This window comes from Microcoleus sp. N9_B4 (assembly GCF_036701635.1).
Taxonomy (GTDB): Bacteria; Cyanobacteriota; Cyanobacteriia; order Cyanobacteriales; family Microcoleaceae; genus Microcoleus.
Genome location: NZ_JAUBRC010000012.1, coordinates 1 through 57,671, shown reverse-complemented (window position 1 = coordinate 57,671; position 57,671 = coordinate 1). Strand labels below are relative to the sequence as shown.

56 protein-coding genes, 2 tRNA genes and 1 pseudogene (1 of these 59 running past the window's edge) are annotated in these 57,671 nt (G+C 45.4%); 36 read left to right on the top strand and 23 right to left on the bottom strand.

The window, feature by feature from the left end; translation table 11 throughout:
• The 6 genes from QUA43_RS10525 to QUA43_RS10500 all read left to right on the top strand — a co-directional run.
• Positions 1–402: the end of a GTPase gene (locus tag QUA43_RS10525; RefSeq protein WP_333373632.1), read on the top strand. It extends 780 nt beyond the left edge of the window; only the last 402 of its 1,182 coding nucleotides appear in the window; its start codon lies beyond the left edge, outside the window; the stop codon is at positions 400–402.
• A 257-nt stretch (positions 403–659) separates the two neighbouring features.
• Positions 660–1,199: a Uma2 family endonuclease gene (locus QUA43_RS10520; protein ID WP_333373802.1), complete on the top strand. Its 540-nt coding sequence runs from the start codon at positions 660–662 to the stop codon at positions 1,197–1,199.
• Between the two features lie 244 nt (positions 1,200–1,443).
• Entirely contained in the window at positions 1,444–1,761 is a 318-nt protein-coding gene (locus QUA43_RS10515; RefSeq protein WP_333373630.1) for a 2Fe-2S iron-sulfur cluster-binding protein, read from the top strand.
• A gap of 57 nt (positions 1,762–1,818) precedes the next feature.
• On the top strand, positions 1,819–2,010 hold the full coding sequence (locus QUA43_RS10510; RefSeq protein WP_015175652.1) for a hypothetical protein: 192 nt from the start codon (positions 1,819–1,821) through the stop codon (positions 2,008–2,010).
• On the top strand, positions 2,007–3,089 hold the full coding sequence (locus QUA43_RS10505; RefSeq protein ID WP_333373627.1) for a DUF3326 domain-containing protein: 1,083 nt from the start codon (positions 2,007–2,009) through the stop codon (positions 3,087–3,089). The genes QUA43_RS10510 and QUA43_RS10505 overlap by 4 nt, the downstream gene beginning before the upstream one ends.
• Before the next feature lie 31 nt (positions 3,090–3,120).
• Complete coding sequence (locus QUA43_RS10500; protein WP_333373625.1) at positions 3,121–3,714, top strand: CPBP family intramembrane glutamic endopeptidase; 594 nt, start codon at positions 3,121–3,123, stop codon at positions 3,712–3,714.
• Between the two features lie 170 nt (positions 3,715–3,884).
• On the opposite strand, the gene QUA43_RS10495 is transcribed toward QUA43_RS10500, so the two are convergent.
• From QUA43_RS10495 to radA, 10 genes are all read right to left on the bottom strand, one after another.
• On the bottom strand, positions 3,885–4,289 hold the full coding sequence (locus tag QUA43_RS10495; RefSeq protein WP_333373622.1) for a TIGR02588 family protein: 405 nt from the start codon (positions 4,287–4,289) through the stop codon (positions 3,885–3,887).
• The gene (locus QUA43_RS10490; RefSeq protein WP_333373620.1) at positions 4,286–5,140 is read right to left on the bottom strand and encodes a TIGR02587 family membrane protein; all 855 of its coding nucleotides are present in this window, start codon (positions 5,138–5,140) and stop codon (positions 4,286–4,288) included. The genes QUA43_RS10495 and QUA43_RS10490 overlap by 4 nt, the downstream gene beginning before the upstream one ends.
• Before the next feature lie 55 nt (positions 5,141–5,195).
• Complete coding sequence (locus QUA43_RS10485) at positions 5,196–5,525, bottom strand: type II toxin-antitoxin system PemK/MazF family toxin (protein ID WP_333373617.1); 330 nt, start codon at positions 5,523–5,525, stop codon at positions 5,196–5,198.
• A 3-nt stretch (positions 5,526–5,528) separates the two neighbouring features.
• A complete protein-coding gene (locus QUA43_RS10480; RefSeq protein ID WP_333373614.1) occupies positions 5,529–5,759 on the bottom strand; it encodes a hypothetical protein in 231 nt (76 codons plus the stop codon).
• Between the two features lie 83 nt (positions 5,760–5,842).
• Positions 5,843–6,253 (bottom strand): eIF2A-related protein, encoded by a 411-nt coding sequence (locus tag QUA43_RS10475; protein ID WP_333373801.1) that lies wholly within the window; start codon positions 6,251–6,253, stop codon positions 5,843–5,845.
• A gap of 93 nt (positions 6,254–6,346) precedes the next feature.
• The gene (locus QUA43_RS10470; RefSeq protein WP_333373611.1) at positions 6,347–6,799 is read right to left on the bottom strand and encodes a WD40 repeat domain-containing protein; all 453 of its coding nucleotides are present in this window, start codon (positions 6,797–6,799) and stop codon (positions 6,347–6,349) included.
• A 60-nt stretch (positions 6,800–6,859) separates the two neighbouring features.
• Positions 6,860–7,099, bottom strand: coding sequence for a DUF2283 domain-containing protein (locus tag QUA43_RS10465; RefSeq protein ID WP_333373608.1), 240 nt, complete (start codon positions 7,097–7,099; stop codon positions 6,860–6,862).
• Between the two features lie 46 nt (positions 7,100–7,145).
• The gene (locus QUA43_RS10460; RefSeq protein WP_333373605.1) at positions 7,146–7,364 is read right to left on the bottom strand and encodes a hypothetical protein; all 219 of its coding nucleotides are present in this window, start codon (positions 7,362–7,364) and stop codon (positions 7,146–7,148) included.
• Positions 7,365–7,433: 69 nt separating this feature from the next.
• Entirely contained in the window at positions 7,434–7,703 is a 270-nt protein-coding gene (locus QUA43_RS10455; protein ID WP_333373602.1) for a type II toxin-antitoxin system prevent-host-death family antitoxin, read from the bottom strand.
• A gap of 45 nt (positions 7,704–7,748) precedes the next feature.
• A complete protein-coding gene (gene radA / locus QUA43_RS10450; RefSeq protein ID WP_333373599.1) occupies positions 7,749–9,305 on the bottom strand; it encodes a DNA repair protein RadA in 1,557 nt (518 codons plus the stop codon).
• A 163-nt stretch (positions 9,306–9,468) separates the two neighbouring features.
• Between radA and rpaB the strand changes: the two genes are divergently transcribed.
• The gene (gene rpaB / locus QUA43_RS10445; protein WP_071587789.1) at positions 9,469–10,200 is read left to right on the top strand and encodes a response regulator transcription factor RpaB; all 732 of its coding nucleotides are present in this window, start codon (positions 9,469–9,471) and stop codon (positions 10,198–10,200) included.
• A 167-nt stretch (positions 10,201–10,367) separates the two neighbouring features.
• Entirely contained in the window at positions 10,368–11,015 is a 648-nt protein-coding gene (locus tag QUA43_RS10440; RefSeq protein ID WP_333373596.1) for a cofactor assembly of complex C subunit B, read from the top strand.
• Between the two features lie 436 nt (positions 11,016–11,451).
• On the opposite strand, the gene hpsJ-A is transcribed toward QUA43_RS10440, so the two are convergent.
• From hpsJ-A to rfbB, 5 genes are all read right to left on the bottom strand, one after another.
• On the bottom strand, positions 11,452–12,129 hold the full coding sequence (gene hpsJ-A / locus QUA43_RS10435) for an HpsJ-like protein, cyanoexosortase A-associated (RefSeq protein ID WP_333373594.1): 678 nt from the start codon (positions 12,127–12,129) through the stop codon (positions 11,452–11,454).
• A 178-nt stretch (positions 12,130–12,307) separates the two neighbouring features.
• Entirely contained in the window at positions 12,308–12,976 is a 669-nt protein-coding gene (locus tag QUA43_RS10430) for a cyanoexosortase A system-associated protein (RefSeq protein ID WP_333373591.1), read from the bottom strand.
• Complete coding sequence (gene crtA, locus QUA43_RS10425; protein ID WP_333373588.1) at positions 12,976–13,827, bottom strand: cyanoexosortase A; 852 nt, start codon at positions 13,825–13,827, stop codon at positions 12,976–12,978. Before crtA ends, QUA43_RS10430 begins: the two co-directional genes overlap by 1 nt.
• A 175-nt stretch (positions 13,828–14,002) precedes the next feature.
• On the bottom strand, positions 14,003–14,332 hold the full coding sequence (locus QUA43_RS10420) for a helix-turn-helix domain-containing protein (RefSeq protein ID WP_333373585.1): 330 nt from the start codon (positions 14,330–14,332) through the stop codon (positions 14,003–14,005).
• 242 nt (positions 14,333–14,574) lie between these two features.
• A complete protein-coding gene (rfbB, locus tag QUA43_RS10415) occupies positions 14,575–15,681 on the bottom strand; it encodes a dTDP-glucose 4,6-dehydratase (RefSeq protein ID WP_333373582.1) in 1,107 nt (368 codons plus the stop codon).
• Positions 15,682–16,038: 357 nt separating this feature from the next.
• On the opposite strand from rfbB, the gene QUA43_RS10410 reads away from it, so the two are divergent.
• From QUA43_RS10410 to QUA43_RS10400, 3 genes are all read left to right on the top strand, one after another.
• Positions 16,039–16,530: a hypothetical protein gene (locus QUA43_RS10410; RefSeq protein ID WP_333373580.1), complete on the top strand. Its 492-nt coding sequence runs from the start codon at positions 16,039–16,041 to the stop codon at positions 16,528–16,530.
• 699 nt (positions 16,531–17,229) lie between these two features.
• On the top strand, positions 17,230–17,835 hold the full coding sequence (locus tag QUA43_RS10405; protein WP_333373577.1) for a DUF1517 domain-containing protein: 606 nt from the start codon (positions 17,230–17,232) through the stop codon (positions 17,833–17,835).
• Positions 17,836–17,950: 115 nt separating this feature from the next.
• Positions 17,951–18,832, top strand: coding sequence for a hypothetical protein (locus tag QUA43_RS10400; protein ID WP_333373800.1), 882 nt, complete (start codon positions 17,951–17,953; stop codon positions 18,830–18,832).
• 167 nt (positions 18,833–18,999) lie between these two features.
• On the opposite strand, the gene QUA43_RS10395 is transcribed toward QUA43_RS10400, so the two are convergent.
• The 4 genes from QUA43_RS10395 to QUA43_RS10380 form a co-directional block, all read right to left on the bottom strand.
• The gene (locus tag QUA43_RS10395; RefSeq protein ID WP_332954803.1) at positions 19,000–19,092 is read right to left on the bottom strand and encodes a type II toxin-antitoxin system HigB family toxin; all 93 of its coding nucleotides are present in this window, start codon (positions 19,090–19,092) and stop codon (positions 19,000–19,002) included.
• A 114-nt stretch (positions 19,093–19,206) separates the two neighbouring features.
• Positions 19,207–20,004, bottom strand: coding sequence for a uracil-DNA glycosylase family protein (locus QUA43_RS10390; protein ID WP_333373575.1), 798 nt, complete (start codon positions 20,002–20,004; stop codon positions 19,207–19,209).
• Positions 19,986–20,276, bottom strand: coding sequence for a type II toxin-antitoxin system RelE/ParE family toxin (locus QUA43_RS10385; protein WP_333200387.1), 291 nt, complete (start codon positions 20,274–20,276; stop codon positions 19,986–19,988). Before QUA43_RS10385 ends, QUA43_RS10390 begins: the two co-directional genes overlap by 19 nt.
• A complete protein-coding gene (locus QUA43_RS10380; RefSeq protein WP_332954782.1) occupies positions 20,273–20,503 on the bottom strand; it encodes an addiction module protein in 231 nt (76 codons plus the stop codon). Before QUA43_RS10380 ends, QUA43_RS10385 begins: the two co-directional genes overlap by 4 nt.
• Positions 20,504–20,704: 201 nt before the next feature.
• On the opposite strand from QUA43_RS10380, the gene QUA43_RS10375 reads away from it, so the two are divergent.
• The 4 genes and pseudogenes from QUA43_RS10375 to QUA43_RS10360 all read left to right on the top strand — a co-directional run bounded on the left by QUA43_RS10375 (position 20,705) and on the right by QUA43_RS10360 (position 24,643).
• Positions 20,705–21,547 (top strand): Uma2 family endonuclease, encoded by an 843-nt coding sequence (locus QUA43_RS10375; protein ID WP_333373572.1) that lies wholly within the window; start codon positions 20,705–20,707, stop codon positions 21,545–21,547.
• 12 nt (positions 21,548–21,559) lie between these two features.
• Positions 21,560–22,279: a DUF3370 family protein gene (locus QUA43_RS10370; RefSeq protein ID WP_445301960.1), complete on the top strand. Its 720-nt coding sequence runs from the start codon at positions 21,560–21,562 to the stop codon at positions 22,277–22,279.
• A gap of 526 nt (positions 22,280–22,805) precedes the next feature.
• Positions 22,806–23,531: pseudogene (locus QUA43_RS10365) on the top strand (DUF3370 family protein); the annotation flags it as partial.
• A gap of 77 nt (positions 23,532–23,608) precedes the next feature.
• Complete coding sequence (locus QUA43_RS10360) at positions 23,609–24,643, top strand: S-layer homology domain-containing protein (protein ID WP_333373570.1); 1,035 nt, start codon at positions 23,609–23,611, stop codon at positions 24,641–24,643.
• 98 nt (positions 24,644–24,741) lie between these two features.
• On the opposite strand, the gene QUA43_RS10355 is transcribed toward QUA43_RS10360, so the two are convergent.
• Complete coding sequence (locus QUA43_RS10355; RefSeq protein WP_333373568.1) at positions 24,742–26,322, bottom strand: peptidoglycan-binding protein; 1,581 nt, start codon at positions 26,320–26,322, stop codon at positions 24,742–24,744.
• Positions 26,323–26,456: 134 nt separating this feature from the next.
• On the opposite strand from QUA43_RS10355, the gene alr reads away from it, so the two are divergent.
• From alr to QUA43_RS10335, 4 genes are all read left to right on the top strand, one after another.
• Positions 26,457–27,659 carry an alanine racemase gene (gene alr / locus QUA43_RS10350; RefSeq protein WP_333373565.1) on the top strand — a complete coding sequence of 401 codons (1,203 nt, stop codon included), beginning with the start codon at positions 26,457–26,459 and terminating at the stop codon, positions 27,657–27,659.
• A gap of 239 nt (positions 27,660–27,898) precedes the next feature.
• On the top strand, positions 27,899–28,747 hold the full coding sequence (locus tag QUA43_RS10345) for a mechanosensitive ion channel family protein (RefSeq protein WP_333373562.1): 849 nt from the start codon (positions 27,899–27,901) through the stop codon (positions 28,745–28,747).
• Between the two features lie 47 nt (positions 28,748–28,794).
• On the top strand, positions 28,795–29,934 hold the full coding sequence (locus QUA43_RS10340; RefSeq protein ID WP_333373560.1) for a patatin-like phospholipase family protein: 1,140 nt from the start codon (positions 28,795–28,797) through the stop codon (positions 29,932–29,934).
• A 97-nt stretch (positions 29,935–30,031) separates the two neighbouring features.
• A tRNA-Ser gene (locus QUA43_RS10335) sits at positions 30,032–30,120 on the top strand.
• Positions 30,121–30,274: 154 nt separating this feature from the next.
• Here the strand turns inward: QUA43_RS10335 and QUA43_RS10330 are convergent.
• Positions 30,275–31,213, bottom strand: a complete 939-nt coding sequence (locus QUA43_RS10330) for a serine hydrolase (RefSeq protein WP_333373558.1) — start codon at positions 31,211–31,213, stop codon at positions 30,275–30,277.
• 108 nt (positions 31,214–31,321) lie between these two features.
• Here QUA43_RS10330 and QUA43_RS10325 point away from each other — a divergent pair, with 108 nt between their 5' ends.
• Together QUA43_RS10325 and QUA43_RS10320 are read left to right on the top strand one after the other, a co-directional pair.
• Entirely contained in the window at positions 31,322–32,062 is a 741-nt protein-coding gene (locus tag QUA43_RS10325; protein ID WP_333373555.1) for a C40 family peptidase, read from the top strand.
• 52 nt (positions 32,063–32,114) lie between these two features.
• Positions 32,115–33,119, top strand: a complete 1,005-nt coding sequence (locus QUA43_RS10320; protein WP_333373552.1) for a glycosyltransferase family 2 protein — start codon at positions 32,115–32,117, stop codon at positions 33,117–33,119.
• 177 nt (positions 33,120–33,296) lie between these two features.
• On the opposite strand, the gene QUA43_RS10315 is transcribed toward QUA43_RS10320, so the two are convergent.
• Positions 33,297–34,466, bottom strand: a complete 1,170-nt coding sequence (locus tag QUA43_RS10315) for an IscS subfamily cysteine desulfurase (RefSeq protein ID WP_333373550.1) — start codon at positions 34,464–34,466, stop codon at positions 33,297–33,299.
• A 96-nt stretch (positions 34,467–34,562) separates the two neighbouring features.
• Here QUA43_RS10315 and QUA43_RS10310 point away from each other — a divergent pair, with 96 nt between their 5' ends.
• From QUA43_RS10310 to cheB, 11 genes are all read left to right on the top strand, one after another.
• Positions 34,563–35,213 carry a hypothetical protein gene (locus tag QUA43_RS10310; RefSeq protein WP_333373548.1) on the top strand — a complete coding sequence of 217 codons (651 nt, stop codon included), beginning with the start codon at positions 34,563–34,565 and terminating at the stop codon, positions 35,211–35,213.
• 376 nt (positions 35,214–35,589) lie between these two features.
• Entirely contained in the window at positions 35,590–36,912 is a 1,323-nt protein-coding gene (locus QUA43_RS10305) for a four-carbon acid sugar kinase family protein (RefSeq protein ID WP_333373545.1), read from the top strand.
• A gap of 30 nt (positions 36,913–36,942) precedes the next feature.
• The gene (locus tag QUA43_RS10300) at positions 36,943–37,098 is read left to right on the top strand and encodes a hypothetical protein (RefSeq protein WP_333373542.1); all 156 of its coding nucleotides are present in this window, start codon (positions 36,943–36,945) and stop codon (positions 37,096–37,098) included.
• 240 nt (positions 37,099–37,338) lie between these two features.
• Positions 37,339–38,490 carry a circadian clock protein LdpA gene (gene ldpA, locus QUA43_RS10295; RefSeq protein WP_333373539.1) on the top strand — a complete coding sequence of 384 codons (1,152 nt, stop codon included), beginning with the start codon at positions 37,339–37,341 and terminating at the stop codon, positions 38,488–38,490.
• A 166-nt stretch (positions 38,491–38,656) separates the two neighbouring features.
• On the top strand, positions 38,657–40,423 hold the full coding sequence (locus QUA43_RS10290; RefSeq protein WP_333373537.1) for a R3H domain-containing nucleic acid-binding protein: 1,767 nt from the start codon (positions 38,657–38,659) through the stop codon (positions 40,421–40,423).
• A gap of 496 nt (positions 40,424–40,919) precedes the next feature.
• Complete coding sequence (locus QUA43_RS10285; RefSeq protein ID WP_333373535.1) at positions 40,920–42,488, top strand: CheR family methyltransferase; 1,569 nt, start codon at positions 40,920–40,922, stop codon at positions 42,486–42,488.
• A 3-nt stretch (positions 42,489–42,491) separates the two neighbouring features.
• Complete coding sequence (locus QUA43_RS10280) at positions 42,492–43,622, top strand: chemotaxis protein CheW (RefSeq protein WP_333373532.1); 1,131 nt, start codon at positions 42,492–42,494, stop codon at positions 43,620–43,622.
• 408 nt (positions 43,623–44,030) lie between these two features.
• Entirely contained in the window at positions 44,031–45,491 is a 1,461-nt protein-coding gene (locus QUA43_RS10275) for a methyl-accepting chemotaxis protein (RefSeq protein WP_333373529.1), read from the top strand.
• A 323-nt stretch (positions 45,492–45,814) separates the two neighbouring features.
• Positions 45,815–47,698, top strand: a complete 1,884-nt coding sequence (locus tag QUA43_RS10270) for a methyl-accepting chemotaxis protein (RefSeq protein WP_333373526.1) — start codon at positions 45,815–45,817, stop codon at positions 47,696–47,698.
• Between the two features lie 105 nt (positions 47,699–47,803).
• A complete protein-coding gene (locus QUA43_RS10265) occupies positions 47,804–50,299 on the top strand; it encodes a hybrid sensor histidine kinase/response regulator (RefSeq protein WP_333373799.1) in 2,496 nt (831 codons plus the stop codon).
• A gap of 219 nt (positions 50,300–50,518) precedes the next feature.
• Positions 50,519–51,604: a chemotaxis-specific protein-glutamate methyltransferase CheB gene (cheB, locus tag QUA43_RS10260; RefSeq protein WP_333373798.1), complete on the top strand. Its 1,086-nt coding sequence runs from the start codon at positions 50,519–50,521 to the stop codon at positions 51,602–51,604.
• A 149-nt stretch (positions 51,605–51,753) separates the two neighbouring features.
• On the opposite strand, the gene QUA43_RS10255 is transcribed toward cheB, so the two are convergent.
• Positions 51,754–52,140, bottom strand: a complete 387-nt coding sequence (locus tag QUA43_RS10255; protein ID WP_015175702.1) for a response regulator — start codon at positions 52,138–52,140, stop codon at positions 51,754–51,756.
• A 684-nt stretch (positions 52,141–52,824) separates the two neighbouring features.
• Here QUA43_RS10255 and QUA43_RS10250 point away from each other — a divergent pair.
• From QUA43_RS10250 to QUA43_RS10235, 4 genes are all read left to right on the top strand, one after another.
• Positions 52,825–53,637, top strand: a complete 813-nt coding sequence (locus QUA43_RS10250; RefSeq protein WP_333373524.1) for a transposase — start codon at positions 52,825–52,827, stop codon at positions 53,635–53,637.
• A gap of 12 nt (positions 53,638–53,649) precedes the next feature.
• A complete protein-coding gene (locus QUA43_RS10245; RefSeq protein WP_333373521.1) occupies positions 53,650–53,907 on the top strand; it encodes a transposase in 258 nt (85 codons plus the stop codon).
• A gap of 269 nt (positions 53,908–54,176) precedes the next feature.
• Positions 54,177–56,990, top strand: coding sequence for a GAF domain-containing protein (locus QUA43_RS10240; RefSeq protein WP_333373518.1), 2,814 nt, complete (start codon positions 54,177–54,179; stop codon positions 56,988–56,990).
• Positions 56,991–57,091: 101 nt separating this feature from the next.
• Positions 57,092–57,163 (top strand) — tRNA-Gln (locus QUA43_RS10235).
• The last annotated feature ends 508 nt before the right edge of the window (positions 57,164–57,671 follow it).

Genomic DNA, 57,671 nt, shown 5'->3' with positions numbered 1-57,671 from the left:
ACGGCAATGATTGCTAATATTACTGTGATTTTTGGAATGCCCTTTGATAAGGGGTTTATTTCGGCGATGCTGTCTGCGATTAGCGGCGCTGGTGGGGTGACTGCTGTTGGCAGAAGTATTGTTACTAATTTGATTAAAATGATTCCTGGTGCGGGTACTGTTGTCGGCGGTGCAATCTCCGGTGCAACGGCAGCAACTCTCACGCTGGCCCTCGGTTTGGCTTACATTGAAGTGCTTAAAGCTTATATGAAAGCTCAAATTAATGGGGAACAACTTTCTTTACAGCAGTTGACAAAGATGTTTGTGGATTTGTATAAGGATTATGCGACTTCGGGGCGTAAAACTTTGAAGGATGAGAAACCGGATCAACCTAAACCTCCCAATCAAATTAATATTGAGTAAATTGGTTATTGGTTATTGGTTATTTGTTATTGGTTATTTGTTGTTATAGCAACCGCCAAGATGGTTAGGGCACTTTTGGTCACTGAGCGTAGTCGAAGTGTCCACTTCGACTACGCTCAGTGACCGTATAGCCTTTGCGACTGCTATATTTGTTATTCCCAATTACCAATTCCCAATTACCAATTCCCAATTCCCATTACCCATTACCAATTGATTGCTACAATATGAGTGAATTCTGCAAAAAGGAGGAAATGGCTATGGTAATGGCTGCCGTTTTATCAGAAAATGTTTCTCTAGAAGACTTCATGGCTAATCCCCCGGACGATATGGAATGGGTGGACGGGCAAATTGTGGAGAAAAATGGCATGACAGCAAAACACAGTCTAATTCAATCCAAACTAGATTATTCTTGGAGAAGTTACAAGATATCTAGCGGACAAGGCGGCGAAGTTTATACAGAAGTTCCTTGTCGTACAGACAGGCGAGTGCGCCGTCCTGATGTAGCTTATCTGACTCCTGAACTTGTTGCTGAATATGGCGATGTTCCTACTTTGCCTCAAAGTCCGCCGTTAATTGCAGAAATAGTTTCTCCTACTGATATTGCGGAAGAAATTTTTCTGAAAGCACAAGAATATTTAGATTCGGGTTGTCTGGAAGCTTGGATTGTTTTTCCAGAAAGTCGCTGGATATTGATAATGACTCAAACTCAAAAGTTAACTTTTAACTTGGGTTCTACAGTCAGCACTCAGCTAGTGCTGCCGGGTTTTAGTGTTGCGGTTGATGAGTTGTTGGCTTGAAGGCAAAAAAATAATTAGGTATAAGTGCTTTGTGGCACAGTTCCGCCGTGAGGTTTGTAATAATTTGTGAAAAAGTCATTGACAAAATGCCACTCGCTCGCCCAGCCAATTAATAAAAAAAATTATCAATAAAAACAGCAGTTGTAAATTTGCACAAAAGCACAAACAGCGGTAAAATACTGATTGCTTTGTTTCCAAATCTAGCGTAAATTCCAATTGGGGAATTAAAACCAATAATTGAAATATGTCTAAGACTTACACTGTTGAATTGATCCACCAAGGCACTACCTATACCGTAGAAGTACCCGAAGATCAACAAATTCTCCGCGCCGCCAACGCCGCCGGCATTGAGTTGCCGAGTTCTTGCAATGCGGGGGTTTGTACTACTTGCGCTGCTAAAATTATTGAGGGTCAAGTCGATCAAGTTGATGGCATGGGCGTTAGTCCCGAACTTCAGGCCGAAGGTTATGTGTTGCTGTGTGTTGCTTATCCCCGATCGAACTTGAAGATAGAAACAGAAAAAGAAGACATTGTGTACGATCGCCAATTCGGTAAATCCTAGCACTAAGCTAAAATTGACCTAAGTACCGTTAGCGGTAAAACCACTATGGATCGCCCTATGACCACCCATTTCATTTCCGCAGAAGTTGACCTCCACGAGACCGCCGAGCAACTGCACTCGGCTATTGAAATTGAACTGCAAAAGTATGGCGAACCCCTACGGTGGGCAGTCACAGATGTGGATGTCGATCGGCAAAAGGCTGTGGTAGAAGGCTACGTGCTCGTGGAAGCATCCCCCGCAACACCGTGAACCCCCGCCCTTTGACAGTGGTTTTGATAGTCCCCACAGGCGTTGGAGCCTCGATCGGGGGCTTTGCAGGAGATGCGCTGCCGGTGGCTAGGGCGATCGCCCAAATTTCTGATACCCTGATCACTCACCCCAACGTCCTCAACGGCGCTCAACTTTATTGGCCGATACCTAACGCTCTCTACGTTGAAGGTTACGCCCTTGACAAATTTGCTGCCGGATGCTGGGGACTGCAACCGGTACATCAAAATCGCATCGGCTTAATCCTCGATGCCGCGATCGAACCAGACTTGCAGTTGCGACACTTGCAAGCGGCTGATGCTGCTAGAGCTACATTGGGTTTGAATATAACCGATTGGGTTTTAACCGATCGCCCCCTGCAAGTAGAATTGCGTATTTCCGAATCCGGGGCATCCTGGGGAACCATCGGCAATCCCGACAGTTTATTGCGCGCTGCAGAAAAATTAATCAAACAAGCAAGAGTAGAGGCGATCGCAGTTGTGGCCAGATTTCCCGACGATGAAGGCAGCCTCGCCCTCGAAAACTACCGCCGCGGCAAAGGAGTTGACCCCCTCGCTGGCGCGGAAGCTGTGATCAGCCACCTCATCGTCAGGACGTTTAAAATCCCCTGCGCCCACGCCCCCGCGCTGTCTGCGCTTCCCCTCGATCCGCACCTGTCCCCGCGATCGGCTGCTGAGGAAATCGGGTATACTTTCCTACCTTGCGTGCTTGCCGGCCTCAGCAAAGCTCCCCAATTCGTAGCGCCAGAAAGCCAGCAGCACCATCAATTATCAATTACCGCCGATCGAGTCGATGCAGTGGTGATACCTGCCACAGCGTGCGGAGGCAGTGCTATTCTGAGTTTGAGCGGGCGATCGTCCGTACAAATCATCGCTGTGGGCGACAACAAAACCCAGATGCAGGCGACTCCAGAAAAACTCGGAATCAAAGCTTTGCAGGTAAACTCATATTTAGAGGCGATCGGAGTTTTGGTCGCTTTGCGAGCCGGCATCAGTCCAGCTTCCTTGGGTGCAGACATCTCCTCCCTGCGTTGTTTGTCTGACTCAACTAAACTACTCTAAAATCTCAAACCTCAAATATAAAAGTGATTAAGTGGCAGAAAAACTTCCCGGAAATCCTGAAATTGAACCCTTGACGCGCACCCAAGTTTTAGTAGCAATGGGCGTGACAGCAATTATGTTGCTGGCGGTAGCTAAATTGTGGTTGCTATTTGGATCGGTATCGCTTTTGCCAGTCAAATTGATAGGAATGGACTTGCTCAAAGGATGTGCGATCGGACTGGCAATTACAGGCGGCAGTGCGATCGTTTATCAACTCTGGCCGGGTTATCGCCGGAGTGCGGATGTTTACTTGGAAGTAGTGCTCAAACCTTTGTTTTGGCCGGATTTAATTTGGCTGGGACTGCTGCCGGGACTTAGCGAAGAATTGCTATTTCGAGGCGTGATGCTGTCTGCTTTAGGATTGAATGTTACCAGTTTAGTTTTATCGAGTTTTTGTTTCGGCATTCTGCACTTGGGAGCCCTGGATCAGTGGCCTTATGCTGTTTGGGCAACGGCTGTCGGATTGCTGTTGGGTTACAGTGTTTTAGCTACTGGGAATTTGTTAGTGCCAATTACGGCTCATATCTGCACAAATTTGATTTCTAGCTGTGTTTGGAAGTGGGAACACAATCTGGTGAAGCGTTAGCTCGATCGCAATTCCAAAGCGATTGAAATCGCGCCTGCGCGGAATATAGCAATAAATGCCAACGCGCAAGGGGGTTTTAGATTGAACGAACCGCGAAGACGCTAAGGGCGCCAAGGAAGAGGAAGAGTTCACAGAGGTGGAAAGGTTTTAAGCGCCGAGTTTTATCTGTGTTAAGGCAGTTTGTAACTGCTCGATCGCACAATCAATTCACCTTGACTGGGGTTACGGCTGAAGATAAAAGCTCCTTCTTGAGTTTCGCCGCTTGACAAAAAATCAATTTGTTGGTCGCCGGATTCCACGACTTCACCGTTGACGCGCAGTTCGGCAATAATTTGCACTGATTCTGCCGTTTCGCCGCCCGTGTTTGTCACTTTAAACGGTACGTAAAATTGCCCTTGAGTTTCACGAATAGGCGTGTTCCGAGTGACAGAAATAATCGGAGGTTCCTCTTTTTTAGTCACCCAGTTGTAGAGTACGAGTCCGGTGAGGGTAAAAAGGATCAAGCAGGCGATCGCAAATGTCACCCATTCAGCAAAAGTTCTTTTTGGTTGCTGTTCGTTATTACTTTCACTCATACCGCCAACCTCCCCGCGGCGCCGCCAACAGCCGCCGGCAATCCCAATACTAACGTATAGTTCAACCAAAGCGACCACGGGTCGTCAAAAGTGAGTTTGTGGAAGAAAAACATCATAAATGCAGAAGCCAGCAGCGACACTAAATAGGCCATGACAGTTTCGCTGAGGGGACGTTGAAAAATACCTTGCTGCTGCTGCCGTTTTGCTTGATAAGTAAAGCCGGCTACAAATACAATACCGTAGGAAATTAGCAGCGAAGTGGCGATAATTGCTAATTGCCAAGGCGGCGAAATACCTGCCGCTAGCATGGGAATTTCGTCAGTTGGGGCGATGTTGAAAGCAATGATCATCGCGCCGATTAAAGTAGCGCCGATATCTGCTAGAGTTGCATTAATGCTAGGTTCCTGTTCACTGTCTGAACTTTGATAGCGATCGCCGCTCAAGAAACCGTTGGCCAGGGCTACTCCTAACGCAAACGGCAGGCCTTCAAAGATGATTTTCCCTAAAGTTTCATGCAGCGGAGTCTCCGGCGTAATTTCCCTGAGCAAAAACAGGATAAAAGTCGCACAAACAATGCCAATGGCGATCGCTACTACGGTATCGATTGCAGCTTCTAGCCAGCGGATGTCCTTAGTTTTGCGAAAACCTTCAGTGCGAGTCAGCAAGAAAACGGCGATACAAGTAGTTGCGATCGCGATCGACATTTGCGCTGGTTTAGTAGAGGAACCGATCCACCAAACCTCCATCGTATAAAGCAGCGGAATCCCGAACAAAAAGCCGCCAGATGCGCCTCGAATGATGTCGTTTAGTTCATTTAACCACTGATTTTTGCGTCTTTTTGATTTGTTCATGTTTAGTGAAAACGCACCTCAAAAATTTAGCAAGTAAAGATTTTTTTAAACTTGCTCAAATAGAATACCATATTTGTTGTATTCTTTCTCTAACTTGTGCCAAATCATCAGGGGTTAATATTCCCAGTCTGCGTTCAACTAAACTTTTTTGTAATGTGTTCAGTTTATGTAAGCGAACCGCTGAAGGTCGATTTAATCCTGCTTGTTGCCATTCCCGAATTTCTACATCAAAAGTTGTGCGAGGGATTTGACTGGTTATCTTCACAATAATCATGTCTTCATCTCCTGTGTCCAACAGTACCAAACCAGGACGGCGTTTAGTTTCGGCTGCACCCGCAAACAGGAATGCAACTAGAACTAATTCTCCAAACTGATAATTAGTCATAGCTCAAATCTCATCGTAAATTGCGTCTTCTTCGCTGCAATCACCAAAGAATTGTTCGGTGGCAAGACGATGCCAAGCAGCGTTTTCCTCTTCTTCATCTTCTGTGTCAGTTGGTTCTTGCACCAGAACAATAACTCTGACTTGTTGGTTAACTGCCAAGTATTTTAAGAGGGTATCGGGAAATTCTATTTTCCCTTCATCTGTGACTTTTGCGGGAAACTCGTATGCTTTCATAATTTTTAGGTCGATTTTTTTACAACATTATTCAGTTTGTGATTTACTTTCTAATTCCTTGAGTTATAAAAAAACTCGCACGATTATAAATCTATTTGCCAAATCTTGATAGTTTTGTCATCACTCCCACTAACCAGAGTCTGCCCATCCGGGCTAAAAGCCACAGAGTAAACTCCCCATGTGTGTCCTAAAAGAGTGCAAATCTTCTCTCTAGCCTCTAGATTCCAAAGTTCGATCGTTCCGGGTTCGCTACCATCATCTTCGCTGTCAGAATCCCCCCATCCACCAGTTGCGATAATTTTGCCATCCGGGCTAAAAACTAAGTAGTAGTCCCCCATTGAATTTTTCGGAAGAGTATAGATTTCTGTTCCTGTGTACAGATTCCACAGCTTGATATTTCCTGAAGAGTGCAAAGTCGCAAAAGTTTCTCCATCGGGGCTGACATCAATGGCATAAACAGTACCCATACCCTCCTGCCAATTCTTGGTCCAGATTTCATCTCCAGTGGTTAAATTAAAAGCTACTGCACTTAGAGAAACATAATCATCTCCACTGCTACTGAGTAGAATCTGTCCGTCAGGACTGAATCAAATATCAAAACCATAATATACTTCTACTGGCCACTTTAAAGTCCTAATTTCTTCTCCATTTCTAAGGTTCCACAGTTTGATAGTTGTGTCTTCACTGGCACTTGCCAGAGTCTTCCCGTCGGGGCTGATAACTACAGAAGTAATTATGTCTGAATGTCCGGTGATGGTGTAAATTTCCTCTTTAGTGCTGAGATTCCAAAGCTTGATATTTTTGTCCTTACTGCCGCTAGCAAGAGTTTGTCTATCAGGGGCGAGCGCAATGGATGTAACCCCTTGTGAATGTCCTGATAAAGTGTGAATTTCTTGCCCTGTGTTGAGGTTCCACAGCTTAATTGTGCTATCAGAACTTCCGCTAACTACAGTCTGTCCGTCTGGAGTGATGACAACAGAAGTTACCGAACATGAATGTCCGTGAAGGGTGTGTACGCATTGCCAGTTAGTTTGAATCATTTGATATTACTCCTAGCATTCATCCAGCAACCACATTTTTACTGATTGTTTTCAATGCCATTAAAGTGCAAGCTGAATCTCAGAATATTCTCCCAAAGCTTCGTTGACAACAATCAGTTTTCCTTGACTATCCGCCCCTAATTGTTGATTGACATTGAGTAATTCAATTCCATAAATAGTACCGTCTGGGGCAACATCCACATTCATTTGCTCGCTAACCTGGATAGTTTTTACCTGTGTGGTTTTTTCTTTCAGGTATATATAAGCTACGTTGTATCTCGGATCGTAAGTCAGTTTCACGGGAACCTCCTGCTCAAAAGAATTTGACAATTACAGTGATAATCATCTAGTCTTCGCCTTCTGACGCTGCGATCGCCTCTACTTTCTTCATAGCATAAACTTTTCCCTGCCACTCAGCATTGAAGGAAAAGTTACGCCTAAATCTGGTTCTGCCAAATTGAGCCGGAAAAGTTGTGCCACTTTCAACAGTAGCAATTACTTCTGCCTCAGTTGCACCTCGCTCAATCAATCGCGATCGAGCATGGGGATGTAATCTAACGATCACGTTGCTATTACCTCCTTTTTGCCTCTTTATTTTTGCACTAACTTAATTCACCACAGCCGCGCATCAGCATCAAAATAAAGGCATGAGTGTCCAACAACAACCTGATTCCATGTACTCCTTAAACTCTTCTAGCGGTTCGTCAAAATCATCGGACATCCAAACCATTCCTTTAGCACTCCCAGCTTTGGATGACCAGCGCTTCTTATTAGCTGGCGGTATTCCTACCAATTTTACAACAGGCTGGTTATCTTGAGTAATCGCCACTTCTTCGCCTCTCATCGCCGCTGCGATTAATTCCAGAAGCTTTTCTTTGGCCTCAATAATGTCTACTTGATACATATTTCGTGCCTCCTTACTATCAATTTATAACATCACAATTCTAACTCAATTAAACAAATCCTCTTCCTCCAAATCAACAGACTGCAATTCCATATCACCAGACTGCAACTGAGCGGGAGTAGCAGGAATCGCCGCAATAATTGCATCGATTACTTTCGCCACTGGAATAATCTCCATCCCCAACTCCGGCACCGGTTGATTCTTAGGAATAATCGCCCTTTTGAAACCCAATTTTGCCGCCTCCCTCAGCCGCAACTCTAATTGCGAAACCGGCCGCACCTGTCCCCCCAAACCCACTTCCCCAAGCAAAACAGTGCGTGCATCAACCACCCGATCGCGAAAACTGGCCACAACGGCGATCGCAACTGCCAAATCCGCCGCCGGTTCATCCACCTTCAAACCGCCCACCGTCGCCAAAATCACATCTAATTTAGATAAAGGAATCCCCACCCTTTTCTCCAAAACAGCTAAAATTTGCTGCAATCTAGCATTGTCAACACCAGTAGTAGTGCGGCGCGGCGAACCAAAACTCGCAGGGCTGACTAACGCCTGAATTTCTACTAAAATCGGTCGAGTTCCTTCGCAAGTAACAGTCGTCGAAGTACCGGGCGAAAATTCATCTCTATTTCCTAAAAATAACTCCGACGGATTATCTACTTCTCGCAAACCGTTGGCTACCATTTCAAAAACACCGATTTCATGAGTCGCGCCAAAACGGTTTTTCATCGATCGCAAAAGTCGATGAGAAGCAAAGCGATCGCCCTCAAAATACAGTACAGTATCTACCAAATGTTCCAAAACCCTCGGCCCGGCCAAAGCTCCATCTTTCGTAACGTGACCGACAATAAATAAAGTAATATTTTCCCTTTTCGCCACCTGCATCAAAGCAGATGTACATTCCCGCACCTGAGCCACCGAACCCGGAGCCGATGTTAAACTAGCAAAATAAATAGTTTGGATGCTGTCAATCACCGCCACATTCGGTTTCAGCGCTTCCAACTCCCGCAAAACAACTTCTAAATCCGTCTCTGGAAGCAAGTAGAAATTCTCCGCTGAATTGTCCTCCGAATCCTTTTTAGCTTCCCCGTTACTGCCAGATTTATGCCCGCCGTTGCTTGACAATTCAACCGGATTAGCCACCCCCAAACGCTGCGATCGCAACTTCACCTGTTGGCCGGACTCCTCCGCACTCACATACAGTATCCGATCCTTGCGGGCCAACATATTCGCCACCTGCAACAGCAGCGTCGATTTCCCGATTCCAGGTTCTCCCCCAATCAACACCAGCGAGCCCGGAACAATCCCGCCTCCCAAAACTCGATCGAGCTCCCCGTAACCAGAAGGCCAGCGAGACTGAGTTTGGTCGGAAATCTGCGATAATCTGAAAGATACCCTTGGTTGACCCTTCGACTTATCAGGGGGCGAACCGCCCACTGTCTTAGTTGTCACCCCAGTTAAACCAGCCCGCGGCACACCAGCAGTAGGTTGCTCTAACTGCTCGTCAAAAGAATCCCACTTCTGACAGCTAGGACATCTGCCAAAATATTGTGGTGAATCATAGCCACATTCCCGACAAATATATTGTATTCGAGGCTTAGGCATTGTTTTATGATAAATAGTCACCCTTAAAATTTAGAAAAGTCTGAGTTAAAGCAATTATCAAGCTTTCAGACCGATCGCCGCCCATGATTCAATTTGTGTCTTCTATGATAGGGTACAAAAAAATAACATTATCTGAAATGTAACTTAAGGAGTGCTCGGTAACTTGGAAAACCATAAAGAAAAAATTCTGGTAGTTGATGACGAAGCCAGTATCCGCCGCATTCTGGAGACTCGCCTTTCCATGATTGGCTACGATGTCGTCACCGCTGCTGACGGCGAAGAAGCTCTCGAAACATTTCGCAACACCGAACCCGACTTAGTGGTTTTGGACGTGATGATGCCGAAGCTAGACGGTTACGGCGTCTGTCAGGAGTTGCGTAAAGAGTCAGACGTGCCTATCATCATGCTAACTGCTTTGGGAGACGTAGCCGATCGCATCACCGGTTTAGAATTGGGCGCCGACGATTACGTCGTCAAACCTTTCTCTCCCAAAGAACTCGAAGCCCGCATCCGTTCGGTACTGCGCCGGGTTGACAAAAACGGCGCATCGGGCATTCCTAGTTCCGGAGTCATCCACGTCACCAATATTAGGATTGACACCAACAAGCGCCAAGTTTACAAAGGCGACGAACGAATTCGGCTCACGGGCATGGAATTCAGCTTGTTAGAACTGCTTGTCAGCCGTTCTGGAGAGCCTTTTTCGCGATCGGAAATTTTGCAGGAAGTGTGGGGATACACGCCAGAACGCCACGTAGACACCCGCGTAGTGGACGTTCACATCTCGCGGCTTAGGGCAAAGTTGGAAGACGACCCCAGCAATCCCGAATTAATTCTCACCGCCCGCGGCACCGGCTATCTCTTCCAGCGAATTGTCGAAATTGGAGAAGTAGGATAAAGTCAGTTGGCAGTTGGCAGTTGGCATTAGTTAAATTACCAACTACCAATTACCAATGACTAATGACTAATGACTGTTGACTGTTGACTGTTGACTGTTGACTAATGACTAATGACTAATGACTAATGACTAATGACTAATGACTAATGACTAATGACTAATGACTAATGACTAAATCTGATCCCAATAAAGTTTTGCGGCAATTGCCCTTAGTTGCAGGAGGGTTAGCAGGTACGCTGCTAATGGTAAACCGCTTGCTGACAGAGCAAATCACAGATTCTCAAGCTCGATCGGACGCTTTGGGAGTAATTATCAGCGCTTTGCTGATTTTAACAGGTTTGCTGTGGCAGCAGGTGCAAGCGCGATCGCCCGATTCCGTAAAACTTATCGGCGAAGAAGGTTTTGAATTTGCGCCGGATTTGCCGGAGGCTGTGAAAATAGAATTAGCCTGGGCGTCGCGTTTGCTGTTGACAAATACCGCCACAAGGTCGATCGTAATTGTGTATCAGGGAAAAGTCCTATTGCGGCGCGGCATTTTAGGCATCAATCCCGAAGTCAAACCAGGGCCGATTTTGCAGCGAGTGCTCGACAAAAACAAACCAATTTATTTAGTAAATCTCAATATTTATCCCGGCAAAATTGAATTTGACTATTTGCCAGAAAATACCCAAGGAGTCATCTGTCAACCTATCGGCAGCCAAGGCGTTTTAATCTTAGGTGCTAACGCGCCCCGCAGCTATACAAAACAAGATGAAAACTGGGTTGAAGGCATTGCCGACAAACTAGAAAATACCATCAATCGATTTGAGATTTGAGATTTTAGATTTGAGATTGTGGATTGTGGATTTGAGATTGCGGATTAGATTTTAGATTGTGGATTTTAGATTAGGGATTGTGGATTAGGGATTGTGGATTGTGGATTTGAGATTGTGGATTTGAGATTTGAGATTTGAGATTGTGGATTGCACAATGCCAGCCCTGTCAAGGTGCGATCGTCTTCGAGGGCTGCGCTAACGACCGATTTGCCTTATTCTAGGTGTTGGCTATCGGCAATAAACAAGATTTATTACCGATATCTTTTAAAAAGAAGAAGAGCGAGTCCCCCAATGAAATTTCGACAGTTTGAGGGTCTTCTTCACCACTCCTGAGCCGGCTGCGTGAACAAGGCGCATCTTAGTGCTCAACCACGCTCTACGGGTGCGCTAGGCGTACCTTACTAGCTCAAAACTCTCAACTCAAAACTCAAAACTACTACCGAGCCCAGTCAGTACCGCGCCACAGGGTAAAAAACAAAACACTAGAAATCAGCGCGCCCAGCAGCCACTTAATAGCATTTTTAAATAACCCCAAGCGCTGACTAGACTGAACCGCAGCACTTTGCGTCTGTAACCGTTCCTTAGCCGGAGTAATTCTCGAAAGAATTTGCTCTTTCAATTGCTGTGGGTTTTGCGTATCCGCTTGTACCCCCAAACGGGTAAGTTCGCCCGCCAAAGTTCTTAAATCTTCAGGAGTACCCTTATTCAGCCGTTCTTCCACCTGCTGCAACTGAGCTAATTGTTGGTTTGCTTGAGTAGTAATTTGCTGGTTATTTTGATTGTTGACGTAGATAGCGCCAAAAATTCCTAAAGGTAGCATCAACAGAAAAACCAGAGCCAGCAGCAGACACACCCAAGACAAAACCTTTAAAAAAACGTCTTCCAAACGTCTGCGATCGTACCCTTCTCCAAAAAATATCAGCGCCATTGCCAGTAAAGGAACTGGCACCCGTTCCACTACAGCCCCAATCGTTTGCAATTCCCAGACGCGATTGCCAAAATTTGCTGGGATCAGAACTGCGATCGCATCTAATACAGACAGAATTAATAGACCGTAGCCAATCCAACGTAGTCTGTAGATAGAAAAACCTTGTTCGCCTTGTAAGTCATTCATAAAATAATCAGAGTTGTTGTTAAGAAAAATCTCTCTTGACCCCGCCCAAGAACGGATACAAGTCCCCGACAACAGTCGTGAAGAGTCAAAAATTTTAGACTCATGTTCAAGCTTCCAGATTCACCTGTGGAGTAAATCTAAAATCTAAAATCTCAAAGCTAAAATCGACTGACTCGACTCAAGGATCGGGAAATCGCGGCTGCCACCACCCATACCAAGAAACCCAAGCATTCTCTAGAATTTTTTTGGCATTTTCTGGAGTTGTTTTATCCAAAGGCACAGACATCTGAGTCCACAAACAGCGTCGGTCTTGAATATTTCCCCTACCCAACAACCAAAACAGAATACGGTTTGGCTGCCAATCGCGAGTATTTCGATTATATCTAAACTGTTGGGAAGTTACTGTAGCACCGCCATTAGGATTGATACACGAACTCAAATACAGTCGATTTTGCTGTTGCAAAATTCCGTGAAACCCCGCGCCTTGAGTGTTTGCCAATGCTAGTTTACCAGGAGACGACTTGAGAATAGTATGTCCTTTCATCATACCTTCCACATCCCCAATGGTGTTTACTGCATAGCGCATCTCTATTTCTAGAGCCATGCTATTTTTTTGATATTCATATTTCCTGGCAGCTTTGAATTCTGAATTTTCCTTAATTTCCAGAAGCGCGCTCTTGTTTAGTTTCCAATCGGCTAGAGGCACCGACTCGGGAAACTCAAACGGGGCTGCCAGATTATTGTTAGCCGATGGATAGAAAACCAATTTTCCAGCAACCAACAAAACCCCTCCCAAAGTCACAGCCAACAGGGAAAGCCTAAGTGATTTCCAAGAGGTAATAGCCATTAGCAATTCTGTCCTTCCTGATTTGGGGGTTGGTCTTTCAAAATTGCAAACCAGCAGAATAACCCGAAAATAAATACAGCAATCATCGAAAATATTACCGAACCATTTCCTTCGTGCCAGTATTTAAATGCTTCGGGTTGAGATAGCGATACCAGCACGGCCAGGAGACCAACTCGCGCGGCATTCACTACAAATGCAGTAATTATTGCCACGAATGGCAATACCATTTTCTGACCCCTAGTGGTAGGAAACATCAGTAAGAAAACCAGAGCTAGTCCTAATAATTGTAGCATCGCATTTACGCCGGAACAGCCGTGATTCACTTCCACGCTGCCCTTTTCCAGGATTAGAAAAACCCCTTTCCGCACCACTTCAAATCCTAGATAGTGCAGGATGAAAGCTGAAAATTTAGCTGTTAATTTGGGGACATCAACGAATACTCCGATTAATCCGGGAGGAATAGCTGTATAGCCAAGAATTAGAAGTTCCTGCCAATATTGTTTCAGTCCTTTTGTTCCAGAAGCCAGCAATGCGAGACTGATTCCAGACAAAAAAGGCGTTGCTCGAATAAAAAAGTCGTATCCAGATATCGACGAACTTTTGAGCAATATTAAAGCAATTAACGATGAACCAAATAAGCTGGCTAAAATTCCGCTTTCAAAAGTTAAGGATTCGTGCCTTTCCCAAATGAGAAATGCTACGACTCCCCAAAACAGTAACATTGTGCCGAACAGGTCAGTGTCGTTTGTTCGGGAAGTCAGAGTTAGGTGTAGGGCAATCAAACCGGAGGCGATGCCTAACAGCCAGTATTTAGGTTCTTGGACGTGCTTGAGCCAGTTGATTTCGGTCATTGCTACTTTGTATTTTTCCGAAAAGCTTCTAAAATGCTTAATCTTGTAACTCTATTCAAATTATCAGCTACAAACACTTGAATTTAGGCGTTTGTGATGATTTTTCACTAAATATTCACAAAGATTGACAAGAGCAAATATGTGTGATATTACCTTCACCTAACTAAATCTGAAGTTAGGTGCAAAGACCAAACAAAACAGGTTTTTTAACTGCTTTCCCCGAACGATATCGACTAAAAGCATCTTTTAAGTCAATCAAAGCGTTTTGATAAACTCGGCTAGACAACTGGTTCATCCAAGCAAATTCAGACGTTTTCTTGACGTGATTGGTGAGAACTTTCTTGACTTCGTTGAGTACCTTCGAGTCGGTAAATTTCCCCTCACTGTACATTTGAGTCCGCAGGCTCAACCCAAAATTGAAAACTACGCGCCGGAATCCTGCGTGTTTTGCCATCAACGTCGCTTCCTTGTTATTTAATTTTAGCGCCCGCTTGACAGCAAACATGAAACTTCCTCTCGGTGATTAACTGTGAATAAGTTTAGCAAAGTATTTGGCACTTAAGTTTTGCTCTGATCGATGATCGCACTCAACTAAAAATTTTCCTTTCTCTAACCCGGTTTCTGCGCCTGGAGTTTAAATGTAAAGCTTGAAGGCAAGACAGAAACCTTTCTGGGACGCACTCTTGAGCTGGCAAACCAATTTTTTACTGGTTCTGGTTTTTGGTAGCCCGTGCGTCCAGGAGTAGATTAGTTAGAGTAGACTTTCCGGTAGTAAGTTTGATATTCCTCCGAAAGCAGGGGTTCCCACCAATCCCGATGGGCTAAGTACCATTCTACAGTCTGTCGCAAACCTTCTTCAACGGTTACTGAGGGAGTCCAACCTAATTCTGTTTTAATTTTGGTGGCATCAATAGCATAACGCCGATCGTGCCCGGCTCTGTCTTTGACAAATGCGATCAATTGTTCGCAAGGACGGGCTGGTAAATCAGAAGCTAATTCGTCCATTAGCTGACACAGCATTTTTACTAAATCGAGATTTTTTACCTCGTTGTTGCCGCCAACATTGTAGGTTTCCCCAGGCTGACCGCGGTGAATAACGGCATCTAAAGCGCGGCAGTGGTCGAGAACGTAGAGCCAATCTCGCACGTTTTGACCGTCGCCGTAAACTGGCAGCGGTTTGCCCAATAACATATTGATGCACATTAATGGAATGAGCTTTTCTGGGAAGTGATAGGGGCCGTAATTGTTGGAACAGTTGGTGATAATTGTCGGGACGCCGTAGGTGTGGAAATAGGCGCGGGCGAGGTGGTCGCTGCCAGCTTTGGAGGCTGAGTAGGGACTGTTGGGCGAGTAGGCGGTTGTTTCTGTGAAGGCTGGGTCATCGGGGCCGAGACTGCCGTAAACTTCGTCGGTAGAAACGTGGAGGAAGCGCATTTGTGCTTTGAGAGATGCCTCATCAATTGCTTCAAAATGCTTGCGGAAGGCTTCTAAAAGTGTGAAGGTTCCGACAACGTTTGTTTGAACAAAGGCGGCAGGCCCGATAATTGACCTGTCAACGTGGGATTCTGCGGCAAAGTGCGCGACTGTGGTGATGTTTTCTTCTTTGAGCAAGGTATCGACTAAGGTACGATCGCAAATATCCCCCTGCACAAACCGAAAATTTTCGCCTCCTTCCAAAGTTGCCAGGGTTTGTCGGTTTCCGGCGTAGGTTAAAGCGTCGAGTACGACTACTCGATCGCCCGGATAGCTTTTGCACCAGTGATGCACAAAATTCGAGCCGATAAATCCAGCCCCGCCCGTCACCAACAATCGGCGAGGGGCTCGCTCAATGCCTTGAGTCGCGTTGTCTGTCATAAAAATAAGAGTTATTCCAATAACTAAGCCTTTACAAAAGTAGCCTTAAAAGTAGTTTGTCACCAAGTGTTTGCCGCTCTGTAACTAAATTTTCTACTGTCTCCCCTCAGATTTTCTAATTTGGGCGCGATCGCAGTATTGGTTCACAAAACTTGAAGTTCTACAGATCTTTCAGCCCAAATGCTTACTCTGTAAGCATTTCAGATATTTAAGCGGGCTATTTTAAATTTGAATTGTGTGAGGCTATAGCTGACTTGTGCGATCGATCCGCGATATGGGCGGCGCGCAGAGTTGATAGATTTGTAAAGAGCTGTTACCATTAATTTTTTAATTATCCTTTACAATCTCCAGAACATCATGAAGAAGTTTCAAGTGTTAGCTGGCATTGCTTCCGTCGTCGCGATCGCAAGCAGCATCGCCATAGGTGACGCTGCATCTGCTTTCCCCTGTTCCTACAGCAAATCTGGCGCGGCTAAATCTGGTTCTGCGACAACGATCCTAGGTTCCGGCGGCTCGGAGCGCATGAATCCGTGGAAATCCTACAAAACAGCAGCTCTCGGTTTCCTAGGTTTGGCTGGAGTTTTGGGTGGCGGAGCGGCCTACATGAGCTACCGCGCCGGCAAGCGCGCCTCTGCTGCTTGCGCTGCGATGACCGATAATTTTGAAGTTTTTGAAGAGTCGATCGATCCGATCGCAGATCTAGGTGTAGCTGAGTCAGCAGATGCGGTTTTGACCGTTCGCGAACACCCAGAAGCTCCGGGCGGCGAGCTGGATTTGCCAGTTTCGCCAGTTGCCGAGTTGAGTTCTGAAATTGCGATCGAACAAGTCCAAAGCGCGATCGTCAAATAGTTATCTCAAACCAACGTATTCGCTTAGCGCACCTCCAATCTTGCAAGATTGGAGGTTTTTTGAGTGGAAATTATCTACCGTACAATTTCTTGTCCTGGCGATCGCGAAGCACTGCAAACAATAGACAGATGAATCGATAGCACACAATAAGCTGTTGCGGCATTGAAATTGTATGTCAAAAAAAATTAAAGTCTTGTGGGGAGTAGGGGTTGGGCGTCCCGCCCGCCCTGAATATACAATTTAAATGCGCGACAGCTTATCATATTCCGGCTAAGCAAACGAGCGTTGAATTAATAGTAATTTAACTGACATCTTGTACCATTTTCAATAAGCTTTTTATGGGCGGGCAGGATGCCCAACCCCTACTCCCCACAAAAAATTGCACTTGTTGTGGAACAGGCATCTTGCCTGTTAAGCGAGAATGATGCAAGATGTGAGTTAAAAAACTCTTGCTACAATCCTCAATCTCATACGAATTATTAAAAGTCCCCGCTCTCTGTCAGGACAGGGCAGTACCGTTTTCCTACTGTATTTGATCTGATTGAAAACTGCTATAAAATTAGATGAGTCAAAGCGAGACAGTACGCTGCGGAGGCGATCGCTCAAAATGCCCTCGATATCAATCTGAGGTTAGACGGCAAGAGTGCAAATCGCCTGCTATCGTTGGAAATATGGCCCTACAGATTACAACTATAGGTTATGAATGCTTGGCGCGATCGATTCAATCAATTTACAGGTAAAACTAGATTGGCAGTTTGCCGGGTGTTCGTTCACCTAACAGGCGAAGAAGTTGCACCGCTGTTAGGAGTTCTCAACCGCACGGCCAGAGAAGCAATTGATGCCGATGGCGACCTAGCAGTTTTAGGAGAAGGTCTTGTAGAAATTTGCAATCACCTATTGCAGTACGACAACTACTGGCAATCAGCCGCCAATGAAGGCGATGTTTTTTGGAATGAAGGCGAAGCCGGCGATTATGTGGATGAACTTTTCACTGATTCAGCCGATCGCTATCTCAGCGAGCCTCAATACAGTACATCTGTTTACGATAAAAATTCCCCCTTGTCTTTGCCTGTAACTAGAAATGTGGTGGTGATGCTGACAGTTGCGTATGAAGGCGAAGTTCCAGCCCTAGAAACTGACCTTGCTGACATCAGCGCGCTGAAAGTCGGTTTAAAAGCCCTGATTAATTTACATTACCAAGAAAGGCTCCGAGCTGTGCAAGTTCACTTTTCTCCCGCACAGTTGGGAGACGAACTTACCAACGACCAAGTGTTGGTAAATTTCCCCGAACTTATTCCCCTTTAAGGAAGGAGTTATTAGTTATTAGTTATTAGTTATTAGTTATTAGTTATTTGCTACCAATGCGCGACGCCCGATGCCCAATGCCCGATGCCCGATGCCCAATTCCCAATTACTATTTATGATGCTGCGAAGACTGACAATTTATTTAATGGCTTTAACTTTTTTATGGACGGCAACCGCCTGCGGTTCTCCTAGCAGACAAACTTCGACAAATCCTGCTGGAAATCCAAATATTAACACAGTGCGTCCTGCACCAAATAATAACTTGACTCAAGGTCAATATTCTGTACAGCAAGCTACCTACGACGATGCGGATGGTGAATACAGTTTGATGTTGCTGAATACTCCCGCCGGCAGTCCCCCAGTTTACCGCACTAGGGATTTGCAAATGGCTCGCTTAACAAATGAAGAAATATCGGCAGGCAAGAAAAGTTATCTAAATTTGGATAACAATCAAGCGGTTTTGCATTTGACAGAAGATTTTAAAATTGAGTACGTTCACAACGTTACCGAAACTGTTCCTAATCCTCAAACCGGTCAGCCACAAACCGTAGTAGTGCGGCAGCAATCTGGCTTCTGGGCACCGTTTGCTGGAGCTGTTGCCGGTCAGGCGATCGGCAGTTTGTTATTTAGACCGCAATATTATATGCCGCCAGTCTATCAGCCGGGAATAATGACAGGATATGGCGGCTATGGCAATACTTACGGCCAAGCTGTTAACCAATATCAAACTCGCTACCGAACTCCGCCTCCAGAGGTGAGAAACCGTCAAGTTTTAAGGACGACCGGCCGCTTGCGATCGCCCACATATAACCAGCCAGTAAGACCCTCAGCACGGCCAAATGGCAATCGATCTACCGGTTCGGGTTACGGTGGCAGCACTTTGAGGCGATCGCCACAGCCACGTCAAAATCAAAACAAGCGGCAGCCGAGTTTTGGTAGCGGCAGAAATTCTCGTCAACCGAGTCGGAGTCGATCTTTCGGGGGGAGAAGACGGTAAGAATGTAGGGTGCGTCGCCCTCGAATATCTGCGCCTTAGTGGGAAGTTTCCCGCAGCGACACACCCTACAACTACAACTGCATTAAACAGTAACTCGATCTCTCGAAGGGCTTCCTGATAGTCAGTTTCATTTCTAATTGAGCGCAATTCCATACATTCACCTCTGTTTAGACTATTTTTGCATCTACTTTGTCATACTCAGCATGAGTGCCAATAAATCGGATGAAAATAATACCAAGGTCATAGCGAATTGCCACAATCAGCCGATACTTCTATCATAACGCGATCGCATCTTGCTCACTAGAAGGTAAGGTTTTCAATCGGGCGATCGCTCGTTGAAGTAATTTTGACCATGTGCATCACTGACCATTTTTTCACGGATGCAAAGATGCACGTAACTTTTCAATATCATCATCCTCAAAGCACTTGGAAAAAGAACGATAGCTGTGGGCATTTGGATGTGGAAGGAAAGCAAAAAATCTTTCATGGCTCCCTATCTTTATTGCCTCAGACACTGAGATTTTTTCAGGGATATTGAATTGACTTTGAATGGCTTTCCTTGCACCTACTCCCAGCACCACAATTACTTTTGCCCCTGCCAGTTCTAAAGTTCTCAACAAATAGGCTTCAACACATTTATTTTGCGCTCGTTCTACGCCAATTTCCTTATGGGATTTACAATGCACTATTTCGGTAAGTGCATAATCAATTCCTGGAACCACATCCCGTTCAAATAACTCCATAGCACGTTGCCGGACTGCTGCCCAGAACTTAACAGCATGGCTATATGTCCCGTCCATTAGTAAGGATTTCGTACCATTGACGATCCATTCCTTGCGTCCCCCTCCAAAACGATAACTGAAGTAATCTTCCATATCATCGTCTGACCAAGACCAATTTGGGTAGTTTTCACCAGCGCCAATTGATGGATTTGAACTCAGAAAAAGAATAGGAGCTTTCTCTATATGTCCACTCCAAGGCTCAGGTACTTGAAAATCGTCTAAATTGAGCGACTTTTGATAATTAACAATTTCGCTACATGGATGTTCAGCAGCAGGATTTTCTCGACAGAACCGTGCATGGGGGCAATGAGCAATTTCATATAGCAGAGTTATCTCAGACATTTTAAATGTTGGATTGCTGAATGTTTCAATTATTTGCGGCTTTTCCAATACCCAGGCTCTCGACTGCAATGCGTTACTGCGAGGATCAAAATGTAGTCTTGCTCGATCGTGTAAAGGATGCTATAGGGAAATTTCCGCGTCAAACATCGGCGAACATCTTCATCAACTATAGCCCAGCGAGTCGGAGATTCCCTAATTCGATACACAGCATCCTCAATAGCATTAATGAACATCTGTGCTACTTCAGAACGTTGTTCTGCATAGTATTGGACAGCTTCAGAATATTCAGCAAGTGCTTCAGGATGAAATACATATCTCATGGATCGAGCAACAGCCTCACTTGAGCTAACGCTTCATCCCCCGGAATTGCTTGCACAGCACCACTTCGGATCTCGTTACGTCGTCTATGAGCCTCAGTTGTCCAAGCTGCCTGAATTATTGGGTCGATATCTAATTCTAAACTTTCTGCGAGTTTTTCTGCCAAAAGTGCTCTTGATTCTCTAGGCAAAGATAAAAGCTCTTCTGTCAGTTGTTCAATTGACCGCATAGCTCGTCGCCAAATGCTTAATTACGATCGTAATGTAACAGACTTTAGACAAATAGAAGGTCATTGAGCCGGGGTTGATGTGCTTCGCGATCGCGGTGCGGTGATCAAACAGTGAGCGACCAACAGTATAAAGCCTCTCAATCAGCGATCGCTATGCTCTAATTAATAAAGCATCTGTCCTTTTACCATCGGATAGCTGACATGACCCAAAGCCTCAACCCCACAACATTACCCCCCGCTTTTCCAGATCACACGCAACTCCCAGACTCCGACGGCACGTTTGTGAAAAACTTCCAAGAACATCCCCAGAGTATCCTACTCACCGACTCCCTGGAAACTACGCTGCAAACCCTCCACCCCGACGGACAATATGCGATCGGGCAAGATTGTGGTATTTACTGGCGCGAAACCGACCCTCCAGAAAAGGGAGCCGAAGCACCTGACTGGTTCTACGTTCCCAACGTTCCGCCCCTAATAGATGGGGAAATTCGCCGCTCTTACGTGATTTGGCGCGAGTATATTGTGCCATTGATTGCGATCGAATTTGCTAGTGGTAATGGCTCTGAAGAACGAAACAATACTCCCTTATCTCGCTTACCAGAAGGTGTCAACCAGAAACCCGGAAAGTTTTGGGTATACGAGCAGATTATTCACATTCCTTACTATGCGATATACATCATTAAAACCAGCGAATTGGAAGTCTATAACTGGGTGAATACTCGTTATCGCCGTTTGCAACCGAACGATCGCGGACATTATCCGATCGACCTGATGGGAGTAGAGTTAGGTGTGTGGGAAGGTAGCTATCAAAATCAGCATCAGCGATGGTTGCGTTGGTGGGATAATGAGGGTAATTTGTTGTTAACTGGTAGCGAACAAGCTAGACTCGAACGCCTCCATACCGAACAGGAACGCCAAAGGGCCGATCGCGCAGAACAAACCCAACGGGATGCGATTCCCCAACTGCTAGCAATGGGTTTAACTGTAGAGCAAGTGGCGATTGCGCTGTCGCTGTCGGTGGAAGATGTGCAGAGATTGGGTTGACAGTTAACTTTGATGATTCAGAAACAAAATCTATTTTCTCGAATTGCTGGTATTTCTACGATCGCCCTTTGTGCCGCCACCGGATTATTTTTAGTTAAAAAACCCGTACAATCTATCCCCGCAAAACCAGCACCAGAGGAAATTGTACTAGATGCCGAAGTGCGATCGCTCCCCGGAAAACTCGACAACATCCCCCTCTTCAACAGCAACAGTCCCGAATGGGTCAAAAAAGAAGGCATTTTGCTCTCAACCTTTCCCCCAGACGGCAAAAAAGTCCCCGCAGCTCACCTGAACTTTGCCTTTCAAGGGCAATTCAACCTGTTTGCTCACCACTTTTCTCACACTCCGCTGAATTTGAGAACTTTGTATATCGGCGCTTTGCTCTACAATCCCAGCTCCGAACCCGTGACGGTGGAAGTGTTACAAGCAGCCAGTTACCTGATGGAACCAGACGCGCCGTTTAAACAAAAACCAGCGCTAAGTGAGAGTCCCAACGGCGAAGTATATTCCGGCCCTGGAATTCGCGCTGTCGATAACGTTTTGCGGGGAATGCGGCAGCCGGATTTTCCCGAAAAACTGCTCATTGCACCGGGAGAAACCGCATTGTTGATGAATCGCCCTATTCCCGTGCGGGGTCTGGAAAAGCCGATAAATGGCCGTTCTACCTTTGTGCGGCTCAAAAGTAGCGGCAAGGTTTATCAAAAATTTGGGTTGAAAACCCTGTCCTTCTAGGACAGCTTTAATTTCTTAAAACTTTTTTCAAAAAGTCCCGTAAGTTCCGATATCTGGGGTATAGAGCCTTTCTCAGTAACATGAGGTACCCGACGTGCATAGGGAGGGCATAGGCCTCCGTGGGCATAGGGCATACCTCACTTTCTTGAGAACCGCTATAGTATAAAAGTCAAGGTCAAATTCCTTTGCCATCGTGAAACAGGACATGAGACACACTTTTAGGCATAAACCGGGGGACGCAGAGCAGCGAAAACTCTTTAAACAGCTAGAGGCTGAATTCAGTAAGCCTTAAACCAGTCAAAACAAACTATTTTTAGGATTGTTAAGTAGGGTAGGGCATACCCAAACTCTAGATAAGTATTCTAGTACGCTTTTGGAGACAGACCCGCTGGGGTGGCTGCGAATCAGGCTCGTTAATTGGTAGGATTCTACGGTTGAAAAGTCGGAGTATTGCCGAAAGGACGCAACACTTAAAGGTTAGTCGCTGAATTAAGAATCCCTGCACCTTTAGGTCGGGGAGTGTCAAGCCGCTACTTTGGCAATGTATGCACCTCAAAATGCTGATGGGGGCGAGCGCGCGCCAACTCTGGAAGAATGGCAGCAATTGCTGAATAATGGCGGTTTGGCAGGCCCCCGCGACAAAACCCCGACTCCCCCCGACGCGACTTCGGGAAGCCTGATTTACGGCCGCGTGGCAGGGGTGCAGCAAGGTTCTGGATGGGAAGCGGAATTAGTCGATCGCGATGCTAAAAATCTGGCAATTCCCCAGACTGGAAAAGCGATATCCTATGCGATCTCTACCTTGCGCGGGGGCACTTTAGGAACCCAACAAGTGCAATCCGGAAAAATGCTGGCGCGCTATCCCGACACCGCTTACGAAGCCCACGGCAATTACGGCGTACACTACAATCTGATTTTGCCGCTGCATAACACGGCACAGAAACCGCAAACAATAGCGGTGAGTTTGGAAACGCCTTTAAAAGAAGATAAACTCTCAAAAAATGGCTTGCGGTTTCGCCAACCTCCCCTAGATTTTCCTTATTTTCGAGGTACTGTGCGGCTGCGCTACCAAGATGATGGAGGTTACGATGTAACTCGCTACTTGCATTTATGGCAGCGTGTCGGTCAAGTTGTGGAACCGATGGTAAAGTTGAGGTTGGCTGTGGGAGAAACGCGATCGATAAAAGTTGATTTTATTTATCCTCCCGATTCCACGCCGCCGCAAGTATTGACAGTGAGAACTTTGGAATAGTTGATTTATTTATTTCAGTCACCCCCAGACCCAAAAAATATGTGATTTAATTTCTACATTGGTCTGTAGGTGACAATATGTCTTCTTCACAACCCCCGTCAGGGGAAAGAAATCCTCTAGGATTGGATGAATTGATTGCTATCTTGGTTGCCTTCGGCACGATGGGAGCAATTTTATTTTGGGTAACAGGTAAAAATCCCGATCGATTGAATGCCAGAAATTGGCAATTTCCAGCCGTTTTCTCTCAGCCTGCTGTTACGCCCGCGACTCCGGGAATATTAACGCCAGAATCGCCAAGTTCGGATTTGCGATCGCCCGCTACAACCCCCGTTCCGTCAAAACCGGATGTCGCACCTGTGGCACCTTTAGGGCCGATTTTACCGGAAAATCCTCCGGTGGGTGTAATCGTTGTTCCTCCCCAGCCAATTGCGCGATCGACTCCCAATCCAGCAATTACCCAACCGAAAGCCGATAAACCCAAAGCCGATAAACCCAAAGTTGGGCCTGTTATATTATCCGATGTTCCAGACAAATATTGGGCGCGTCCGTTCATTGTCGCTTTAGTCGATCGGAAAATTTTTGCTGATTCCACCGACAGCAAATTTCGTCCCGACGAACCGATGACGCGAGCCGAACTAGCGCGCTTGATTCAGCGAATGTCCGACGACAAAAAGCCGATCCGAAAACCGATTGATTTTAAAGACGTAAAAGACAAGAACTCTGCCGCTATTGCGATCGACCACACCGTCACAACTGGATATCTTAAAGGATACCCAAACAATGAGTTCCGTCCCGAAAAACAGATTCCGCGTGTCGAAGTCATCGCCGCTTTAGCCAGCGGTTTGAGCCTGAAACCATCAACAAAAGCAACCAAAACTTTACAAGTTTATACAGACAGGGCAAAAGTGCCAAAATGGGCAGTTAACAAAGTAGCATCAGCCACAGAAGCTGGCATTGTTGTCAACCACCCGAAGCGCACACTTTTGCAGCCTAATAGAACAGCAACTCGCGCTGAAGTAGCAGCCATGATTTACCAAGCTATGGCCAAAAAAGGTCAAGTACCTGCTAAGTCTTCAGAGTATGTTGTGAAGCCTTTAAAGTTGCCCAAGTAATATTTTAGGGGGGTTGCTCTGAGCAACGCCCCACAATAACATTTAATCACTCTTGTGTGTAGTCAGGACTGAAGCCTTCTCACTACGAAGCAGCTAAATTAATCTTGAAACACCATAATACTGCCCGAATAGCAAGCTACCCAAACCTGATTAGTTTCCGGATCGTAAGTAATCCCGATCGGACTTGAATTAACTTTTACTGTTTGCAACACTTTCATGTCGCTCGTCCTAACTTTGCTAACCGTATTCGAGAAATAGTTGACCACATAAAGCAATTTTCCCTGATCGGAAATTGTCATGCTGCGAGGTGCTTTCCCTGTCGAAACTTTGTCCACCACTTTACTCGTTTTTAGGTCAATTTTGGCCACATTTCCTTCACCGTTTAAAGTGGCATACAGATACTTTCCATTGGGATCTATCGTCAAATGACGCGGCGCATTGCCAATATTTCTCAGCCATTCTACCGAAAAGTCTATGAGATTGACTTTCGCAATATTGGAAGAACCCATGATGGCAACATAGGCATTTTTTGAGTCGGGAGTAACAACAATACCCCGAGGATATGCGCCCAGTTTCACGCGCTCGATTTCGATATTTTTATTGATATCAACTACGCTCAAATCCCAACTGCACCAATTGCTAGCAAGCGCGAAGCGATTGTCAGGCGAAACAGCATTGAATTTCGGCACTGCACCTACAGGAATTACCTTTTCTATTTTCAAAGTTTTGGTATTGATGCGGTACAGAAAACTTTGGTCGTGTTTGGCCGCTGGAGAGCACCTGTCGGTTCCTGGATTGTTAAACCCCGAACCGTACATTTTGTAGTTGGAGACGTAGGCATATTTGCCATCGGTTGAAAAAGCCGCTTCTACGGGAGAGCCTTGATAATTGCCTTGGAATTTAGAAAAGCCGAACTTCGACAAGTTGACTGTATCGGGAATAGTCTTGACTAAATTAAAGTTCCTGTCGTAAACTGTGATTGTGTGGCGGTACATCATGTTTTGAGCAAAAAACAAACCAGCTCCCGAATAAACTATTGATTTGGGCGAGATGTTGCCGTAAATGGTTTTTTTCAAGGTCATTTTTCCTTGAGTGTTGTCGGGAGGATTTACTCGCCTTGTGGGTGATAATTCACTTCCTAGATCCTCGGAATTTTCAGTTTTAAATGGTGGCAAAGAGGGTTCTTGAAATAGAGGTTCTTGGGGCTGAGTTTTAGTTTGATCTTCGATTTCGTTTGTGTTATCTGTGGGGGTAGGAGATGGCGAAGATCGATCGACATTTGGCGCGATTTTTTCCGCAGCTTCAATACTCGCGTCTTCTGGCTTACCTTTCAGCGCTGACAAGGTTTTAGGGCCAACAATTCCGTCAACTTTCAGGTTGTTCTCTGCTTGAAACTTTTTCACAGCAGCCTGGGTGATAGAACCGTAAAATCCTGTGGGCTGGCGGCGAAAATAGCCTGCGTTTTGTAGAGTTTTCTGAAGTTGGGCTACTTCCGGGCCTGAATCACCTTTTTTGATGGCGAGTGCGGGATTGACTAAATTGAAAATTGTGAAAGCGATCGTAAAGAAAAGTAAAGGAGCAGAGGCTAACTTTAGGTGCGTTTTCAAGTTGGTCGATCGAGTTTGACCCGCCGCCGTTTCCCAAGTTTCAGCTAAATGTAGGTATGCCAGTCCGTCCATAGTTTTTACCGGGTATTTTTGGTGCTATGATACACCAGTTAACTTTGATGAAAGAGAGAATCTTATTATAATCAAACTTAGCGTAAAATCTCCAAGCAGTTTTTAATGGTGCAAGCAAGTAGGAGCGATCGACAATGTGGAGTGGGGAAAAAACAACCGCAGAATCAACGACAAAAGAATCCCGCCAGACGTTGCTGTGGGACGGTGACGGGGGACTATGCCAGCGGGCTTGGGTAGAAATCGATTTAGCAGCTTTAACTCACAATGTAAAACAGCTTAAAAATCTCTTATCTCCGCACACAGAACTGATGGCAGTTGTGAAAGCGGATGCTTACGGGCATGGTGCTGTTGCAGTCAGTCAAACAGCATTGCAAGCAGGTGCTAGTTGGCTGGGAGTGGCGACAATTCCCGAAGGAATAGAATTGCGAGAAGCTGGGATAGAAGCGCCGATTTTGTTGTTGGGGGCAACCCATACAGCCCAACAGGTAAAGGCGATCGCCCATTGGCACTTGCAGCCCACTATTTGTACTGCCAAACAAGCCTTAATTTTTTCGGAAGTTCTCGCTGGTATTAACCAATCTTTGCCAGTTCACGCTAAGTTAGATACGGGAATGTCTCGCTTGGGTACGCCCTGGCAGGAAGCTACAGAATTTGTGCAATTAGTCAAGCGGTTGCCCAATTTAAAATTAGCCAGTATTTACTCTCACTTGGCGACAGCAGATAGTCCCGACCCCGCAGTTATGAGAGAGCAACACCAGCGGTTTCAACAGGCGATCGAGCAAATTAAAATAGCAGGAATTAACCCCCCTCGCCTCCACTTGGCAAACTCTGCTGCCGCCCTCGCCGATCGCGATTTGCACTACGATTTAGTGCGAGTCGGTTTAGCTACCTACGGTCTATATCCAGCACCTCACTTGCAGTCGATCGCCAATTTGAAGCCCGCAATGCAGGTAAAAGCTAGGGTAACGCAGGTGAAAACAATTGAAGCAGGAACAGGCGTCAGTTACGGCTATCAATTTATAGCTGGGCGCCCGACACAGATTGCCGTAATTGGTATCGGCTATGCAGATGGTATTCCGCGCAATCTTTCTAATAAAATGCAGGTTTTAGTCAGGGGTCAGTTCGTGCGGCAAGTTGGCGCGGTAACGATGGATCAGTTAATGCTGGATGTAACTGATATTCCCGATTTAGAAGTCGGCGAAGTGGTGACTATTTTGGGCAAAGATGGGGAAAATCAAATTAGTGCAGACGATTGGGCCGCGACTTTAGGAACTATTTCGTGGGAAATTCTCTGCGGTTTTAAACACCGATTGCCCCGCGTAGCAGTACACTATTAACAATAGTCCGGCAGGGGTTTAAACCCCTGCCTCATAGCTAAAGTCGGTTTAAACCGACTCAAGATTTTGAGCGAGTAAATTATTAATTTTAGTCCTCTTTGAGAGGACTTTAGCTATGAGACAGGGGTTTTTAACCCCTGTCGGACTCTCCGACTTATGCAGAAGACTGAGACTGCGTTTACCAATGCCCAATGCCCAATGCCCAATTCTCAATTTCCAATTCCCAATTCCCAATTAATATGACAGTTACTCAGACGTTTTTACCAATAGCCCAAACCTTCTATTCTCAGCTAAATGCAGAACGAACACAAGCCTTGGAAGTAGCCCAAGAATTCTCGAAAAGATTCGTGGAATTGGGGTTTAAAATTGTACCTCAACTGCTGTGGGCGATCGGCATTTTGTTAATTACGCGATTTGCGATCAACTTTGCGGGGCGCGTGACTCGCCGAGCACTGAGTCGCACCGAAGCCACGCTGCGGAAATTCTTAGTTCAAGCTGCTGAAATTACGATTTTGGTAGTGGGAGTAGTCGCCGCTTTGAGTCAGTTAGGAATTCAAACTACCAGCGTGGTTGCGGTGGTGGGTGCGGCGGGTTTGGCGATCGGTTTGGCGTGGCAAAATACTTTGTCCCACTTTGCTGCTGGGGTAATGTTGATTAGTTTGCGGCCCTTTGAAGTCGGTGATGGGATTGAAGCTGGCGATGTTAAGGGAGTGGTGGACAGCATCGGGATTTTTTCAACAACGGTGGTGACAGACGATCGCATAAAAATTATTGTCCCGAACAATCAGTTGTTTAACGGTACACTGAAAAATACAACGGCAATGGGAACGAGGCGAGTAGACTTGAAGATTGATATTGGCGATCGGCCAATTCGTCCAACTGTAGCTGAGTTATTAGAAATTGCCCACTCTCACCCGCTGGTGTTGGAGAATCCGCCCCCAACTTGTTTGGTAGCCGAGATTACTCCCGATACAACTATTTTATCTCTCCGACCTTGGTGCGCGTCGGTGGCCTACGAACAAGTGCGATCGCAAGTTCAACAATACGTCAAAGAGGCAATGGATGGCGACAAAAATCAAGAACAATAGATATCTATCTAAAATCTAAAACCCAAAATTGATCCGAGGTATTTCCCATGAGCAAGTGGTATCCGCAGCAAATTTTGCAAGAATCAGGTGTCAGAATCACCGCCACCGAAAAACAAACAATTCTCAGCAAATTTCCGCCTCCCGACGAAAACGGTCAAATCTATGCCGATGGGGTTTTTGAAGGCGGTGGCGTGCGCGGAGTTGCGTTTTTAGGAGCGCTCAGGTGCTGTAGCGATTTGGGCATTAACTGGCGAAAATTGGCCGGCACTTCGGCCGGTGCAATTACGGCAGCAGTATTAGCAACCGACTTGTCAATTGATGATTTAGAGGAAATTTTAGGACAGCTCGATTACAGCATATTTTTAACTCAAAAAAACAGTCCTCTAATTTTAAACGGCGACCCCGCCGACGACTTGCAATCTCCTGCTTGGACGCTGCTTTTCCTAACAATTAGCCGTCAGATGGGAGAATATTCGGCGCAGCCATTCCGGCAGTGGCTGGAAGCAATGCTCGGTCGAGGTAACTTGCACACTTTTGCCGATGTCAAACAAATCGTAAAAGACCGGGAATTAAAAGTAGTAATATCCAACCTCAGTCGCGGTGAAATGTTGGTGCTGCCCGACGACTTACATCGGCGCGAATCGACGGATTCCGATACTTTGTATGAGCAGTTGCGACTCAAAAGCGCTGAAGATTTTAGCGTTGCTGAAGCCGTTCGGTTGTCGATGAGTATTCCCTTATTTTTTGAACCGGGAAAACTCGGCGATGACTTAATTGTTGATGGCGGAATTTTGAGCAATTTCCCCCTGTGGATTTATGACAAGCAATCCGTCGGTTCAACTCCTGCTATGCCGCGCTGGTTTACCTTTGGGTTTCGATTAGTCGATACTGGAATTGAGAGTAAAGTTAAGATTGATACTCCGCTGTCGATGCTGGCGGCGATGTTCCGAACGATGATGAAAGCAAGAGACCGCTATCACCAGCGGGAAATGGATAAGGGCAGGGTGATTAATATTGATGTGACTGAAGCTGGGGTGACGACGACGGACTTTAATCTCGATGGCGATCGCAAGGCTCACCTGTACCGCTTGGGCTATTTGTATACTAAGAGGTTCTTTTTGAGTTCTAATTTTAGTTGGGAAAAGCACTTGAAGGCTAGGGGCTTTGGGGAAGAGGCTGGAGGTTGAGGTCGCGAAAAGTATACAGAGTAAGGGATTGAGGAATTTTTGAATTAGGGGTTGGCAAGAATAAGATGTGTGTGCTATAGTTAGTTACTGTCATCTTGGAGAGGTGGCTGAGTGGTCGAAAGCGGCAGATTGCTAATCTGTTAAGGGTGTTAACATCCTTCGAGGGTTCAAATCCCTCCCTCTCCGTTTTAGAGCTTCTAGGAAAAAGTTCCTTTTAATCAAATTTTTGGACGGGCTAGAAGCCCATCCCACAAGAGAATTTTGTGGGATGGGCTTCTAGCCCGTCCCAATTATTTTTGCAGTTCAATTCTAGTCTAGCCGCAATAATCAACTACTAAATCTAATTCAATGTCTTCATCGCTTCGACAAATTGCCGCGATATAAATGGCAAAATCTCTTCATTCTTGCTATTCTCTTTCCCCTCGGTAAATACAACTAACAAATACGGCCGCAAACCCGCTATTTCAATATAAGCAGCATCGTGACGCACTTGACTTGTCAGTCCCGCTTTTGACCATAATTTTGCTGATTCTGGCAATCCGCCACCTAAAAAACCTGTAACTTGATTTTCGGGATCTGCCTCTAATTCTGCTGGGTCTAAACTGCGTTTCATTAAACCCATCATTTCTTGCGATGCTTGCGCCGAAACAGCTACGCCGCCGATTATACTGTGCAGCAAACGCGCCGCTGCATTTGTAGTCAGCATATTTCTATTTTCCATTAATTCTCCCAAAACTGCTCGCTCGCGACCGTAGGGGCCGTCACACCAGGTTTTTTGATTGACGTTAATATTTTGTAATTCCGGCCAATCCAATGATTGAAAGTAACGGTTGACGATGTTTCGCTGCTGTTTCCAACTTTCAAAGGGGGCGGGTGATAATTCTGGGCCGCTGGTGGTGCCGGTGAGGGCGTCTACTACTAAACTGGTGGCATCGTTGCTGGAATCAACTATCATATCTCGGACGGCGCGTTCTAATTCTGGCGATGTTTGAATCATGCCTTTTTGCGCCCATTCCCAGATGGCAACGAGGTAGAATAATTTGACGATGCTGGCGGGATAAATTCGTTCGGAACTTCTGGCGCTAAAACCTCGCGGTTGATATTTCCAAAATTCTTCTGGGCTCAGGGCGCCGCCTGTGTTGACTCGCACCGGCGGATCGTAGACTATCCAGGTAATGGCTATACGATCGCCACTTAATCCTGTAAATTCTGACAATGCGGAGTCTATAATGCTACTGCCGAGGGTTTCTAATTGTTCGTCTTTGTGAAAAAATGTCATGGTTAATGGCTGACGGTTAACGGTTAACGGCTAGCAGCTAATGGCAATCTATCGTTAAATGCGAACAATAAATGCGAACAATTAACAGCACACAATGAGCAATTAGCAATGGCCAATTATCAATTATCTGATGTTGTGGAGTACCGAGCCCGATCGCACATAAATATTTACGATTCCCCAAAGTGCGATCAATTGGCAACTCAAGCAGCGCTGGGGCGACATTTGCGCGTCGTTGACCCCCCCCAGCCCCCCCTTATAAAGGGGGGGAGAAATGGCATAGACTCGGTTGTTCAGGGGGGGGATACAACGGCTGTGATGGTGCGGCTGTGCGAAGATGATTATCCGGGATGGCTGGATATTCGAGATGTTGAGTTGCTCGCTCCGACAGAAACAGTGTATCATCCTCTGGTGGTTTCTGAGGCGGAAATCAAGGAAAAATTACCAATTGTAATTACTTTCGCTCGCGAGGCTATGAACCAATCCAATTATTATCTTTGGGGCGGTACAGTCGGGCCAAATTATGATTGTTCTGGCTTGATGCAAGCGGCGTTTGTGGCTGCGGGCATCTGGTTGCCGAGGGATGCTTATCAGCAGGAAGCTTTTACTAAACCTATTAGTATCAGTGATTTAGAACCGGGGGATTTAGTATTTTTTGGTACGCCAGAAAAAGCCACTCATGTAGGATTGTATCTCGGAGATAATCGCTACATTCACAGTTCTGGACAAGCACAAGGTCGCAACGGTATCGGTATCGATGTTTTGTCGGAGGATGGCGATGAAGTCAGTCAAGCTTATTACCAGCAATTGCGGGGATATGGTAAAGTTGTGGCAAGTTATCAACCTAGTTAGTTGTTGACGGTTGACTGTTGACGGTTGACTGTTGATATTATCGAATAAAAAAATGGACGCTGCATTATTTTTGGAAAAATTGGCGAGACAGCAAGCTGAGGCTGAGGTTGTTCTCGATGTTTCGGTGGTGGTGCCGGTGTATAATGAGGTGGAAAGTTTGCCTCATTTGATTGAGGCGATCGCTTCTTCTATCCAACCATCTGGACTCAGCTATCAAATTATTTGTGTAGATGACGGTTCTAAGGACGGTTCTGCTGAACTTCTCCAGGAGTTAGCCAGCAGTCGCGATGACCTTTGTGCTGTAATTTTGCGCCGCAATTACGGGCAAACTGCTGCCATGTCGGCAGGTTTCGATCGCGCTCGCGGTCGTGCTATTGTTACCCTAGACGGCGATTTGCAAAATGACCCGGCTGATATTCCGCTATTGTTGGCAAAGTTAAATGAAGGCTACGATTTAGTTAGCGGCTGGCGGAAAAATCGGCAAGATAATACTATCAGCCGGTTGATTCCTTCTAAAATTGCGAACTGGCTGATCGGTCGCGTTACAGGCGTGACTTTGCACGACTACGGCTGTTCTTTGAAAGCTTATAAATCCGAGTTGGTAGCAGACTTGAATCTCTACGGGGAGTTGCACCGCTTTTTGCCGGCGTTGGCTTTTATTGAAGGGGCGAGAATTACAGAAATGCCGGTGCGGCATCACGCCCGCCGTTTCGGTCAAAGTAAGTACGGGATTTGGCGGACTTTTCGGGTGTTGATGGATTTGTTAACTATTTCTTTTATGAAAAAGTTCCTGACTCGACCGATGCACGTTTTTGGACTTTTGGGACTGAGTTCTATGACGTTGGGAACGGTTTTAGGGATTTATTTGACAGTCTTAAAATTTGCTTTTGGTCAAAGTATTGGCAATCGTCCTTTGCTGATTTTGGCTGTGGTTTTGCTGTTAACTGGCGTGCAGTTATTTTGTTTTGGTTTGTTGGCGGAAGTGATGATGCGGACTTATCACGAGTCGCAGGGAAAACCGATTTATCGGGTGCGCGAGGTATTTGGTTCTAAGTAACTAAATGACTTTTTTTCATCTTCCAGATCCCCCCTAGCCCCCCTTAATAAGGGGTGGACAAGAGTATGTTCATAGTCAACCCCTACTCCCCTTATTAAGGGGGATTTAGGGGGATCGAGACTTTGATAAAAATGAGAGAGACACTGGGTTTTAGGCTTAATTTGACACCGATACTGTCTAACTCATCACTTTTTGAGCTTGTCGGAGAGATGTAATAGTTGCGATCGCGTGTTGGGAAACTGCATCTATTTCTGCTTCGGTATTGAACCGGCCAATACCAAACCGAATTGAAGCATAAGCTAATTTGTCCGATCGCCCGATCGCTGCTAAAACATGAGATGGAGATATTTTCGCCGAAGTGCAAGCAGATCCCGAAGAAACTGCCGCCGCCGGTTGCAAACCCAACATCAACGCTTGACCGTCAACCCCGGCTACACTAATATTGAGATTCCCCGGCAATCTCTTAGTCGCGTGACCGTTGAGAAAAACATCGCCCAATTCACTCAAGTTTTCCCACAAACGCTGCCGCAAATTAACCACTCGTTCTGTTTCCGACTGCATTTCTGCAATTGCCAATTCTACTGCTTTGGCAAACCCAACTATTTGCGGTGGGTAGAGAGTTCCCGATCGCATTCCCCGTTCGTGCCCTCCTCCGTGCATTTGTGGCGCTAGTTGCACTCTCGGTTTGTTGCGGCGCACGTAGAGAGCACCGATGCCTTTTGGCCCGTAGATTTTGTGGGCTGTCAAGGACATTAGATCGATATTCATCTCCTCTACGTCGAGGGGAATTTTGCCGATGGCCTGTGCGGCATCTGTGTGAAAAAGAATGTCATTTCCGCGACAAATTGCTGCAATTTCTGCGATCGGCTGGATGACGCCAATCTCGTTGTTAGCCGTCATCACTGAAACTAAAATTGTCTCTGCCCGAATCGCTTTGATCAAATCGCCTATATCAATCAATCCGTCGCTTTTCACTGGTAAAACAGTAATGTCAAACCCCAATTTTTGCAAATAGGTACAGGGGTCTAGAATTGCATTGTGTTCGGTTTTTACTGTGATAATGTGCTTTCCTTTACTGAAATAAGCTTCGGCGATGCCTTTGATCGCTAAGTTATTTGCTTCGCTTGCGCCGCTGGTAAAAACAATTTCTTCGGGAGAAGCATTGATCGCTTCTGCTATGATTTGTCGTGACTGTTTTACCGCTGCTTCTGCTTCCCAGCCGTAGACGTGGTTGATACTGGCTGCGTTGCCGAATTGTTCGGTGAAATACGGCAGCATCGCCTCAAGTACCCGTGGATCTACCGGGGTTGTGGCGTGGTTGTCGAGGTATATAGGACGTGCGGACATAGTGCAGTTTTGGGTGAAAAAAGTGTTAGGTTTATTGTAGACGAGCCCCTTGTTCTACTACAAAACTTTATAATTAACATATATTTGTAAAGATTTATGCGAGCTGACATTCAGGGATTAGAAATTACTGTCGGTGAGCTCAAGCACCTCACAGGCGCCGGGCCCGATCGCGTATACCGGCCGCCGACAGCGACTAAGTTTGCCCGCGAAGCTTTGAAAACTGTCGGTTTAATTGTTTTGGTTCTAATCAGTTGTTGGCTGCTGGTTGCGATATTTCCTAGGGCGTATGTGTGGTGGTTCGCCCTTCACTTCGCCGCGATAGTTGGTTTAATCTTTGAGGATGCGTGGAAAATTCGATGCAGTCGGCAAAACCAACATTTAATCAATCTTTTTGATGATGTGGATCGCTATAATGGTATAATCGAAGCGATCGCAATTAATGATCAGATAGAAGATGCTGGCAATGCGGAAGTCAAAATCGGCGATCGCGCCAAAGTAATTCAAGCTTTGCAGCTAATCAGAGACGATTTAGTTCGAGCATTAAAAACTGAAAGAATTCTTAGGGAAAACAAAAAATTTGTCGCTACTAACTCCGAATTGTTTGCCAATAATTTGAGAAATTTGAATGCCCTGCAAATTAGCGATCGAGCCAGCGAACAAGGACGATTACTCAACGAAGCTTTGCAGATAGCCGTGGGAGTTCAAGCAGAAATGAAAAAGTTGCAAGATCGAAATGCTGCTAATTAAAAGAATGGCAAAAGTTAGTAGCGTACACGGCTGCGTGCGCCTCCTACCCATTAGCAATATACAGCTTACTGAACCGCAACAGGCAGGATGCCTGTTCTACTCGAACTCAAAGACATTTTTAAAATTATGAATTAGGAGAATTGTTGAAAAAATATCATAATTATTGTAAATTTTTACCTGTTACGTAACAGGTAAGGATATCTTGGAAAGGTGACGTTAACAACCAGGTCATATCATTTCCGGTTACACCGGAATGATGTTGACTGTTGACGGTTGACTGTTGACGGTTGACTGTTGACGCCGTGAACAGTGAACAGTGAACAGTGAACAGTGAACTCGAATTTACTATTCCGATGCTAACGGATTTGATATCAGTATGTCTTCTGCCAAACCCAAGATTATAGTTCTCGATGACGATCCGACTGGTTCTCAAACCGTGCACAGTTGCTTGCTGCTGACACGTTGGGACGAAGACACCCTGCGTTTGGGGCTGCGGGACAAGTGCCCGATTTTCTTCATACTGACAAATACTCGATCGCTAACTCCCGAAAAAGCAGCCTCCGTCACCCGCGAAGTGTGCCAAAATCTCAAAAGGGCGATCGCCAGTGAAAAAATCGAAGACTTCCTAATAGTTAGCCGTTCCGATTCTACCCTGCGCGGTCACTATCCCATCGAAACCGACGCGATCGCCGAAGAACTTGGCCCCTTCGACGCCCATTTTCTAATTCCCGCCTTTTTTGAAGGAGGCAGAATTACCCGCCACAGCGTGCATTACCTAATGGTTAACAGCGTCGCAACGCCTGTTCACCAAACCGAATTTGCCAAAGATTCAGTCTTCGGCTACAGTCACAGTTATCTGCCAGACTATGTAGAAGAAAAAACCAAAGGTCGCATAAAAGCTGATGCAGTCGATCGCATTTTACTCGCAGACATCCGCTACGGAAGTTTAGATCGACTGATGGAGATGAAAGACAACCAATGTGCAGTTGTTGACGGCGAAAGCCAAGGCGATTTAGACACATTTGCCAAACACGTTCTCGCTGCCGCCAGTCAAGGCAAAAAGTTTTTATTCCGCAGCGGGGCGAGTATTTTAACATCCTTAGCTGACCTCGGCCCGCAGCCAGTAGCAGCCGACGAAATGGCAAAATATGTGAGGGATGGCAAACCGGGTGCAGTAATAGTTGGTTCCCACGTTAAGAAAACTACTGAACAATTGGAGCGCTTGTTAAAAGAACCCAATATAGTTAGCATTGAAATAGATGTATCTCATTTGTTAGAAGATTCACCAGAGTATCGCACCCAAATGCTCGATGAAATTCTCGGAAAAGTCCGCACTTCTCATGCCGATGGTAAAACGCCTGTAATTTATACCAGCCGCAAGGAACTCGAATTTGACAATGCAGAAATTAGGTTAAAATTTGGAGAGGCGGTTTCTGCTTTACTGATGGATATCGTGCGGGGACTGCCTGCCGATATCGGGTTTTTGATTAGCAAGGGCGGCATTACTTCTAATGATGTTTTGAGTACAGGTTTGTCGCTAAAAAGTGTCAGGCAAATCGGTCAAATTATCGCAGGTTGTTCGGTGGTGAAAACCGATGCAGATCATCCTCTGTTTCCCAATTTGCCAGTTGTTTTGTTTCCGGGAAATGTGGGAGATAGCCATGCTTTGGCTACGGTTTACACGCGGCTGAGCAAGTAGTATAGCTCGTTGAATCGCTGATTAACGCAGATGAATGTAGCTTCTAGTCAAGGAGGAGAATGTTCATCTGCGGTTGGTCAATTGGTTTCAAAGCTCGATCGAACTTTATGGCAACTGCCACTGCACGACCACTTCAAAAAAAAATCTCTCGCCTACTTTTTCCTTGCCAAATCCACCCAACTATGATACCATAGAGAGTCTGTCTGTAACTAAAGCCGATCGCCCCATCTCCAAATCCTCCCTCAGCAGTCGCTCTCAAAAAAATCAAATTTAGGAAAAAAAATTAAGGCAGAACTCTACATATAGAGCCAACAGCGCAACAGCTACTGCTATCAGTAGCGTTTCCAGCTTGTACCCGCTTAAATTTTAAAATTAAGTAGAAATTTCCACATAGTAATTTTTAGCTGAAAGGATTAGCATATAAGGGTGACAGAACATTATCATCCCCTAAACTCATTAAAAGATGGCCATTGGTTCAAGCTGATCTGTGGGGCGAGCTTTCAACACCTGCCTGCTGTACGGAATCTCACCTTGGCTTACACCCTAGCAGGCGCTGACTGTATCGATGTCGCGGCAGATCCCGCCGCCGTCGCCGCAGCGAAAGAAGCCCTACAAGTGGCCAGCGACTTACAGGCAAGAACTCAAAACCGCAGGTTTGGCGGCAAAGGGTTGCCGTTGCTGATGGTGAGTTTAAACGATGGGGAAGACCCGCATTTTCGCAAAGCCGAATTCAACCCAGCCGATTGTCCGGCGGACTGCTGGCGGCCGTGCGAAAAAATATGTCCAGCCGAAGCAATAGTTTTTCAGAGTGCTGGCAGTGGTTTTTCCGGGGTGATAGACCAGCAATGCTATGGCTGCGGTCGCTGTCTGCCGATTTGTCCGAGCCAACTAATTTATACTCGTTCTTACGTGTCTGCTCCCGCCGCGATCGCACCTTTAATCTTGCAATCCGGTGCGGACGCCCTAGAAATCCACACGCAAGTAGGCAGAGAGGCAGATTTTGCGCGACTTTGGTCGAGCATAGCTCCTTGGGTCGCTCAACTCAAGGTAATAGCAATTAGTTGCCCCGATGGAGACGGTTTGATTGATTATTTGCGGACACTCTATCAAATAATTTCCCCCCTTCCTTGTCCCCTAATTTGGCAAACAGACGGTAGGCCAATGAGCGGAGATATCGGAACAGGAACTACTAGAGCCGCGGTCAAACTCGGTCAAAAAGTTTTGGCTGCCCAGTTGCCGGGATACGTGCAACTTGCAGGCGGCACTAATGCTCACACTGTCAGCAAGTTGAGAGCCGAGGGACTGATGAAGGATGCCGGGAAAAATTTGTCAGCTCCCCCTGTCCAATACATTGCAGGTGTAGCTTACGGCAGCTATGCCAGGGTTTTGCTATCGCCAATTTTAGAACAGTTAGAAACAATGCAGACCGATCGAGCCTATGCCGTTCCGGTGGCAGTCGCGCGGCCAGGAGCCGGAGTTCAAACATCTCGGCTACCTCAGCTCGAAGCCGTCCCAGAACTTCTCTCACAGGCCGTGAGTTTAGCTTGTTCTCTAGTTTCCCAGCTCAAAGAATTTTAGTCATTGGGAATTGGGCATTGGGAATTGGGCATTGGTAATTGGGCATTGGGCATTGGGCATTGGGCATTGGTACTAATGACTAATGACTAATGACTAATGACTAATGACTAATGACTAATGACTAATGACTAAAAAGTTGAAAACGTCACCGAACACATCGAGGCGAATGCAGATTACAGACGACCTCAACAGATTATTAGACATCGTGCCAGATGAGATCCGGCAGCCCTTAGAGCAGCACCCGCAGCGCAACAATCTCATTGAGATTGTCATGGATTTGGGCCGCCAACCAGAAGCTCGTTTTCCATCCTTGGCCGAACCTCTTTCTCAAACGCCAGTTTCCAAGGCAGACCTCAACTATTGCATCGAGCGAGTCGGCCACTTCGGCGGCGACAACCGAGCCGGTATCGAGCAAACCCTGCACCGAATTAGCGCCCTTCGCAACCGCAGCGGCGAGATTATCGGCTTGACTTTGAGGGTGGGCCGCGCTGTGTTCGGGACGATCGGCATTATCCGCGATTTAGTGGAAACCGGTCAGTCAATTTTGATGCTCGGCCGCCCCGGAGTTGGCAAAACCACGGCCCTGCGGGAAATTGCCCGCGTGCTCGCCGATGACTTGGAAAAACGGGTGGTAATCATCGACACCTCCAACGAAATTGCCGGAGATGGAGATATTCCCCACCCAGCGATCGGCAGAGCTCGCAGAATGCAAGTTTCCCGTCCCGAACTCCAGCACCAAGTCATGATCGAAGCAGTGGAAAACCATATGCCGCAAGTGATCGTGATTGACGAAATCGGCACGGAACTCGAAGCTTTGGCGGCTCGGACGATCGCCGAAAGGGGCGTGCAGTTGGTAGGTACCGCCCACGGGAACCGGATCGAAAACTTGATGAAAAACCCGACTCTGGCAGATTTAATTGGGGGCATCCAAGCGGTGACGCTGGGAGATGACGAAGCAAGACGGCGCGGTTCTCAAAAGACGGTTTTGGAGCGCAAAGCACCGCCAACTTTTGAAATTGCCATCGAAATGCTGGAACGCCAGCGCTGGGTAATCCATGAGCGAGTTGCAGATTCGATCGACACTCTGCTGCGGGGACGCGAACCGAGCCAGCAAATCAGAAGCGTCAGCGAGACAGGAGAAGTAATTATCGAGCGCGAGTCAGCCGCTCCCCCCGCTCGGTTTCCGGGGATGGCAGCTTCCAGCAGCACGGCTGCTGTATCAGCAATCCGGCCCGTCACACCGATCTCTGGGTGGCGGAGTGCTGGCAAAATGGTGCCGATGCCCGCTCCCAGCGAGAACTTCGCTGCTAAAAGCGCGCCGGTTTCTGAGACTCGGTATTTCGAGCAACTGCTCGAAGAATCCCTGTCCGTCGAGCCAGTACCCACCCCCGGACGCTATTCCCATAATGTCGGCCCTAACGGCGAAGATTTGCCCCTCCACGTTTATCCTTACGGCATACCTCGCCACCAGCTCGAACAGGTGATTTCGACGCTGAACCTGCCGGTGCTGCTGACGAAGGATATTGAAAGTGCTGACGTGGTTTTGGCTTTGCGATCGAACGTTCGGAACCAGTCGAAATTGAGGCACTTGGCCAAAACTCGCCAAGTTCCAGTGCACACAATTAAGGCCGCCACTATTCCCCACGTAGCCAGAGCTTTGCGGCGCCTGTTGGACATGGATGACCCCGGCACCCCGGAAGTGGCAGACCTCGCCTTATTCGCCCGCAGCGGTTCTTCTGACGAGCTCGAAGCTCTCGAAGAAACGCGCTTAGCAGTCGAGCAAATTGTCATTCCGAAGGGACAGCCGGTGGAACTCCTGCCCCGTTCTCCCAACGTCCGCAAAATGCAGCACGAACTTGTGGAACACTATCACCTGAAATCCCACAGTTTTGGGGAAGAACCTAATCGCCGCCTGCGGATATATCCAGCTTAAAGTTGGACAGTAGTGCCTTTGAAGGCAGAAGGTAGAAGGCAGAAGGGGTAATTTTTTCCTGGCTTCTGTCTTTTACCTTTTGCCTTTTTCCTTTAAGTATCTGCCCACTTTCTGATATGATGTGGTGTAACAATGTTCTTGTTAATGCGATCGGCTAAATTCCTAATTTATAATTCCCAATTTATAATTCCTAATTCCCCATATTTGGAATACACGAGTTTACAAGTTCCCCAATTCCTAATAGTTCGGCTACGCACTTCCCTTCGACTCCCTTCGGCTTTGCGAACGGATGAGCCGCAGGCTAGCAGCCATGCTCAGCACAAACTCAGCACCAGATCAGTAAAATTTGCCACTTCCCAAATTATTAAATAAATCTACCTGAGTTGACATGAATGATTCCATACTTCAGCTATTTATCAACTTAATTACTACTGAGATTGGTGTGCGAATCAGGTCCCAAGATCGAGCGGGCTTGTCTCATAAAATCCTGACTCGGATGAGAGAAAAAAAAATTGCAGAACCCGAAAAATATTATAAACTTTTAACCGCCAAAACTTTTGAAAGTAAAAATGAATGGGCAAAATTAGTATTGCTATTAACAACAACTGAAAGTTATTTTATGCGAGACAAAGGACAGTTTGCTCTCTTAAAAAAAGTAATTTTTCCTGAATTGATAGAGCAGAAAAGAAACTTGCACAAGACATTGGGAATGCAGCCGACACTGCGAATATGGAGTGCGGGCTGCTCCACCGGTGAAGAACCTTATTCTTTAGCTATTGTTTTAAAACAATTGATTCCCGATTGGGAACAATGGAAAATATTGATTTTAGGTACAGACATCAATGAAAAAGTAATCAAAAAAGCACCCCAGGGAGTTTACAGTCATTGGTCGTTTCGATTGGTTGACCCGGAGATACAAAAGCAGTATTTTCATCAGAGGCAAAATGATTGGGAAATTAATCTAGAGTTGCGCGAAAGTGTCAACTTTAGTTGTGTAAATTTAATCACAGATGACTTTCCTAATATTTACCAAAATCTTTATAACATAGACTTAATTTTGTGTAGAAACGTTTTTGTGTATTTTGAACATAAGTATATTTCACTGGTACTGAAAAAATTTTCCAATACCCTGAGACCTGGAGGATATTTAATGACCGGTCACGCTGAAGTTTACGGTCAAATTATGAACGAGTTTGAAGCCAAGATTTTCCCGGAGTCGGTGGTGTATCAGCGTCGGGATGCAGTACCGGAGGAAGGCTGTCAAATAGAGTCTAGGGTTGCGACGGTAGGGGAAGCCAACTCGGCATTTCGGGAATTCCCGAAAGCAGATACTATGGGCGATGATAGTGGTGAGTTGCTAACAGGGGAAACTATGCCACCTCGTTTTACTACTAACAGCAATTTTCCAGAGATAGAGATGCCTCCGGTATTAAAAATAAGTAATCCGCTGGGGAATATGCTGCCCTCTCGCTATCTGGAGGGCGCCTTGCCGAACAATACCGTGTCATTTACAGAAAAAATACTAGCAGAAAATACTCAAAATAAAACGCCTCAAATGCTAATTTTAGAGGCTAAAAAATCCTTTAAAAATAAAGATTATGCTGAGGCAATCAACAAGGCACAAGAGGCAATAGACTTGCAGGGGCCTAATTTTGATGCTTATTTTTTAATCGCTCAAGTTCAGGCAAATGCCGGCAATTATTCTCAGGCAATAGAATACTGTAATCGAGCTAGAAAAGTAGAGCCTGGATCAGTATATACTGATTATTTACAAGCTCAAATTGCTGAAGAACAGGGGCAATTGGAAACAGCAAAGAATTTATTAAAGAGGACTATTTATATGTGTCCATCTTTTGTTTCAGCTTATATAGAACTAGGGAATATATACAATAAAGAAGGTCAAGTAAAAAGAGCGCTTAAAATGTACAATTCATCTTGTGAAATTTTGAAAGCACTACCGCCAAACACTCCCATAGATTCACAGGGGAAAATGACAGCTAGTCAAGTGCTGATGAATGTTAAAAAAAAATTGTTAAAATTATACAGTAAAGAAACTGTACACTAAAATATGGAAACTAAACCGTATCTTATCTTTGAACAGAACGGTTTTCTCTGCGGTATAGAAGCCTGCTACGTTCGGGAAATTTTCTTTCTGCCGGAGTTGACAGCAATTGCAGAAGCACCTCAAGATATTGTTGGGGCGATCGACCTTCGGGGCGAAATTCTGCCCGTGATGGATTTGAATCTGCGTTTTGGATACGCTTGGCAGGAGTATTCTGTGACAGATAGTACGATCGTCATAGAGTGGCAAGAATCGAAAATCGGTATAATTGTCAATCAAGTTCGCGAAGTTAAGGAACTCTCAGAAGATACCATCACTCCGCAGCTATCTTACGGACGAGAGAATTCAGAAGCCTCTCATTATTTTGTAGCTGGACTTGCCCGCAGCGAAACCGATATTATCATGCTGCTGAATCTCGATCACTTAATTCGATATTCTCCCGAAAAGTCAGAGGAAAGCTGGCCTGTTTCTCCAAGCAATGCAGGTAGTGAAACAGCAGCAGGTGAGGCAGAGACGGAAAATTTACACGGGCCAATAAGTGCAAAATTGTTAGGTAAAACTCCTAAAATTTTGAGCAAGCGTCACGTTTTTTGCCCGCAGGCTACCCCGGAAGAAAAAGCAATTTTTCAATCGCGCGCTAATCATTTGAGACGGCGAAGCGAGGGGGAAAATGATGCTGCAATTAATATGTCCCTGGCGGTGTTTGTTTTGAATAGCGAATACTTTGGTATTCATTTAGATCTAGTCCGCGAATTTACTGATATCAACCAAGTAACTCCGGTTCCTTGCACTCCCGATCGCATAGTGGGAAATATAAACTTACGGGGAGAAATTGTGACGCTAATTGATATTCGCAGTGTTTTAAATATGTCTTTAAATATGTCGGAGACTGCAAATTATCTCTCTAAGGCGATCGTTGTTGAAGTGGCGGATTTGGTCGCTGGTATAGTTGTTGACGAAATATTAGATATTATATACTTAAATGTGTCGGAAATTGCGGCTGTTCCGGCAGCACTGCATTCTGCCAACCGCGAATATCTACGGGGCACAGCTATTTACGGGGAAAAAATGATGGCTATTCTGAACTTGCAAAAACTTCTGACAAAAGGAGGATTAGTTGTTGATGAAGAGGTTTGAATCAAATCAAGAACAGGACTTACGCAAAGCATATGTGTCATGAGTCAAGTGAAGCATCTGGCTTGATACTTCATTTCCTTCGCAATCCCGATCCAACACAGAGATCAGGACTGATAAGGATTGGGACTTAGCATGAGAGAATTATCTTGAAATGCGTCCAGGACTAAAGAAGTTAGTTATATCACAATACGCTTGGGTTAAGCTCGCTCCCCCCTAGCCCCCCTTCTCAATGGGGGGACAAGAACTTACTCAAAGTCCTCGCAACGATGCGGGGGATGCGAGGGGGATATCTGAGGAATAAATAGTTTTAACCCAAGGGTATTGAGTTATACCAAATCCGCTTTTCAAGCGAGATTTGACTAAGCAATCTAATTCGTGTATGCACGTGCTTAAATTAAGGAGAAAAATATGTTTTCTAAGTTAATAAAATTAAATATTAGAAATAGAATGCTGCTGGCCTATGTAGCGCCAGCAACTATATACTTGGGTTTTCCTGTGCTAGTTTATACCACTACTAATCAGGTATTAAATAATTTTCAAGAAGTAGAAAGGATCGAAAATGTGATCAGATACACAAATGATATGTCGGCAGGTGCTGAACAAATGGTACGGGGAATGCGCGGGTATTTAATTAATAAAAATCCGCAATTTTTAAAGGATTTTCAAACAGGTGGAGAATTAGCTAATCAGTCGGCTAAGAGTGCGGAGTTGAAAATCGAAAATCCTGAACAGAGAATTCGTTTAGACACGATGTTAGAGCTTTGCAAAGAATATTATGATGGTTCTAACCAAATAGTTGTTTTATTACAACAAAATAAGAGAGCCGAAGCATTGGCTATATTTAACACAGGCAAACAGACAAAATTTGTGGAGGAATTTGTCGCACTAAATAAGCAATTTCGCGAAGTAGAAGTAAAAGCGATTAAGCAAGCTACAGAAAAAACGAAGCAATCTTTGGTTTTCTTGATATCGGCATTGGTATTTGGTTCTGTGTCTTTATTGGTGTTAGGTGCGGTTATAGCTTGGCTGATTTCATCAGGAATTGCCCAAACTATCGATCGCGCAATTAGCTCGATCGCCGCTTCTTCCACTGAGATTGCAGCCACCGTGGAAGAACAGGAACGCATGGCAAGTCAGCAAGCAGCTTCCGTAAATCAAACTACTACTACAATGGATGAATTGGGAGCCTCTTCCAGGGCGACATCACAGCAGATAGAAACAGCCGTGGTTCAAGCAATGCAAGCTTTGAATTTAGCGGGAGGTGGCACAAAAGCTGTAGAACAAACTTTAGAAGCAATGGCAACTCTAAAAACTAAAGTTCAGGATATCCAAGGACAAATTATAGAGTTGAGCGAACAAACAGATCACATTGGTAATATCTCAAGTGTAGTTAGCGATTTGGCTAATCAGACTAATATGTTAGCACTCAACGCTGCTGTTGAAGCAGTGCGGGCGGGAGAACACGGCAAGGGGTTTGGCGTGGTGGCGTCCGAAATTCGCAAACTTGCCGATCGCAGTAAAAAATCAGGAGCGCAAATTAATCTATTAGTTGCTGATATTCAAAAAGCGATTAACTCAACGGTAATGGTGACAGACGAAGGAACTAAAACAGTCGAATCGGGCGTGAATATTGCCTCAGAAACCGCAGCGGCATTTGCAGGAGTTGCCAATGCCATTAACAATGTGGTTTTGAGCTCTCAGCAAATTTCGCTGAATGCCAAACAGCAATCGATCGCGATCGAACAGGTAGTGCAAGCTATGAACTCTCTCAATCAAGCCGCAGCCCAAACCGCTTGCGGTATCAGTCAAACTAAAGTCGGTACTCAAAAATTGAATGAAGCAGCCTTAGATTTGAAAGCAGTTTTGTAGGAGAGCGATGAATTATGAGTAGTTTCCCAAAAACACTAAATATATCCTTAAGAATTAAAGCAATTGCTTTGGCGATCGGCCTCGCTACAATTCCAGCGATATTAACGGGAGTAATAACTTGTTTATGGGCAAATGCAAATAAAAACCTAATATCAAATCAGCAGTGTAGTGAGTTGTGAGCGATTATGAGGGAGTTGTTATTTTTTCTTTACTACCACTTCCCAATTCCCAATACTTCGGCTACCCGATCATACAATTTTCCAGTTCCCTATACTTAGACTATGCAAGCGTACAAGTTATCAGTAACCGATTCCCAGTAACTAATGATTAACAATTTTTTCCAAAAAATGCAGCATCGACTGTTGCTGCTCCTAATTTTAAGTACCTTAATTCCAGTATCTATTGTTGGTTGGTATGGAATTTCTTCTTCAACAGAAGCACTGCATAATTTAGCATTAATAACCCTTAGTGACAGTGTTAATTCCACCGCAAATCAAATGATTAACAAGTTTGAAAATCTGAGAGCAGATATTTTGTTTCTCCGCAAAACTCCCCCAGTTCAGGGACTGATTAGAGCTAGAGAAGGAAATGGATTAGACAAACAAACTAATTCAACTTATAAAGATTGGGTTTATCGCATGCAACTCACATTTTTATCCATGATGGAAGCCAAGCCATATTATATGCAATTGCGTTACATAAATAACAGCGGTAAGGAGATCGTGCGCGTAGATTCTGACGGCACAAATATCAAAGTTATTCCAGATTCTCAACTACAAAATAAAGCAGACACAGATTACTTTTCAGAAACAATGAAGCTAAAACCAGGAGAAGTCTATGTGTCTTCCTTAAATCTGAATAAGGAAAGGGGGAAAATAGAAGTTCCTTACAAGCCAACAATTCGCTACGCAACTCCAATTTTTGATCCCAAAGGAGAAAGACAAGGCTTTGTCATTAGTAATGCTCTGGGTAGCACTCTGATCGATATGGTTAAAAATTTCAATCCAGAACTATCAGACCAATCTTTTATCTTAAATCAAGATGGGTATTATCTGGCTCATCCCAATTCTAAAAAAGCATGGGGATTTGAACTCAAAACTAAGGAAAATGTCACAAATGATTATTCAGCAGATACAGTTTCTAAAATACTCTCAGGGGGTCAGGGAAATATTGATGATAGGGATCTAGTGATTAGCTATAATACAGTTTTTCCCAGCAAACAAAATACCAATAAATTTTTAGTAATTGTGGATACTTCACCCAAAAAATTGCTATTTTCTTCTATTGACTATCTGCAAAAAATCGCAGCAACCATTGCTATTGTTTCCCTGGCTGTGGTGCTGGGATTGGGATGGTTTTATTTGCAACAAATTGTTGCTATCATTCGGGTGTTGATTTACCAAATATCGTCATTTTCACTCCAAATAGAATCTAATATGAACAGGCAAGAGCAAATAGCAGATAGGCAATTTTTCTCGGTTAATCAAACAACTATAACTCTAGAAAATTTGGGCAGATCTTCTCAGCAAACAGCCGAGCAAGCTGAGTCTGTTGCCGTTGCTGCTCGCCAAGCTTTAAATCTAGCCGAAGAAGGTACTAAAAAGGTAGATCAAACTCTCAATCAAATGCTGAATCTTAGAGAAGCTGTGGTGGCAATTTCTAAGCAAAATCATCGACTCGACGACAGCACGAGTCAGATTGGCAATATATCGACTCTCGCAAGTTTGGTTAGCGATTTAGCCAGCCAAACTAATATGCTGGCTCTCAACGCCGCTGTTGAAGCAGTCAGAGCTGGTGAGTACGGTAAAGGTTTTGCGGTGGTAGCAAGCGAAATTCGTAAGTTAGCAGATGAAAGCCAACAAGCAGCACAAAAGATTAATGTTATTATTCCAGAAATTAAGGGTGCGATCGACTCAACGGTGAAAGCAACTGAAGATAGTCGCAAAACGGTTGCAGAAGGGGTGAAAACAGCACAAGATACGGCAGAAGCTTTTACGGGTGTGAGGGAAGCTTGCAATCTGGTGTTTGCTAGCAACCAGCAAATTTCATTTAATGTTAAACAGCAGGCGATCGCGATTCAGCAAGTAGGTGATGCGATGATTTCTATGAAGGAATCCGCGTCTCAAACAGTCAGCGGCATTACTCAAGTTAAAATCGGTACTCAACAACTCACAGAAGCTGCATTTAATCTTAAAAAAGTAGTTTAGTCATTAGTCATTAGTCATTAGCAATCGACTGAGTATTCAACATAATTATCATTACCAATTACCCATGAGCCATGCTCGCTTACCTATTACTCAATAACATATATGATGATTGAAGATCGAGAACTTCGAGATGTATTTAAAGTCGCTAGTCAAGAACACTTACAGAAACTAGACGACGGATTGCTGTACTTAGAACAACATCCGAGCGACTTAGCTAAGTTAGAACTATTGTTGCGGGAAACCCATTCTCTTAAAGGTGATGCTGGGATGCTAGGCGTAAAAAATGTAGCATCTTTAGCTCATCAAATGGAGCATATTTTGGGATCTGTCAAGCGGGGAGAAACTCAACTGAATTCGGATATTAGCGATCGACTTTCACAAGGTTTAGATGCCATGCGGAAACTCGTTAACGAAGCCGTTACCGGCGAAGATTCCGGCGTTAATACTTTTTACATCCTCGCTAGCATGATGGGTGCTTCTAGTCAGCCACAGCCACAGGCTGCTGCCTCAATAGTAGATCCCTCATCTTCACAAGTACCAGAACAACCGTTGGTAGAACCGCAATTTACTGAGCCTCCTACCCAAGAACTAGAAACAAATGTTGAAACTTCTGAAGCTGTTAACTTAGAGAAAAATTCCTCTTTTTTACCCCTACAATCCAAGCCAGAATTTCTACTGCAAGCTCAAAACTTGCTTGCACCTTCTGGACCCGCCACTGCGTCGGCTTCGCAGTCGGCAGTTACTGCATCATCAACCTCATCTTACCGCATTGAAACCATTCGCGTTGCTACTCAAAATTTAGACGATTTAATGACTCAAGCGGGGGAACTTACTGTCACAAAAACTCGGCTAGGACACCGAGTTGCAGAGATCGAACAAATTACAACTTTGTGGGAAGAGTGGAGCAGAGAATATTTTGTAACGAGCTTGACTGTTGATCGGATGCAAATAGATGAAAACGGTATTAAAGCCAACGGTAAATTTAGCCACTTGCAGGATTATTATCAACGTACAGAAGAACGTTTAGAACGTCTCGGAACTTTAGTCAACCGCTTGAGAAACCGAGTTTATGAAGATACTGCCAGACTCGAATTAATCACTGAGGCATTAGAATCAGGCATTCGCACTCTGAGACTTCTGCCTTTGTCTACTATTTTTAATTTATTTCCTCGAACTGTTCGAGATTTAGCAAAACGGGAAGGTAAAGAAGTTGCATTAGTGATTGAAGGAGGCGAAACTACAGCAGATAAACGAATTTTAGAGGAAATGAAAGATCCTTTAATGCACATGATTAGAAATGCGATCGACCACGGTATTGAAACTGTTGATGAGCGAAAAAAAATAGGTAAACCTCCCGTGGCTACTCTCCGAATTAAAGGCTATAATATTGCTAGCAATATTATTATTGAAGTTGCTGATGATGGCCGGGGACTAAATCTAGAGAGCATTAAACAAACGGCTGTAAAACGTAATATTTGTACGCTTGAACAACTGGCAGAAATGACCGATACTCAAGTACAATCTTTAATTTTTACTCCGGGTTTTTCGACAAAAAAATTTGTTACCGAAGTATCGGGGCGCGGGGTGGGTTTAGATGTAGTTCGCACTAATGTTGAAGCCCTAAAAGGTAGTATTCAAGTAGAGTCTTTACCGGGAAAAGGATGCACTTTGAGGCTGCAAATCAGCACGTCTTTAGCTACAGCAAATGTATTAATTGTCATAGTTGAAGACATTCCTTATGCTCTGCCAGTCGAGTTTGTAGACACGGCACAACTGGTGTCTCAGTCTGAGATATTTGCTATAGAAGGTAAGGAAACTATACTTTCAAAGGGTCAGCCTCTGTCAGTTGCTCATCTGACAGATTTACTAGCATTAAACAATAGAAAAGGGTGGCAAAAAAATCGGCATTTGAGACAGGAAACCGGAAGCGAAATTTCGAGAAAAAATCAAAAATACTTCCAGGATTCAAGTTCTTCAAAAATGCCTTGTATTGTTTTAAAAGTTGGGGAGGAAAGATTGGGATTATTTGTAGATGCTTTGATAGACGAACAGGATGTGGTGATGAAACCTCAAAGTCAATTGCTGAAACGGGTGCGAAATGTTTCGGGTGCCACAATTCTCGCTACTGGGGAAGTTTGTATGGTACTCAATCCCCACGATTTGATAAAATCTGTACGCCAGCAAGTTTCGTCCCGTGGGGTTTCTGGTGCGCGATCGCAACTTGAGAATGCCAGCAGAAAACAAGTTCTACTATTAGCAGAAGACTCGATCGCCACGCGCACTCAAGAAAAGCGCATCCTGGAAGGTGCGGGTTACGAAGTTGTGACTGCGGTAGACGGATTGGATGCTTTCCATAAATTGAAAACTCGCGATTTTGATGCTGTGATTTCTGACATACAAATGCCAAATTTAGACGGTTTGGCCCTGACTATTAAGATTAGGCAGCAAAAAGAATACAGTGAGTTGCCGATAATTTTAGTGACATCCTTGGCATCGGATGAAGATAGAAAAAGAGGGGCTGATGCGGGGGCGAATGCTTATATTCCTAAAGGTACTTTCAATCAAGATGTGTTGGTAGAGACACTAAAAAGGTTAGTTTAGTCATTAGTCATTAGTCATTAGTCATTAGTTATTAGTCATTAGTCATTAGTCATTAGTCATTAGTCATTAGTCATTAGTCATTAGTCATTAGTTATTAGCTATTTGTTATTTACTACCAATTAGCAAGGCCCAATGCCCTGTGTCTAGTGAAAAATTCCCCGTGCATGGATGCCGAATTTATCATTTCCCATTTCCCATTCCCCATTTCCCAGCAAACAGATGTTATCGCCCATTAAAGTATTGTTAGTTGAAGATTCTCCAGTAGTTACGATCGTCCTCAAACGAATTTTTGAGTCCTCGCCAGACATCCAAGTTGTAGGAACCGCTTGCAACGGATTAGAAGGACTAGAATTAATCCCCAAACTTCAGCCCCAAGTAATCTGTACGGATTTGAACATGGCACCAATGAACGGGTTAGAATTTACGGAAGAAGTAATGAAGAAATATCCGCTACCAATTTTAGTAATTAGTGCTTCAGTGCAAGCGAATGATACTCAGAATGTATTTCAAGTGTTAAAGGCTGGTGCATTGGATGTTTTTCCGAAACCGATTGGCGGGTTGGTCTCTGATTACGATCGCCTAGCCAATCAATTAATAGCTAAGGTTAAAATACTCTCAGGAGTTAAAGTATTTACACGGCATCCAAAAAAGATGCCAACAGAAGATAATAATCAAATTGTAAAAATCAACCAAGCACCAGTTCTTAATTACAAATTTTCTAACGAAAATGTTAAATCTCCAACTATTAAGTTATTGGCTATAGGGGCTTCTACAGGCGGGCCGCAAGCACTGTACGCGATTATTTCTAAACTTCCGGCTAGTTTTCCAGTGCCTATAATTTGTGTCCAGCACATCAGTGAAGGTTTTTTGCAAGGATTAGTGGATTGGCTGGGTTATGAATCGAAACTGCCTGTTAAGATAGCTGCTTTGGGGGAATCGCCACAAGCAGGAACTGTTTATTTCCCGCCAGAAAAACGTCATTTAGAATTGGACTCTCAAGGGCGATTTGTTTATTCAGAAGCTGCTCATGCTGCGGGACACTGCCCTTCTGTAACGGTGACATTTAAGTCGGTAGCTAATTTTTATAGTCGGGCAGCAGCGGGGGTTTTGCTGACAGGAATGGGTAGAGATGGTGCTGACGGAATGTTGGCTATCGCCAGAGAAGGGGGGTTGACAATCGCCCAAGACGAAGCTAGCTGCATTGTCTTCGGAATGCCCAAGGAGGCGATCGCCCTCGGTGCCGCCCAATATGTTCTACCTGTCAGTGCGATCGCTCCCCTACTCCTGGCTAAATTAAAAATTTAGGACTTACCTCGCAAATATTGCAGAATGCCCCGCCCCTCGACTTGTTAAAGAAGTCGAGGATCAGAGAGCGCGATCGCAACTTTTTAGTTCATTAATTACTCAAATTACTTCATTAATTACTCAAAACGGATTTTTTTTCCTAAGTCCGATTATTTGATTTTGATAAACTTACCAATTACCTCGCGCAACTTATCAGCATCAAAAGGCTTAGTTAAATACTCTGTTGCTCCCGCCAAACGCCCCTGTACCTTATCAAAGGCTCCATCTCGCGCTGTCAGCATTACGATCGGCAAATTCTGAAACTGAGGCAGGCTCCGCACCGTGCGGCAGAGTTCCAATCCGTCAATACCAGGCATCGAAACATCCAGCAACAAAACAGAAATTTGTTCGTGATAAATCGTTGACAAAGCATCCACTGCATTGTCGGTTACGAGAACTCGAAACTCTTTGCTTAAGGCCTGTTTAACAAGTCCTTGCATCACGACGCTATCATCAACTGCCAAAATAGTTGGTACTTGACTGCTACTTGCAGACATATTCTTCTCCCTGCTTATTTATAGTTCTTGAAAATACAAAACATACTTCCTGCAGTTATTTTTTGAGAGTTGCCTCTACACAATAATTGTCAACCCCGTTGGAGCGTTAGTTGAAACATTACCCCTGTTTTTTTACCTCAAACTCGAAAAAAGGGATTGGGAGAGTGGTCGATCGGCAATTACAACAGTTGCAAAATGTGCATCCGGGCCCAGAAACCCTAAAAGGTCGAGTTTGAACAACTATTGTTACAAAGTTTAACATCTTACCAATCTTTTGTAATTCATCTCCTAACTGTAGTTGAACTCCCGGCTAAGGCACAGCTCGGTAAAGGACACTGGTATTGTGGCACAAACCCCTGATTTAAATCTACCAGCAAGCCAGCTACCCACGATTAGACAAGTCTGTTAAAATACAATTAAACTGATTAAAAAATTCTCGGTAAGCAATCGTCATATATTTTGGAAAGGTGCTTCCTCCCAACAGAGGCTCTTAGATTTAGAGAGCCGGAGGTATTCAAAAGCATAGTCAACTGGAAGTATAATTTATATAGTCTTAGATCTGGGGTGCTCTAACTCCGATAACTCAAAAGTTTCCAGATCAGTCAAGAGTTAGACTAAATCGCCAAATAGTTTGCTAAACTTGTCTATATTTGACCAAATCCATAACTCTAGGTAAGCTTAACTATGTTTGCCGTCAAACGCTCGCTAAAATTGAATAACAACGAAGCGACCTTGATGGCAAAACACGCAGGATTTCGACGTGTCGTCTTCAATTTCGGGTTAAGCTTGCGGACTCAAATTTATAGTGAGGGCAAGCTTTCGGACTCGAAGGTGATTAACGAAGTTAAAAAAGTTCTCACCAACCACGTTAAAAAGCAACCTGAATTTGCTTGGATGAACCAGTTGTCTAGCCGAGTCTACCAAAACACATTAATTGACTTGAAAGATGCCTTTAGTCGCTATCGTGCCGGGAAAGCAGGTCATCCAAAATTCGCCAGCCGCCGTCATGGTCAATCTTTTACGGTTGATTCATCCAATGGGAAAGTTCTGCTAAGGGCTGGCAACACAATTAAGATTCCTACCTTGGGAACGTTTCGGCTTCACGAGCCACTAGAATGCGGTTACGTGTCTCAAACTTTCACGCTCTCAAAAGAAGGTAGTCGCTGGTTTGTTTCATTTTGTGTTGATGCGGAACGTCTACCAGTTCAACAGCCCAAAAGCTCTGTAGGAATCGATGTAGGTATTAAATATGCGGCCCTGCTGTCAAACCAGCAAGTTTTTGACGCACCAAAACCGTTTCTAGCCAGTGCGAAAACCAAGCTTGCCACTTTACAAAGTCAAGCTTCAAGACAGGTAAAATGTTCCAATAACCAACGTAAAACTTACAACAAAATCAGCCGACTTCACGCCCAAATAGCTTGTATTCGTAAAGATTTCCTGTACAAGTTAACAACTTACTTAGCCAAGACTTTCAATCTCATCAAAATAGAAGACTAGAATATAAAAGGCATGATGGCAAATCACAAGCTGGCGGGGGCGATATCAGATATTGGGTTTTACGAGTTCAAGTGTCAACTCGATTACAAATGCCTTATGTATAAAGCGAATTTAGTGCTGGTAGACCAATGGTTTCCTAGCTCTAAAAATTGCTCGAATTGTGGGAATAAAAAAGATATGCCATTGGGTCTTGGGACTTATGATTGTCCTGCTTGTGGTAGATCTATCGATCGCGATTTCAACGCCAACGTCAATATTTTGAACTCTTAACCCTCGGCGGGCGGGGGATAGCCTACTGATCTTGGGATAGCCGACTCCCTCCACTACGTTCCGCCCAATAGCGTAGGAAGTAAACTCGGATGCTTTTAAAATGGCTTTAGATAAGTTTAGGTAAGTTTTACGCGGCAGGTTAGTCTGAATTCGGCGCAAGCAGCCTGCGCCGAAGTTGCGCCCACAGTCTCCCATCACACAATTCATAGCTTGTTTTTCTCTAAAGTATTGAGAAGGGCGGTTGCCAGCAACTAGACGGGCAGTTACACATGATGAAAGCACCCTTGCCTCTTGGTAAAAAAGTGTTCAAGCTCCATAACATTGACTTGTATCAGCTTCTCGGCTCTGCTCCAGACGCTTGCTTGGACAATTTGGTCGGTTTGGCAGCTCAGATCAGCCAAACTCCTATTGCTTTCTTGAGCTTGATTGACGGTAACCGCCACTGGTTGAAGTCGCAGTTAGGTATCGATCGAACTTTGGCCCACCGTTACCTGAATTTTTGCACTCGCGCCCTGGATAAAATTCCCGAAGAGTTCGCAGTCGGTTCAAACTCAAACTCGGAATTTGACCAGGCAATTTTCCTGCAACAACCGCCAGTTGCTCCCGAATCTCCGATCGAACCCCCTGCAAATTCGTTTCAGGAACCGCCCGTCGCCATTGTCCAAGACGCTTCCACAGACGTGAGATTTGGCGAGCATCCTCTGACGGTTTTCTATCCCTTCGTGAAATTTTACGCCGGAATCCCAGTCATGACCTCAGATGGGCGGATGCTGGGAGTGCTATCCGTTATGGACTCGGTGCCACGAGACTTGACAAAAGAAACCATAGAAGCTCTGCAAGCTTTGAGTCGGCAAGTTGCGAGTTTGGTGGAGCTGCGCTGGCAATTAGTCAAAGCCCAGAAACAGTTGCCAGAGGCAGAAGATATCAGCTCGAACAGCCAGCAAATCTCGGAGTTAGTTCGTGGTGACTCGAAATGCGACAGCTTGTGTGCCGTACATACGCCACAGAGCAGCACGACAACAATATACGGAACAAAAAAGCTTCCGACGCTGGGGGAAACAGGCACATCTCAATATTTGTGGGAAACTTCCGCGGCCATTGGGCGCGCGGACGATACCCAACAAATCCGAGAAATCGTTGCCGGCCCCCGGGACACCTCCGATCCCCAACTAACGGCAGCGTCCCTACAAGAGCGAGCTCGCTTGGGAGCCCTGCAAGCTAAAGTCGGTGCAGCCCTCGGACAAGGCGGGAAAATATCGCCCATCCTCAACCGCTGCACCGAGGCAATGGTAGATTACCTCGACGCCAAAGAGGCGAGTATCTGGACGTTCAACCCGCAGACAGAGCAGTTAGAATTGCAGGCAGATTCAGGACTCAGCACCGAAGGGTGGGAACGGGAAATAGAAGATTGGGTGCGAGCAGAACCGGGAAAACTCCAAACGGCTCCTGTATGCCTACTGTCAAACCCGTCTCTCTGCGCCATTGCCTATCCGCTGATAGTGGAGGAGCGCCTGGTGGGAGTGCTGGCTCTGTGCAGTAGCGCTTTGGTAAGCGAGGGAGCGCTAGAAGTTCTGAGCTGCATGGCTAACGCCATAGCTGTGGCGATCGATCGCATCACGGCCCGAGAAGAATTGTTGAGCCGCCGGGAAGGCCTGCTCTTCGGCCTCGCCAGCCAGATGCGGAATTCCCTCGACCTCGACAAAATTTTAGATACGGCTGTCAACGAAATTCGCAGCTTGTTGCAGGTTGACCAGTGTTACTTTTTGTGGTACTCCATCTCGCGAGACGGGCAGCCAAGCTTTGCAATCACCCACGAGGCGGCAAATCCCGAACTCAAAGAGCGGCTCACAGAATACCCGATCGAACAAGTAACGCTGCTGGCCGATAAAATTTGCCACCGCCAGACGCTCCGGATCGGCGACGCTGCCACAGCACTGTGCATCGAACCACCCACGCGAGCTTTTTTGACCAGTCTCGGCATTGTTTCTAAGCTGCTGCTGCCGCTCAAGACTCGCTCCGGTCAAATGGGTGCTGTAGTTTGTAACCATTACAGCAGCCACCGTTCTTGGGCGACGAGCGAAGTGGAGTTGCTGCAAGCGGTGGTGGATCAACTGGCCATCGCGATCGACCAAGCCGAACTCTACGCCCAAACCCGGGCGGCAGCCTTGGCCGCTCAAACTCAAGCCCGCCAACTGACGGAAACTTTGCAGCAGTTGCAGCAGAAAGAAGCTCAGCTCATCCAAAACGAAAAAATGTCCTCTCTCGGTCTAATGGTCGCCGGCGTCGCCCACGAAATTAACAATCCGGTTAATTTTATTTACGGCAACTTGACTTATTGCAAGCAGTACATGAAAAATCTGCTGGATTTGCTGCACTTGTATCAAAAGCACTACCCCGAGCCTTGCCCCGAAATACTCGACAAAAACGAAGAAATCGATGTTGATTTCATAGCGCCGGATTTGCTGAAAATTCTGTCTTCAATAGAGATGGGAACCGAACGCATCCGCCAAATTGTCCTGTCTCTGCGGAACTTCGCGCGGCACGACGAAGCGGAGATGAAGCGGGTGGACATTCACGAAGGGATTGACAGCACGCTGCTGATTTTGCAGAGCCGCTTGAAGTCAAACGGGCTAATACCGGGAATTGAGGTAATTAAAGACTACGGCAACTTGCCGAAGGTAGAGTGCTATCCCGGACAGCTCAACCAAGTATTTATGAATATTTTGGCGAATGCGATCGACTCTTTGGAAAATCAGCCCCCACCCAAGACGATCAAAATCTCGACGGCGGTGGTGGCCCCAAACTCGGAGGCTGGTGAGTCAGGAAAGTCGAGCGGTCAAGTTGTGGTGATTCGGATTCAAGACAGCGGGCCGGGATTGGCCGAAAAAGCTAAATGCCACTTGTTTGACCCTTTCTTTACCACTAAACCTGTGGGCAAGGGTACGGGACTCGGCTTGTCTATCAGCTACCAGATTGTGGTGGAAAAACACGGAGGAAGCTTGAACTGTATCTCGAAACCGGGACAGGGAGCTGATTTCCGGATTGAAATCCCGGTAGCTCGCCCCCGTGCGATCAAAGAATAAACCTGCAGGCGATCGGCTCCAAAAACATTTTTTAAATTTTATTGTCAAAATGCTTGACAGATTCCCGTGTCTGGGTGTTACTATATTAAATGTTGAGACGTTGGGGCGTCGCCAAGTGGTAAGGCAGCTGGTTTTGGTCCAGCCATTCAGAGGTTCGAATCCTTTCGCCCCAGTTAAATTGTGTCCGGTCAATCAATTGTTTAACTCATCGTTTAGAGTTAGCGCTTGGCAGACGATAGACAAACAACTTCATTACGACAAACTTAATTAGCACTTGCTCATATCATGTCTGAGCGAGTGACCGCGATTAAAAGGGCGGGTTTTTGAGATTGTCAATTATTGGCAGATATTTTTCGTGAACCCGCCCCTACCCTATTAGGGGTAATGGACCGGACATAGTATCATAGGATATCAGAAACCGGGTTTATTTCTGCGGGTTTTACCTAACCTAAAAGCATAGATTTGTGGTCAAGAAATTGGTTTCTTTGGTCGTCAGTGCCCATTTTTCGCAGCAACCGTTGTTTCTGCGTAATCTCACTTCTGAGTGCGCCGGAATTATAAAATCGAGTCAACATTAAACACTCATATCAAATCAGGTTGCATTGGAATGATTAGTGCGATTCGTTGAAACGTAAATCACGGTGAAAGCCCGTACATAGCGTTTCCAGCCACAAGGCTGAA

Coding starts and splice junctions, on each gene's coding strand:
- QUA43_RS10520 (WP_333373802.1), top strand. CDS start 660: ATGGTAATGGCTGCCGTTTTATCAGAAAATGTTTCTCTAGAAGACTTC.
- QUA43_RS10515 (WP_333373630.1), top strand. CDS start 1,444: ATGTCTAAGACTTACACTGTTGAATTGATCCACCAAGGCACTACCTAT.
- QUA43_RS10510 (WP_015175652.1), top strand. CDS start 1,819: ATGACCACCCATTTCATTTCCGCAGAAGTTGACCTCCACGAGACCGCC.
- QUA43_RS10495 (WP_333373622.1), bottom strand. CDS start 4,289: ATGAGTGAAAGTAATAACGAACAGCAACCAAAAAGAACTTTTGCTGAA.
- QUA43_RS10490 (WP_333373620.1), bottom strand. CDS start 5,140: ATGAACAAATCAAAAAGACGCAAAAATCAGTGGTTAAATGAACTAAAC.
- QUA43_RS10485 (WP_333373617.1), bottom strand. CDS start 5,525: ATGACTAATTATCAGTTTGGAGAATTAGTTCTAGTTGCATTCCTGTTT.
- QUA43_RS10480 (WP_333373614.1), bottom strand. CDS start 5,759: ATGAAAGCATACGAGTTTCCCGCAAAAGTCACAGATGAAGGGAAAATA.
- QUA43_RS10470 (WP_333373611.1), bottom strand. CDS start 6,799: ATGATTCAAACTAACTGGCAATGCGTACACACCCTTCACGGACATTCA.
- QUA43_RS10455 (WP_333373602.1), bottom strand. CDS start 7,703: ATGTATCAAGTAGACATTATTGAGGCCAAAGAAAAGCTTCTGGAATTA.
- radA (WP_333373599.1), bottom strand. CDS start 9,305: ATGCCTAAGCCTCGAATACAATATATTTGTCGGGAATGTGGCTATGAT.
- QUA43_RS10440 (WP_333373596.1), top strand. CDS start 10,368: ATGACTAAATCTGATCCCAATAAAGTTTTGCGGCAATTGCCCTTAGTT.
- hpsJ-A (WP_333373594.1), bottom strand. CDS start 12,129: ATGAATGACTTACAAGGCGAACAAGGTTTTTCTATCTACAGACTACGT.
- QUA43_RS10430 (WP_333373591.1), bottom strand. CDS start 12,976: ATGGCTATTACCTCTTGGAAATCACTTAGGCTTTCCCTGTTGGCTGTG.
- crtA (WP_333373588.1), bottom strand. CDS start 13,827: ATGACCGAAATCAACTGGCTCAAGCACGTCCAAGAACCTAAATACTGG.
- QUA43_RS10420 (WP_333373585.1), bottom strand. CDS start 14,332: ATGTTTGCTGTCAAGCGGGCGCTAAAATTAAATAACAAGGAAGCGACG.
- rfbB (WP_333373582.1), bottom strand. CDS start 15,681: ATGACAGACAACGCGACTCAAGGCATTGAGCGAGCCCCTCGCCGATTG.
- QUA43_RS10410 (WP_333373580.1), top strand. CDS start 16,039: ATGAAGAAGTTTCAAGTGTTAGCTGGCATTGCTTCCGTCGTCGCGATC.
- QUA43_RS10405 (WP_333373577.1), top strand. CDS start 17,230: ATGAATGCTTGGCGCGATCGATTCAATCAATTTACAGGTAAAACTAGA.
- QUA43_RS10400 (WP_333373800.1), top strand. CDS start 17,951: ATGATGCTGCGAAGACTGACAATTTATTTAATGGCTTTAACTTTTTTA.
- QUA43_RS10385 (WP_333200387.1), bottom strand. CDS start 20,276: ATGAGATATGTATTTCATCCTGAAGCACTTGCTGAATATTCTGAAGCT.
- QUA43_RS10380 (WP_332954782.1), bottom strand. CDS start 20,503: ATGCGGTCAATTGAACAACTGACAGAAGAGCTTTTATCTTTGCCTAGA.
- QUA43_RS10375 (WP_333373572.1), top strand. CDS start 20,705: ATGACCCAAAGCCTCAACCCCACAACATTACCCCCCGCTTTTCCAGAT.
- QUA43_RS10370 (WP_445301960.1), top strand. CDS start 21,560: ATGATTCAGAAACAAAATCTATTTTCTCGAATTGCTGGTATTTCTACG.
- QUA43_RS10360 (WP_333373570.1), top strand. CDS start 23,609: ATGTCTTCTTCACAACCCCCGTCAGGGGAAAGAAATCCTCTAGGATTG.
- QUA43_RS10355 (WP_333373568.1), bottom strand. CDS start 26,322: ATGGACGGACTGGCATACCTACATTTAGCTGAAACTTGGGAAACGGCG.
- alr (WP_333373565.1), top strand. CDS start 26,457: ATGTGGAGTGGGGAAAAAACAACCGCAGAATCAACGACAAAAGAATCC.
- QUA43_RS10345 (WP_333373562.1), top strand. CDS start 27,899: ATGACAGTTACTCAGACGTTTTTACCAATAGCCCAAACCTTCTATTCT.
- QUA43_RS10340 (WP_333373560.1), top strand. CDS start 28,795: ATGAGCAAGTGGTATCCGCAGCAAATTTTGCAAGAATCAGGTGTCAGA.
- QUA43_RS10330 (WP_333373558.1), bottom strand. CDS start 31,213: ATGACATTTTTTCACAAAGACGAACAATTAGAAACCCTCGGCAGTAGC.
- QUA43_RS10325 (WP_333373555.1), top strand. CDS start 31,322: ATGGCCAATTATCAATTATCTGATGTTGTGGAGTACCGAGCCCGATCG.
- QUA43_RS10320 (WP_333373552.1), top strand. CDS start 32,115: ATGGACGCTGCATTATTTTTGGAAAAATTGGCGAGACAGCAAGCTGAG.
- QUA43_RS10315 (WP_333373550.1), bottom strand. CDS start 34,466: ATGTCCGCACGTCCTATATACCTCGACAACCACGCCACAACCCCGGTA.
- QUA43_RS10310 (WP_333373548.1), top strand. CDS start 34,563: ATGCGAGCTGACATTCAGGGATTAGAAATTACTGTCGGTGAGCTCAAG.
- QUA43_RS10305 (WP_333373545.1), top strand. CDS start 35,590: ATGTCTTCTGCCAAACCCAAGATTATAGTTCTCGATGACGATCCGACT.
- QUA43_RS10300 (WP_333373542.1), top strand. CDS start 36,943: ATGAATGTAGCTTCTAGTCAAGGAGGAGAATGTTCATCTGCGGTTGGT.
- QUA43_RS10290 (WP_333373537.1), top strand. CDS start 38,657: ATGCAGATTACAGACGACCTCAACAGATTATTAGACATCGTGCCAGAT.
- QUA43_RS10285 (WP_333373535.1), top strand. CDS start 40,920: ATGAGAGAAAAAAAAATTGCAGAACCCGAAAAATATTATAAACTTTTA.
- QUA43_RS10280 (WP_333373532.1), top strand. CDS start 42,492: ATGGAAACTAAACCGTATCTTATCTTTGAACAGAACGGTTTTCTCTGC.
- QUA43_RS10275 (WP_333373529.1), top strand. CDS start 44,031: ATGTTTTCTAAGTTAATAAAATTAAATATTAGAAATAGAATGCTGCTG.
- QUA43_RS10270 (WP_333373526.1), top strand. CDS start 45,815: ATGATTAACAATTTTTTCCAAAAAATGCAGCATCGACTGTTGCTGCTC.
- QUA43_RS10265 (WP_333373799.1), top strand. CDS start 47,804: ATGATTGAAGATCGAGAACTTCGAGATGTATTTAAAGTCGCTAGTCAA.
- cheB (WP_333373798.1), top strand. CDS start 50,519: ATGTTATCGCCCATTAAAGTATTGTTAGTTGAAGATTCTCCAGTAGTT.
- QUA43_RS10255 (WP_015175702.1), bottom strand. CDS start 52,140: ATGTCTGCAAGTAGCAGTCAAGTACCAACTATTTTGGCAGTTGATGAT.
- QUA43_RS10250 (WP_333373524.1), top strand. CDS start 52,825: ATGTTTGCCGTCAAACGCTCGCTAAAATTGAATAACAACGAAGCGACC.
- QUA43_RS10245 (WP_333373521.1), top strand. CDS start 53,650: ATGATGGCAAATCACAAGCTGGCGGGGGCGATATCAGATATTGGGTTT.
- QUA43_RS10240 (WP_333373518.1), top strand. CDS start 54,177: ATGATGAAAGCACCCTTGCCTCTTGGTAAAAAAGTGTTCAAGCTCCAT.